The organism is Providencia sp. (assembly GCF_052096715.1).
Classification (GTDB): Bacteria; Pseudomonadota; Gammaproteobacteria; order Enterobacterales; family Enterobacteriaceae; genus Providencia.
Map to the genome: position 1 here is coordinate 1 of NZ_JBQDNB010000027.1, position 55,942 is coordinate 55,942.

Annotated in this window: 49 protein-coding genes, 1 tRNA gene and 4 pseudogenes; 30 read left to right on the plus strand and 24 right to left on the minus strand. The window is 39.3% G+C overall.

The features are described from left to right. Nucleotides 1-97 precede the first annotated feature (97 nt). The 11 genes and pseudogenes from ACTH6U_RS16970 to ACTH6U_RS17020 all read right to left on the minus strand — a co-directional run. Nucleotides 98-686: pseudogene (locus ACTH6U_RS16970) on the minus strand (tyrosine-type recombinase/integrase); the annotation flags it as partial. Between the two features lie 512 nt (nucleotides 687-1,198). Next, a complete protein-coding gene (locus tag ACTH6U_RS16975) occupies nucleotides 1,199-2,611 on the minus strand; it encodes a hypothetical protein (protein WP_441832696.1) in 1,413 nt (470 codons plus the stop codon). 181 nt (nucleotides 2,612-2,792) lie between these two features. Next, the gene (locus tag ACTH6U_RS16980) at nucleotides 2,793-3,827 is read right to left on the minus strand and encodes a virulence RhuM family protein (RefSeq protein WP_441832697.1); all 1,035 of its coding nucleotides are present in this window, start codon (nucleotides 3,825-3,827) and stop codon (nucleotides 2,793-2,795) included. 207 nt (nucleotides 3,828-4,034) lie between these two features. Then, nucleotides 4,035-4,188 (minus strand): annotated as a pseudogene (locus ACTH6U_RS16985) (Arm DNA-binding domain-containing protein); the annotation flags it as partial. Between the two features lie 445 nt (nucleotides 4,189-4,633). Beyond that, complete coding sequence (locus ACTH6U_RS16990) at nucleotides 4,634-5,311, minus strand: Imm52 family immunity protein (protein WP_441832698.1); 678 nt, start codon at nucleotides 5,309-5,311, stop codon at nucleotides 4,634-4,636. A 13-nt stretch (nucleotides 5,312-5,324) separates the two neighbouring features. Continuing rightward, a complete protein-coding gene (locus ACTH6U_RS16995) occupies nucleotides 5,325-6,092 on the minus strand; it encodes a Tox-REase-5 domain-containing protein (protein WP_441832699.1) in 768 nt (255 codons plus the stop codon). Between the two features lies 1 nt (nucleotide 6,093). Continuing rightward, nucleotides 6,094-6,432 carry a hypothetical protein gene (locus ACTH6U_RS17000; protein ID WP_441832700.1) on the minus strand — a complete coding sequence of 113 codons (339 nt, stop codon included), beginning with the start codon at nucleotides 6,430-6,432 and terminating at the stop codon, nucleotides 6,094-6,096. After that, nucleotides 6,422-6,922 carry a DUF4123 domain-containing protein gene (locus ACTH6U_RS17005; RefSeq protein WP_441832701.1) on the minus strand — a complete coding sequence of 167 codons (501 nt, stop codon included), beginning with the start codon at nucleotides 6,920-6,922 and terminating at the stop codon, nucleotides 6,422-6,424. The genes ACTH6U_RS17000 and ACTH6U_RS17005 overlap by 11 nt, the downstream gene beginning before the upstream one ends. Nucleotides 6,923-6,928: 6 nt before the next feature. Beyond that, on the minus strand, nucleotides 6,929-7,327 hold the full coding sequence (locus ACTH6U_RS17010; RefSeq protein ID WP_441832702.1) for a PAAR domain-containing protein: 399 nt from the start codon (nucleotides 7,325-7,327) through the stop codon (nucleotides 6,929-6,931). 166 nt (nucleotides 7,328-7,493) lie between these two features. Beyond that, nucleotides 7,494-7,658 (minus strand): annotated as a pseudogene (locus ACTH6U_RS17015) (Arm DNA-binding domain-containing protein); the annotation flags it as partial. Nucleotides 7,659-7,810: 152 nt separating this feature from the next. Then, nucleotides 7,811-7,905 (minus strand) — tRNA-Sec (locus ACTH6U_RS17020). A 290-nt stretch (nucleotides 7,906-8,195) separates the two neighbouring features. Between ACTH6U_RS17020 and prlC the strand changes: the two genes are divergently transcribed. Next, on the plus strand, nucleotides 8,196-10,238 hold the full coding sequence (gene prlC, locus ACTH6U_RS17025; protein WP_434720406.1) for an oligopeptidase A: 2,043 nt from the start codon (nucleotides 8,196-8,198) through the stop codon (nucleotides 10,236-10,238). Next, a complete protein-coding gene (gene rsmJ, locus ACTH6U_RS17030; RefSeq protein ID WP_294110277.1) occupies nucleotides 10,231-10,995 on the plus strand; it encodes a 16S rRNA (guanine(1516)-N(2))-methyltransferase RsmJ in 765 nt (254 codons plus the stop codon). The genes prlC and rsmJ overlap by 8 nt, the downstream gene beginning before the upstream one ends. Nucleotides 10,996-11,089: 94 nt before the next feature. On the opposite strand, the gene gdhA is transcribed toward rsmJ, so the two are convergent. Beyond that, nucleotides 11,090-12,424 carry an NADP-specific glutamate dehydrogenase gene (gene gdhA / locus ACTH6U_RS17035; RefSeq protein WP_294110279.1) on the minus strand — a complete coding sequence of 445 codons (1,335 nt, stop codon included), beginning with the start codon at nucleotides 12,422-12,424 and terminating at the stop codon, nucleotides 11,090-11,092. A gap of 264 nt (nucleotides 12,425-12,688) precedes the next feature. Then, nucleotides 12,689-13,123 (minus strand): universal stress protein UspA, encoded by a 435-nt coding sequence (uspA, locus tag ACTH6U_RS17040; protein WP_294110281.1) that lies wholly within the window; start codon nucleotides 13,121-13,123, stop codon nucleotides 12,689-12,691. Nucleotides 13,124-13,749: 626 nt separating this feature from the next. On the opposite strand from uspA, the gene uspB reads away from it, so the two are divergent. Then, the gene (uspB, locus tag ACTH6U_RS17045) at nucleotides 13,750-14,085 is read left to right on the plus strand and encodes a universal stress protein UspB (RefSeq protein WP_294110283.1); all 336 of its coding nucleotides are present in this window, start codon (nucleotides 13,750-13,752) and stop codon (nucleotides 14,083-14,085) included. Nucleotides 14,086-14,280: 195 nt separating this feature from the next. Here the strand turns inward: uspB and pitA are convergent, their stop codons facing one another. Further along, entirely contained in the window at nucleotides 14,281-15,771 is a 1,491-nt protein-coding gene (gene pitA / locus ACTH6U_RS17050; RefSeq protein WP_294110363.1) for an inorganic phosphate transporter PitA, read from the minus strand. A gap of 378 nt (nucleotides 15,772-16,149) precedes the next feature. Between pitA and ACTH6U_RS17055 the strand changes: the two genes are divergently transcribed. From ACTH6U_RS17055 to ACTH6U_RS17065, 3 genes and pseudogenes are all read left to right on the plus strand, one after another. Further along, the gene (locus ACTH6U_RS17055; protein WP_441832703.1) at nucleotides 16,150-17,349 is read left to right on the plus strand and encodes an NAD(P)/FAD-dependent oxidoreductase; all 1,200 of its coding nucleotides are present in this window, start codon (nucleotides 16,150-16,152) and stop codon (nucleotides 17,347-17,349) included. Between the two features lie 436 nt (nucleotides 17,350-17,785). After that, entirely contained in the window at nucleotides 17,786-18,484 is a 699-nt protein-coding gene (locus ACTH6U_RS17060) for a pirin family protein (protein ID WP_294110287.1), read from the plus strand. Between the two features lie 67 nt (nucleotides 18,485-18,551). Then, nucleotides 18,552-18,641 (plus strand): annotated as a pseudogene (locus ACTH6U_RS17065) (N-acetyltransferase); the annotation flags it as partial. Between the two features lie 70 nt (nucleotides 18,642-18,711). On the opposite strand, the gene pckA reads toward ACTH6U_RS17065, so the two are convergent. The 4 genes from pckA to ACTH6U_RS17085 all read right to left on the minus strand — a co-directional run bounded on the left by pckA (nucleotide 18,712) and on the right by ACTH6U_RS17085 (nucleotide 24,028). Next, nucleotides 18,712-20,331: a phosphoenolpyruvate carboxykinase (ATP) gene (pckA, locus tag ACTH6U_RS17070; protein WP_294110289.1), complete on the minus strand. Its 1,620-nt coding sequence runs from the start codon at nucleotides 20,329-20,331 to the stop codon at nucleotides 18,712-18,714. 203 nt (nucleotides 20,332-20,534) lie between these two features. After that, entirely contained in the window at nucleotides 20,535-21,407 is an 873-nt protein-coding gene (gene hslO, locus ACTH6U_RS17075) for an Hsp33 family molecular chaperone HslO (RefSeq protein WP_336431026.1), read from the minus strand. 61 nt (nucleotides 21,408-21,468) lie between these two features. Beyond that, nucleotides 21,469-21,879, minus strand: coding sequence for a ribosome-associated heat shock protein Hsp15 (gene hslR / locus ACTH6U_RS17080; protein WP_441832704.1), 411 nt, complete (start codon nucleotides 21,877-21,879; stop codon nucleotides 21,469-21,471). 55 nt (nucleotides 21,880-21,934) lie between these two features. Next, nucleotides 21,935-24,028 (minus strand): IgaA/UmoB family intracellular growth attenuator, encoded by a 2,094-nt coding sequence (locus tag ACTH6U_RS17085; protein WP_441832705.1) that lies wholly within the window; start codon nucleotides 24,026-24,028, stop codon nucleotides 21,935-21,937. 304 nt (nucleotides 24,029-24,332) lie between these two features. Here ACTH6U_RS17085 and nudE point away from each other — a divergent pair, with 304 nt between their 5' ends. Then, nucleotides 24,333-24,884 (plus strand): ADP compounds hydrolase NudE, encoded by a 552-nt coding sequence (nudE, locus tag ACTH6U_RS17090; RefSeq protein ID WP_441832706.1) that lies wholly within the window; start codon nucleotides 24,333-24,335, stop codon nucleotides 24,882-24,884. Between the two features lie 76 nt (nucleotides 24,885-24,960). Here the strand turns inward: nudE and mrcA are convergent, their stop codons facing one another. Next, on the minus strand, nucleotides 24,961-27,492 hold the full coding sequence (mrcA, locus tag ACTH6U_RS17095) for a peptidoglycan glycosyltransferase/peptidoglycan DD-transpeptidase MrcA (protein WP_441832707.1): 2,532 nt from the start codon (nucleotides 27,490-27,492) through the stop codon (nucleotides 24,961-24,963). Nucleotides 27,493-27,608: 116 nt separating this feature from the next. Between mrcA and pilM the strand changes: the two genes are divergently transcribed. The 13 genes from pilM (at nucleotide 27,609) to ACTH6U_RS17160 (ending at nucleotide 38,501) form a co-directional block, all read left to right on the plus strand. Then, a complete protein-coding gene (pilM, locus tag ACTH6U_RS17100) occupies nucleotides 27,609-28,436 on the plus strand; it encodes a pilus assembly protein PilM (RefSeq protein WP_441832708.1) in 828 nt (275 codons plus the stop codon). 1 nt (nucleotide 28,437) lies between these two features. Beyond that, complete coding sequence (locus tag ACTH6U_RS17105) at nucleotides 28,438-28,977, plus strand: PilN domain-containing protein (RefSeq protein ID WP_441832709.1); 540 nt, start codon at nucleotides 28,438-28,440, stop codon at nucleotides 28,975-28,977. Beyond that, nucleotides 28,970-29,560 (plus strand): hypothetical protein, encoded by a 591-nt coding sequence (locus ACTH6U_RS17110; protein WP_441832710.1) that lies wholly within the window; start codon nucleotides 28,970-28,972, stop codon nucleotides 29,558-29,560. The genes ACTH6U_RS17105 and ACTH6U_RS17110 overlap by 8 nt, the downstream gene beginning before the upstream one ends. A gap of 2 nt (nucleotides 29,561-29,562) precedes the next feature. After that, the gene (locus tag ACTH6U_RS17115) at nucleotides 29,563-30,612 is read left to right on the plus strand and encodes a transporter (RefSeq protein WP_441832711.1); all 1,050 of its coding nucleotides are present in this window, start codon (nucleotides 29,563-29,565) and stop codon (nucleotides 30,610-30,612) included. Nucleotides 30,613-31,117: 505 nt separating this feature from the next. Beyond that, nucleotides 31,118-31,639, plus strand: coding sequence for a shikimate kinase AroK (gene aroK / locus ACTH6U_RS17120; protein ID WP_068438981.1), 522 nt, complete (start codon nucleotides 31,118-31,120; stop codon nucleotides 31,637-31,639). A 49-nt stretch (nucleotides 31,640-31,688) separates the two neighbouring features. After that, the gene (aroB, locus tag ACTH6U_RS17125; protein ID WP_434720417.1) at nucleotides 31,689-32,777 is read left to right on the plus strand and encodes a 3-dehydroquinate synthase; all 1,089 of its coding nucleotides are present in this window, start codon (nucleotides 31,689-31,691) and stop codon (nucleotides 32,775-32,777) included. 297 nt (nucleotides 32,778-33,074) lie between these two features. Continuing rightward, complete coding sequence (locus ACTH6U_RS17130; protein ID WP_294110314.1) at nucleotides 33,075-33,980, plus strand: SPOR domain-containing protein; 906 nt, start codon at nucleotides 33,075-33,077, stop codon at nucleotides 33,978-33,980. 82 nt (nucleotides 33,981-34,062) lie between these two features. Further along, a complete protein-coding gene (dam, locus tag ACTH6U_RS17135) occupies nucleotides 34,063-34,965 on the plus strand; it encodes an adenine-specific DNA-methyltransferase (RefSeq protein WP_294110315.1) in 903 nt (300 codons plus the stop codon). A gap of 15 nt (nucleotides 34,966-34,980) precedes the next feature. After that, nucleotides 34,981-35,652: a ribulose-phosphate 3-epimerase gene (rpe, locus tag ACTH6U_RS17140; protein ID WP_294110317.1), complete on the plus strand. Its 672-nt coding sequence runs from the start codon at nucleotides 34,981-34,983 to the stop codon at nucleotides 35,650-35,652. Next, nucleotides 35,652-36,344 carry a phosphoglycolate phosphatase gene (locus ACTH6U_RS17145; protein WP_441832712.1) on the plus strand — a complete coding sequence of 231 codons (693 nt, stop codon included), beginning with the start codon at nucleotides 35,652-35,654 and terminating at the stop codon, nucleotides 36,342-36,344. The genes rpe and ACTH6U_RS17145 overlap by 1 nt, the downstream gene beginning before the upstream one ends. A gap of 21 nt (nucleotides 36,345-36,365) precedes the next feature. Continuing rightward, on the plus strand, nucleotides 36,366-37,409 hold the full coding sequence (gene trpS / locus ACTH6U_RS17150) for a tryptophan--tRNA ligase (protein WP_294110322.1): 1,044 nt from the start codon (nucleotides 36,366-36,368) through the stop codon (nucleotides 37,407-37,409). A 226-nt stretch (nucleotides 37,410-37,635) separates the two neighbouring features. Beyond that, the gene (locus tag ACTH6U_RS17155; protein WP_441832713.1) at nucleotides 37,636-37,902 is read left to right on the plus strand and encodes a hypothetical protein; all 267 of its coding nucleotides are present in this window, start codon (nucleotides 37,636-37,638) and stop codon (nucleotides 37,900-37,902) included. Nucleotides 37,903-37,943: 41 nt separating this feature from the next. Continuing rightward, nucleotides 37,944-38,501: a class I SAM-dependent methyltransferase gene (locus ACTH6U_RS17160; RefSeq protein ID WP_441832714.1), complete on the plus strand. Its 558-nt coding sequence runs from the start codon at nucleotides 37,944-37,946 to the stop codon at nucleotides 38,499-38,501. A 116-nt stretch (nucleotides 38,502-38,617) separates the two neighbouring features. Here the strand turns inward: ACTH6U_RS17160 and ACTH6U_RS17165 are convergent, their stop codons facing one another. Continuing rightward, complete coding sequence (locus ACTH6U_RS17165) at nucleotides 38,618-39,295, minus strand: hydrolase (RefSeq protein ID WP_441832715.1); 678 nt, start codon at nucleotides 39,293-39,295, stop codon at nucleotides 38,618-38,620. Nucleotides 39,296-39,561: 266 nt separating this feature from the next. On the opposite strand from ACTH6U_RS17165, the gene ACTH6U_RS17170 reads away from it, so the two are divergent. Further along, on the plus strand, nucleotides 39,562-40,437 hold the full coding sequence (locus ACTH6U_RS17170; RefSeq protein WP_294110326.1) for a pirin family protein: 876 nt from the start codon (nucleotides 39,562-39,564) through the stop codon (nucleotides 40,435-40,437). A 49-nt stretch (nucleotides 40,438-40,486) separates the two neighbouring features. Here the strand turns inward: ACTH6U_RS17170 and ACTH6U_RS17175 are convergent, their stop codons facing one another. Next, nucleotides 40,487-41,392 carry a LysR substrate-binding domain-containing protein gene (locus ACTH6U_RS17175; RefSeq protein WP_441832716.1) on the minus strand — a complete coding sequence of 302 codons (906 nt, stop codon included), beginning with the start codon at nucleotides 41,390-41,392 and terminating at the stop codon, nucleotides 40,487-40,489. A 200-nt stretch (nucleotides 41,393-41,592) separates the two neighbouring features. On the opposite strand from ACTH6U_RS17175, the gene ACTH6U_RS17180 reads away from it, so the two are divergent. Next, on the plus strand, nucleotides 41,593-43,290 hold the full coding sequence (locus ACTH6U_RS17180) for an ATP-binding cassette domain-containing protein (protein ID WP_441832717.1): 1,698 nt from the start codon (nucleotides 41,593-41,595) through the stop codon (nucleotides 43,288-43,290). Next, on the plus strand, nucleotides 43,287-44,936 hold the full coding sequence (locus tag ACTH6U_RS17185; RefSeq protein ID WP_441832718.1) for an ATP-binding cassette domain-containing protein: 1,650 nt from the start codon (nucleotides 43,287-43,289) through the stop codon (nucleotides 44,934-44,936). The genes ACTH6U_RS17180 and ACTH6U_RS17185 overlap by 4 nt, the downstream gene beginning before the upstream one ends. Before the next feature lie 17 nt (nucleotides 44,937-44,953). Here the strand turns inward: ACTH6U_RS17185 and yiiM are convergent, their stop codons facing one another. Both yiiM and sodA read right to left on the minus strand, forming a co-directional pair. Next, nucleotides 44,954-45,634: a 6-hydroxyaminopurine reductase gene (gene yiiM, locus ACTH6U_RS17190; protein WP_294110332.1), complete on the minus strand. Its 681-nt coding sequence runs from the start codon at nucleotides 45,632-45,634 to the stop codon at nucleotides 44,954-44,956. Nucleotides 45,635-45,778: 144 nt separating this feature from the next. Then, nucleotides 45,779-46,405, minus strand: a complete 627-nt coding sequence (gene sodA, locus ACTH6U_RS17195) for a superoxide dismutase [Mn] (RefSeq protein ID WP_294110334.1) — start codon at nucleotides 46,403-46,405, stop codon at nucleotides 45,779-45,781. A gap of 476 nt (nucleotides 46,406-46,881) precedes the next feature. On the opposite strand from sodA, the gene acs reads away from it, so the two are divergent. From acs to ACTH6U_RS17230, 7 genes are all read left to right on the plus strand, one after another. Next, complete coding sequence (gene acs, locus ACTH6U_RS17200) at nucleotides 46,882-48,837, plus strand: acetate--CoA ligase (protein WP_441832719.1); 1,956 nt, start codon at nucleotides 46,882-46,884, stop codon at nucleotides 48,835-48,837. Between the two features lie 195 nt (nucleotides 48,838-49,032). Continuing rightward, the gene (locus tag ACTH6U_RS17205; protein WP_336431029.1) at nucleotides 49,033-49,344 is read left to right on the plus strand and encodes a DUF485 domain-containing protein; all 312 of its coding nucleotides are present in this window, start codon (nucleotides 49,033-49,035) and stop codon (nucleotides 49,342-49,344) included. Further along, the gene (gene actP, locus ACTH6U_RS17210; RefSeq protein WP_294110339.1) at nucleotides 49,341-50,990 is read left to right on the plus strand and encodes a cation/acetate symporter ActP; all 1,650 of its coding nucleotides are present in this window, start codon (nucleotides 49,341-49,343) and stop codon (nucleotides 50,988-50,990) included. The genes ACTH6U_RS17205 and actP overlap by 4 nt, the downstream gene beginning before the upstream one ends. A gap of 469 nt (nucleotides 50,991-51,459) precedes the next feature. Further along, nucleotides 51,460-52,107: an RraA family protein gene (locus tag ACTH6U_RS17215; protein ID WP_441832722.1), complete on the plus strand. Its 648-nt coding sequence runs from the start codon at nucleotides 51,460-51,462 to the stop codon at nucleotides 52,105-52,107. 26 nt (nucleotides 52,108-52,133) lie between these two features. Further along, the gene (locus tag ACTH6U_RS17220) at nucleotides 52,134-52,661 is read left to right on the plus strand and encodes a prephenate dehydratase domain-containing protein (protein ID WP_441832720.1); all 528 of its coding nucleotides are present in this window, start codon (nucleotides 52,134-52,136) and stop codon (nucleotides 52,659-52,661) included. 25 nt (nucleotides 52,662-52,686) lie between these two features. Continuing rightward, the gene (locus tag ACTH6U_RS17225; RefSeq protein WP_294110346.1) at nucleotides 52,687-53,085 is read left to right on the plus strand and encodes a cupin domain-containing protein; all 399 of its coding nucleotides are present in this window, start codon (nucleotides 52,687-52,689) and stop codon (nucleotides 53,083-53,085) included. Nucleotides 53,086-53,128: 43 nt separating this feature from the next. Beyond that, nucleotides 53,129-54,526, plus strand: coding sequence for a 3-deoxy-7-phosphoheptulonate synthase class II (locus ACTH6U_RS17230; RefSeq protein ID WP_441832721.1), 1,398 nt, complete (start codon nucleotides 53,129-53,131; stop codon nucleotides 54,524-54,526). 85 nt (nucleotides 54,527-54,611) lie between these two features. Here the strand turns inward: ACTH6U_RS17230 and ACTH6U_RS17235 are convergent, their stop codons facing one another. Further along, nucleotides 54,612-55,040 (minus strand): hypothetical protein, encoded by a 429-nt coding sequence (locus ACTH6U_RS17235; protein WP_294110350.1) that lies wholly within the window; start codon nucleotides 55,038-55,040, stop codon nucleotides 54,612-54,614. Between the last annotated feature and the right edge of the window lie 902 nt (nucleotides 55,041-55,942).

Here is a 55,942-nt window from a genome sequence, read left to right on the forward strand (position 1 = left end):
TAAATTATTAAATTATTAAATTATTAAATTATTAAATTATTAAATTATTAAATTAAGGCTATTTGAGAGCAGACTTAATACGCTACTCTCATTTTTGAAAATAAGGCAGTTCTTCGGCGATTAAGAATGGGAAGTGTTGTTTCTTTGGAGGAGTTAATGCAGATGCAAGATCAGGGTTATATTCAGCTCATCCTGTAATGATTGTGTACCTATAAACCTCACCACAACGCTTATGGATGTTACGCTTCTTCTCCAAGGCTCCGCATTTCTCCATTTTACGTAAAGCTTCAAGTAACTCTAGGGGCTTAATTTCTACTATCGGACGCTTACCGATATAAGAAAAGATATCTTTTTCAAAAGTATTGATGATTTCTTCTCGATAACGTAGCGACTAGCGATCCACTTTGCTTTTGTGCCATTCACGCGCAATAGACTCAAAACTGTTTTCCATTCCCATTTTCTAAGCCATTTTTTCTATTTTTTTAGTTTCAGCAGGATCAATTCCATCCACTAAGAGCTTTTTGGCCTTATCCCGTTTTTTTCGTGCATCAGCTAATGAAACTAGTGGGTACATCCCAAAAGAAAGCCGTTTTTCTTTACAACCAAAACGATACTTCATCCTCCAAGCCTTCGACCCGTTGGTGTTAACCTCCCCCTCCATCGGTCATTTTATAGAGAGTTACCATCGACCTTGAGGCCGCTACCTAGCAGGCGTAAAGCTTCATTGTGGGGGCATCCAAAAAATAGGGAAAAATTATGCCCCCAATTTTGCCCCCAAACAAGGGTAGAAACCAGTAAACAAGGGGAGAATCAGACAGACTGTGAGATGATTAATCTTATTGATTTACAAAGAAAATATAGCTTTTTGGAGAAATTCAGAAACCGCGTTTGGCGGAAGATCACAGGAGTCGCATTTGATGGCTAATGACACTGATATTAAATGAGTTTACTGAGATGGATAAATATCGGTGCCCCCAGATTGACTTTTGAGGTGGGGAAGTAAAAGTTAAAAATCAGGAAATAAAAGCATCATGATGTTGAGTGTAACAAGCAGATCAAATCTGAGATAATAAATGCGGACGTTAGCAATTAATCTCACGATTGATGGCGTATGCACCTGTGTCAGGATAAGAGACATTGACACTCAATCCTTCCAAGGTACAGGCTCACCAAATAAATAAGTGAGCCCGCTTGTTTATTAACGCGTCACATTAACCTGTTCCAGTTTGACTGGACTTTCAGGCTTATCCCCCACTTGCATAGCGACTGGGACGAAAATGTTAAAATCCTGCAACCAAGCTAGTTTAGTACTGCTACTAGGCTGCCCTTCACTAGTCATTCGGCATTCAACTGATAAATATTTCCCACTAAATTCGGGGGCAATACTTTGAGCATCTCCTTCTCCAGTGACATCACAGAATAGCGATGAAGTAGTTACCTTCTTATTAGAGTCAATATCTTCCCATTGTGCCTGATATCGTTGACCTGTTTTTAACGGAAAATGCAGGTCTGTCTGTAACTTGTTGAGTAGTGAAGTATCATTACTGATAGACATGGCGAACTTCAATTGTAACTGATTAGCCAGCGTTAAACGTTGTACTGTCCAGATATCATAATCTTCTAGCTTGCGTATATAGCCATCCGGCTGTGCATCCAGCTGTATATTGACCTTACCGAAATCGCTGACTTCCGTATAGTTAATCTGTTTAAAACGAGGAGGCATCAATGGCTTGATCAATAATTGCGCTTGGCTATCAATCGCAGAAGAAAGCGGAAATTTATTCAGCCACTGCGGATTATTATTACTCAGGTCGGGCATTGAAGGCCCCATCAGTGTTGATGCAGGCTTATTCTTAGCAGGCACAAATAGCCCTTTCGCTGTGAACGATTTTCCTTCTGGTAACTCGCAAAGTTGATCGAAGAGCTGTGTCATTTGAGTATCAATTTTGAAACTGCTCTTGCGGCGAATAATATCTGCAGAGATCAGTGAGTCTGTCACGCGACCCTCGCTATCAAAATTCATTGCAGCAACAGCATTACCTTGATGTGTTTTACAGTTATATAAATAGTGCTCAACCTTTAATTCTAGTGGCGCATCGTAAGGCGGTTCCCAAGTAATTTCTGAGATATCATATCCCATACTTACCGATAAAGTGTCACCAGTGACATAAACACTATTAATATCAACAAGATTGGTTATAATATCTTGAGAGGTCGTCGACAATTTTTCCCACCGCATCTCTTTTATGGGTAACTGGCAGACAGTACGGATTTCCTCTTCTGTCATCTGCTTATCAATTTGTGCGGGCGCATAGCGGGCATAACTTTTCCCGTAATAACGGGCTTTAGTAATTCCATCATCATTAAGTAAATCTTTATATAGAAACTGAGCCTTACCTTGTTTACAGTCAACAGAACGCCAGTGCTGGATTGTTTTGCCGTTACCATTGGTGACCGATAACATATAATTCACACGATCATTTATTCTGGTTATAGATAATGGATCAATTCCACTATCTCTCAATTCAGGCTTACCCGCGGCTTGAACGAAAGAAAGTGGTAAGAAAGACAGAAATAACAACGGACTCATTAAAGAACGTAGGTAAGACATATATATTCCTTCATAAAGGATTAAGAAACAAATAAATTACCATCTAAATATAAATCATTCGTCCAACTTGATATGTAACTTATAGATAAACGTAGCGCGAGGTCAACAACACCCGCTTATGACACAAAGTGAATTTTAACAATGGAGAAAATGTTAAATCAAATCACAAAACTGCCACTTTTTACTTATCTCTTTTCAGTAACTCTTTCAGCGCCACTATATTCGCTCTCGCCCCTTCAACCTCTTTTAACCGACGACGTTTTTGAGCAAAAACATCAAACGCTGCTTTAGCTTTTTCATCAGCCACTTTTTTACTAATTCCACCAGCACCCTGCAAAACTTCACGGTCATTGAAACTTAAAAACTGATCCAGTTTAGTATCCCAATCCTGTAAAAAAACCTGCTTACGGCGCAATGCTTGGTCTTCCGCAAAATCCAGCCACATATTGACGATGCGATTTAATTCTTTGAGTTCATTCTCACGTAGATAATTCTTCGCGATCGTGACATCGGTTTTACGAACTTCGCCCGACTTATAGCTGGTTAAGCCCATATCCGCCTGACTCGCATCTGCACGGCTAGCAATAAGCTCAGCGGCAGTCATGCCCGTACAAGCAAAATGCAATTTGTTTTGGATGGTTTGGAAAAAACGATTGGTTTTTTTATTGGAAGGCTCGTAGTCCGCTGCCATAGTGAAAATCTCTTTCACTCGTAGATACACGCGTCGCTCACTGGCGCGAATATCACGGATGCGTTCGAGCAGCTCATCAAAATAGTCAGGCACGACTGACTGACCGATAGACGGATTCTTCAGCCGCTCATCATCCATCACAAACCCTTTGATCAGATACTGTTCCAGCGTTTGCGTTGCCCACTGGCGAAACTGCGTTCCGCGAATAGAGCGGACGCGGTAACCGACAGCAAGAATGGCGGGTAAACTATAGTGTTCTATCTCTCTGGAAACCTGACGATTTCCCTCTAATCGAACTATCCGGAATTTCCGGATGGTTGCGTTTTGAGCAAGTTCTCCCTCAGAGAAAATATTAACAATATGCTCATTAATTGTACGAACATCTTTTCCATACAGTTCAGCAATGGATGCCTGAGATAGCCACAACGTATCAGATTCAAAGCGGCATTCGACGCGAGTTTGACCATCTTCACTTCGAAACAAAACAAATTCACCCTGTGGTACCTCAGGAAGATTATCACTCATCAAATTGCCTCCTCTCTATACGTTATGAATAAACTATGAACAACAATATATCATGTTTTATAAAAAAATAAGTTCATCAGAAAGCCGATAGTAAGCACATTATTTTATGCAAAAACAATGTGCTACTATTTCTATATTCCCTCTCCGCCAGAAAAATATTCGTGCATCTTTTCTGTCATCACCTACGGTGCCTTATTCAATTTAATCAACACCTATGGAAAGCATTTTTTCTTTGCTTGCAAAACGATACTTCATTCTCCAAGCCTTCGACCCATTGGTGTTAACCTCGCCCTCCATCGGTCATTTTATAAGGGGTCACCATTGGCCTTGAGGCCGCTACCAGGCAGGCGTAACGCTTCATTGTGGGGGCATCCAAAAAATAGGGAAAAATTATGCCCCCAAACAAGGGTATAAACCAGTAAACAAGGGGAGAATCAGACAGACTGTGAGATGATTAATCATATTGATTTACAAAGAAAATATTGCTTTTTGGAGAAATTCAGAAACCAAGTTTGGCGGAGATCACAGGAGTCGCATATAGATATAAACAATATGATTTAAAAAGAAATTATTAATATAGATAAATAATTAACCCCCAAATGCACCCCCAAAGCAAAAATCATACCTAAATTAATAATCTAATTAAGAGGTTGATGAGTGGGTTGTAGGTATAGCGATTATACACAAACAATATTTTTAACTAACTCATATCTAACAAGCATAAGCCATCATAATACACAGTAGATTATACGTTTCAAAAAATCATATAATCTACCTGCATACTCACTACTTTCCTCTTAACAATATTAACTATATATTTCTCGTATCAACGGCAATAACCCTAATGCTGTTAGCTGAATCTCTATCTCATTGGCTTTTTTGATATCTGCTTTATCTGAACCATCAAACACATGGTCGGTACTGATGATCAACGTGCCGTTATTTTTTTCATTTTCAATATCAACAAGTTCGGCCGCCATTGGTAATTGTTCTTGCGTGATTTTTTTGTTTAAATAAAGCATCCAACCAACAGGGAGTCTATCTGGAAAAACATTTTTTTTATTATATCTATATTTATTCGTATCAATTCGTATGCAAATTATTCTATATGCATCAAAATAACAATTTAGTGCATTAACTATAGCTACTTGGCTAGGTACATTAATATTACGCAGCTTAAATTCTAGATTATATATTAGCCCACAACTGGTATATTTTATATCTAATGCTTTATTTTTATTAGCCCATATTGACTCCATCCAATCAAAAAAAGGAATATCCTTTAATAAATTGGTCGGTGTATTTTGATTAAAGGCTTTCTTTTGTAATGCTTCTTCTAGAGTATCGCCTGTTAAATACCATGCGTCTTCATTTTCATGAGTAATCGACTCACATGTTAAAATCATATGACTAAAAATATCAATTAATAGGGGGATTGACATTTCTTCATGTAGCTCGATATCTAATTTAATTGATAAATCCATAACTACCTCAAAACTATGGTGAAAAGTGTGTTCGTACTTGTGGTAATGGTTCTAATAATTCGTCACAAAGCTCAAACATTTTTTTATGTGAAAAATGCCAATCAATAAATGATCTTTTTTTAAACTGGCTAAAACATAACCAATTTTGTTCCCCGGCTTGCTTAAGGATTTTATTATGCTCACCCATAAAAAAATTTGGTTCGCCTTGGCTATCAAAGAAAAAATCATAATTATCTTTAGTTTCAATAAAGTTACATTCACTGGGCACCCAGCCGTCAAACTCCACTAAAGGATTTTTTGTTCTCGTTGGTACTGGAATAGTGCATTTCCATTCTTCAATATATTTAAGTTGTCCTTCTGGAGAGTCAGCCGTCACTATTACCGTATTACATATCCTCGCCTGATACTCATAAGCTTTTGGTGAACGCGTATTGGTTATATAATTTTTATGGGGGATAATATAAGGTATTGCAGGGCAATCTTGGCACCCTTTACTTGCTTCAATTGCGGCTACACCTGCCGATGAACCTGCCACAGCGCCTACTGCTGCACCTTGATTACTTCCTCCTTTATTACCAACATCTTCATCATCAAACTCACCGCCAATCGCAATACTTTCATATTCACGAATTTTGCCATCGTAACTCGTGTTATCTCCCCATTCATCATCTCCATTACCCGACGAGGAGGGAAAACCAATTTTTGAGGCTTCTTGTGTCACTGCAGCTAGTCCGCCCAGTGTCATTAACCCTGCACCTGCAAGTATTAATGGAATTGGCATATTAGGTTCTCCATTCAATCAATTTCATGGCTATCCGTAAAAAATCTTGATACTGCTGCTCTGGCACACGATTTTTTTCCTCAAGCATATTTCTAATTTCTGGCTTTAAATAAAAGTCAGGGCAGCAAGCCTCATAAAATAAAAATGACCGAATTAACGGTTCTTGAGTAAAACCGAGGGAAAGAACATACTGAAATGCGGATTCTAAACGTTTATTCAATGTTTCGAGGTTCTGTAGTTTATCCAAATGGTGTTGATAAAAATCAGTACTCACTTGAGTCACGTAATCATTCTGTTCAATATTTTGAATTTTGTTTAATTGTTCTTCACTAAACTGCATTTAAGCCCCCTCCTTGTAATGCATAAAAGCGTCCCTCAAAGCGGTAATACCACGCAGTGAGTGGGGTCGTTATTTCATGGTATTGTTCGGATGTGAGGACTTGAGGCATATTGTGCGTCACACGAGGATCATAAAACCGAAATAAGGCTGTTTTACCATCGGGTAAACTCACATTAAGTCGTTCAGAGAAGTAAATAGCTAATTTATCAATCGATGAAGCACTGACTATCCACGACAACGCTGGCGATTCAGTTTCCAATTGCATTAAATCTGCCAACAAATCATACCGTTTGGTCACATCGATCAACCACGGACCCGCCCATGCTATTTCAGCATCTGATGCCTGTCTAAATAAAGGACTTGCTGACCCAAGTTTATCTTGAAGCTCTTCGTCAAAGTAACGTTCATATTGCAGACCACAGATTAAACAGTAATGCTTTGCATCAGGATAGCGTTCAAAATAGTTAAAAATAGGATGCTGATTATGCATTTATCATTATCCTTCTCGAACGACAAGCATTTGCCCTGATCCGGCGGCTTTCATTAAACAACTAATACAAATTTTATTCGTTATAGCTGGAGGGATAACTGAAACTGTTTCTGGGGAGGCTGACCCGCTTTCATTGCTATAACAGTCCTGAATTGAATTAATAAATCGCGCATGGCAAGGGCAGGAGCTAAAGCTTTCAAGTGTTCCTGCGTGTTTCCTATCTTCAAGCCACACACTATTTACACCTCCGAGAATTCGATACGCTCCCGAATGTTTGCCACAACTGACCATATCGCCTTCACGAGCACCAGCAACACCATACCATTGCATGGTATTGTCTCCTGTTAATATTTGTCCTCCACAAGTGGTTCTATCACCAACCCGTAAAAAATACCCCATTGCCATAATCTATCCTCCTTCATAGCTGAGGATAGATTATTTTACACTTAAGCCAAACTTACAATACTTAAATGAAACTATCACTTATTTATGCGACTAAATGTATTCTCTGCCAGAAAAATGTTCGTGCATCTTTTCGGTCATCACCTACGGTGCCTTATTCAATTTAATCAACACCTATGGAAAGCATTTTTTCTTTGCCTGCAAAACGATACTTCATTCTCCAAGCCTTCGATCCGTTGCTGTTAACCTCGAGGTATAACCCCCCTCCATCGGTCATTTTATAAGGGGTTACCATCGACCTTGAGGCCGCTACCTGGCAGGCGTAAAGCTTCATTGTGGGAGCATTCAAAAAATAGGGAAAAATTATGCCCCCAAACAAGGGTATAAACCAGTAAACAAGGGGAGAACCAGACAGACTGTGAGGTGATTAATCTTATTGATTTACAAAGAAAATATTGCTTTTGGGAGAAATTCAGAAACCGCGTTTGGCGGAAGATCACAGGAGTCGAACCTGCCCGGGACTGCTGGCAGCCCCAACTGGATTTGAAATCCAGCCGCCTCACCGGAGACGACGATCTTCCTTATCTTGAAGGACTTTGATTATAGACTGTATTCAATGTTTTCCAAAGCATTGTAATTATAACTATAACGTTTCTTGATAAAAGCTAAGAATAGATCCCATTTATTGATAAATACTAAGACGAAAAAGCGTTATCTTGATATTGAGGTTTACATTTTCGCCCCCATATCATTCTTTATATTCATAATGGTGTGCTGATTTTATTGATACAGAGCTCGCCGTTTTTACTTTTATTGTCAACACAGTAAGCCTTGGCCTACGAGCACAAGCCTGCAATCACAGGATGTTTTTATGACAAATTCATTATTAACCGATTCCGCACTACCGCGCTTTTCTACTATTGAACCTGCTCATGTTTTTCCCGCTGTACAGCAGGTTTTGGCTGAATATCGTCAAACTGTCGAAAACCTACTTTCGGCGACTAACCAATACACATGGGATAACCTTTGCCAGCCATTAGAAGAAGCGAGTGATAAACTCTCACGTGTTTGGTCACCTGTTAGCCATTTACATTCAGTTAAAAATAGCCCTGAATTGCGTGAAGAATATGAAAAATGTCTGCCACTACTGTCTGAATTCAGTACTTGGATGGGGCAAAATGAACCACTCTATCAAGCGTATAAATCCCTAAAAGATAATGCTGAATTTAATTCATTAACCGCAGCACAGCGTAAATCCATCGAAAATACATTACGTGATTTCGAATTATCCGGTATTGGATTACCTGTTGAAAAGCAAAAACGCTACGGTGAAATATCTGCTCGCCTATCTGAAATCGCCTCAAAATATAGCAATAATGTGCTTGATGCGACGATGGGCTGGAGCAAACTCATCAAAGATGAAAGTGAACTCGCAGGTATGCCAGAAAGCGCTATCGCTGCGGCAAAAGCAATGGCAGAGTCTAAAGGTGAAGAAGGCTACTTACTGACCCTAGATATGCCAAGCTACTTACCAGTAATGACTTATGCAGATAACGCTGAACTACGTCGCGAAATGAGCCATGCTTATAGCACTCGCGCCTCTGATCAAGGGCCAAATGCAGGCAAGTGGGATAACAGTGAATTAATTGAAGAGCTAATGGCTTTACGTCATGAATTAGCGCAATTACTCGGCTTTAAAAACTATGCGGATAAATCTCTCGCCACCAAAATGGCAGAATCCCCTGAGCAAGTGCTGAGCTTTCTCAACGGCCTAGCAAAACGCGCTCACCCACAAGGTGAAAATGAGCTTGCTGAACTGACTGCCTTTGCAAAAGAACATTTTGGCGTAGATACCCTTGCATCTTGGGATCTTGCCTATTACAGCGAAAAACAGAAACAACATAAATTTTCGTTGAGTGATGAACAACTACGCCCTTATTTCCCAGAGCAGCGTGTTATTGAAGGCCTATTTGAAGTTGTTCACCGTATTTATGGTCTAACCGCGAAAGAACGTCTTGATGTCGAGACATGGCATAAAGATGTACGTTTCTTTGAGCTGTATGACGATACTAGCACCCTACGCGGCAGTTTCTACCTTGACCTATACGCTCGCGAGAATAAACGCGGTGGGGCTTGGATGGACGACTGTCTTGGCCGTATGGTTCGCAGCAACGGTTCACTGCAAAACCCTGTCGCTTATCTCACCTGTAACTTTAATCAACCTCTTGGTGACAAGCCTGCATTATTTACGCACGATGAAGTCATTACATTGTTCCATGAGTTTGGCCATGGTTTACACCATATGCTGACACAAATCGATGTCGCTGATGTTGCCGGCATCAATGGTGTTCCATGGGATGCCGTTGAATTACCAAGTCAATTTATGGAAAACTGGTGTTGGGAACCTGAAGCTCTTGAGTTTATTTCAGGTCACTATGAAACAGGTGAACCATTACCAACTGAAATGCTAAATAGCATGTTAGCGGCTAAAAATTATCAATCCGCCATGTTTGTCTTACGTCAGCTTGAATTCGGCTTGTTTGATTTTACTTTACACGCAGAATATGACCCAGCAAAAGGGGCGCAAGTCATGCCAACTTTGCAAAGAATTAAAGAAAAAGTCGCTGTTGTTCCATCACCGGAGTGGAGCCGTTTCCCGCATGCATTTAGCCATATTTTTGCTGGCGGCTATGCAGCTGGTTACTACAGCTACCTATGGGCTGATGTACTGGCGGCGGATGCCTACTCACGCTTTACTGAAGAAGGCATTTTTAACCGTCAAACTGGTCAATCCTTCCTTGATAATATCTTGAGCCGTGGCGGTTCTGAAGAACCAATGGCCTTGTTCGAACGCTTCCGTGGTCGCAAACCTGAATTAGATGCAATGTTGAAGAGCTACGGTATTCATGGCTGAGAACGTTAAGATTCAATTGATCTGTGAAGAAGGTGCCGATGCAGGCACCCTCTCTCAACTTGCTGAAAAATGGCAGCTAATTCATACCCCTGATGCCGTTATGGCGTTAGTACTCACCCCTGAGAATTTACAACTACGTAAAATCGATGAACCGAAACTCGGTGGGATTTTTGTTGATTTTGTATCGGGCGCTATGGCTCATAGACGTAAATTTGGTGGCGGTCGAGGTGAAGCAGTAGCCAAGGCAGTCGGATTTAAAAAAGATTACTTACCTGATGTGATTGATGCGACAGCAGGGCTCGGTCGTGATGCTTTTGTTCTTGCGGCTTTAGGTTGTCGTGTTCGTATGCTAGAGCGTCATCCTGTTGTCGCTGCATTATTAGATGATGGCTTACAACGAGGCTACCAAGATGCAGAAATTGGGCGCTGGCTTCAAGAACGCATGTCCCTGATCCACGCATCGAGCATTACTGCGCTAAGTGAAATTACTCATGCACCTGATGTTATTTATCTCGATCCTATGTACCCACACAAACAAAAAAGTGCATTAGTTAAGAAAGAGATGCGAGTGTTTCAATCATTGGTAGGGTCTGATGATGATGCGGATTCTTTATTAGAACCTGCAATTGCATTGGCAAAACGGAGAGTGGTGGTGAAACGTCCAGATTATGCAGAACCTTTAGCCGGAAAAAAAGCGCCCTCTGCGATAACCACTAAAAACCATCGATTTGATATTTATCCCTGCATTAAAACATAAACTTCAATTTAAACGTAACGGCGAAGGGCGTATTGTACAGGTGAATTATCAGTATTATACATTCCGCCCTTTCGCGTACGTTTTGGTCAGAGAATTACAAAACACCCTGCGCAAGCATTGCATCAGCGACTTTCACAAAGCCCGCGATGTTAGCACCTTGAACATAGTTGGTTTGTTTCCCTTCACCGCCAAACTCAACACAATGCTGATGAATATCCAACATAATGTAATTTAGGCGAGCATCAACTTTCTCAGCAGGCCAGCTTAAGCGTGCTGCATTCTGAGCCATTTCAAGCCCAGATGTTGCAACACCACCTGCGTTAGCAGCTTTACCTGGCGCAAATAAAACACCTGCTTCAAGGAATAGCTCTGTTGCTGGGATGGTTGTTGGCATGTTTGCACCTTCACCAACTGCTTTAACACCATTTTTAATCAGCAGTTCAGCCGCATCAGTGTCTAGCTCATTTTGTGTTGCACATGGCAGCGCGATATCAACAGGAACACACCATGGTTGTTTGCCAGCTAAGTAAGTTAGACCAAATTCTTTGGCATATTCTTCAATACGGCCATAGCTATTTTTGATTTCTTCTAAGCGAGCAAGTTTTTCAGGTGTGAAACCAGCTTCATCAACCACAGTACCGTTTGAGTCAGAAGCAGTTACGACTTTAGCGCCCAATTCCATACATTTTTCAATGGTGTACTGCGCTACGTTGCCTGAACCTGAAACTGCTACACGCATACCGTCAAAACCTAGGCCATGGCGTTTTAGCATTGCATCAACGAAATAAACTAAGCCGTAACCGGTTGCCTCTGGACGAATTAAGCTACCACCGAAAGAAAGACCTTTACCTGTGAATACACAAGAAGTGTCGTTCGACAGTTTTTTCATCATCCCAGTCATGAAGCCAACTTCACGACCACCTACACCGATATCACCCGCCGGTACGTCTGTATTTGAACCAATGTGACGATAAAGCTCAGTCATCAGTGCTTGGCAAAAACGCATTACTTCACCATGACTTTTTCCTTTAGGATCAAAGTCAGAACCACCTTTACCGCCACCCATAGGCAAGGTTGTCAGTGCATTTTTCAGTGTTTGTTCAAAACCTAGGAATTTCAGGATTGATAAATTAACTGATGGATGGAAACGCATACCACCTTTGAATGGACCAATTGCAGAACTGAACTGAACTCGCCATGCACGGTTAACTTGTACTTTACCTTGATCGTCAACCCAACAAACTCGAAATTGAATAACTCTTTCTGGCTCAACAAAGCGCTCAAGTAGAGCTTGATCACGGTATTTTGCATTTTGCTCTAAGAATGGCCAAAGAGAAGTGAACACTTCACGTACTGCTTGAAGAAACTCAGGTTGTGAAGGATCTCTTTTTTGGACAGATTCCAAGAACGAAGATAGTGATTGTGTCATCTAGGTCTTCCTTTTTAACATTTATTGTTGTGATGTGCCTCACCATTTCATTTCATTATTTTTTGGAAATGTGAGGTTGATTTGCGTTTGCCTATTGAATATATCACTAGTTTGTATTCTTAATTCAAGCTTTTTTTTTCTTAATTAAGTAAAAAAAAACCTTGACCTGCCAAGAACCACCTTAAATTACATATTTTGATACAAAAAAAACGCCTGCATAAGCAGGCGTTTTTAGTGAATAATTTTTCAAAAATAGCGAGTAGCCTATTCTTCTTCGTCATTCAATGGCACAATCAACATATCCACATGGACAGTATTGATTAGCTGACGAGCAGAAGACATTAACTTACTCCAAAAGTCTTGATGATGACCACAGACAACTAAATCCATGTTGTATTTTTTAATCGCATCAACTAAAACTTGGCCTAAATCACCACTACCACTGAGTGTTTCTTGAATTTCATAACCGGCACCAGCAGAAAGATCTTTCAGTGAATTACGTGTTTCATCAGTGATACGTTGTTGCATATCACCAAGATTTACATCGATAAGTCCAGTGTAAAGATCTGAGTAATTTACATCAACATGGATCATGGAGACTTTGGCACCGTACGGTTTTGCCATAGAAACAGCTTTATCCAGCAATACTTTACTTTCAGGTGATAAATCTACCGCAACGAGAATATGTTTGTAAGCCATAAGTAAACTCCTTCCAAATGCTGATTATCTGATAATTGATGAAAATTTATCAATATCTAATGAATACTATACCTGCTAATTGAGATAAGTAAGTGTCGTTTAGATCACATCTAAGCAGATTAACCTTGAAATCATGAATTCATATAACATTTTATAAAACAGTAACATCATTCATTCAATATTAATATATTACCCGAAATAATGCGAATTATCCCTAAAGTACTTTACGCTTTGCGGACTACTTTCATCTGTAAAAAACAATCAAATTAAGCCAATTGAATCAAAAATCGAAGTCTGCCCCCCAAAATTTGCCGCCAAAAGAAATCGATATAAAAACAAAAACTCTACTTATAAAAATAAGCGCATAGTGACAGTTTTCCACATAACTTCATTAGCTTAAAATATCGCATTAAGACAAATAATGATGCAATACATTAGTTAATACAACAAGGAACAGATACTCTGAGTTTCATCAATATAAACAAATACTAATCACAAATTTGATAGCATTGCACTTTTTTTATACAGATTTTTGTCCTACAATAAATTTGTACCCTATAAGTTCAATGTTTTTACTGGTTTTCCTTTGTTACAACTGCGAAAAGCTAAGTTCTAAGGAGAGGATTATGTTCAGTATGATTGTCTTGTTTTGGGCTTTGTGTATTCTTTGCATCATCAATATGATGCGCTATTTTTCTTCGATTAGAGCTTTATTATCTATTTTAAGAGAGTCCGATCCTCTGCTCTATCTATCTGTCGATGGTAATGGCTTTTTTACCACTCACGGTCAATTAAATAAACAACTTAGGCTTGTTCGCTATATTAATAACAAACAGTATCTTGAACATTATGAGCCTGAAGTTATCCTTCGTTGTGAACGAATTCGCAAACAATTTTTGCTAATCAGTCGATTGAGTATTCTCGTTGTTGTCAGCTTAGTGTCTTTATTTATTACTGGATAACTATTAATTGAGGATAAAAAACCGTATGAGTAACTATTCATTTTTTGATTGAATCAATAATATGATGAGCTATTTCACTGACTCAATATTTAACCAAAAAAAATAGTGATGACCTTCTCAGATCATCACTATTTCATCATGTTCATGTAACTCATTGACGTTTTTAGCTTGCGCTGAAAAACAAGTTAATTGCTGTTAAATAAACAGCAGTGATAACCAATATAATCCACCTGACAACACGATTGATACTGGTAAAGTCAATAACCATGCCAGAGCAATGCTCTTAATTGTCTTGGTCTGTACACCACCACCATCGACAACCATGGTACCTGCAACCGCAGAAGATAATACTTGTGTCGTTGACACTGGCATACCAGTATAACTCGCAACACCAATGGAAACCGCTGCGGTTACCTGCGCAGAAACACCTTGTGCGTAGGTCATGCCTTTCTTACCGATTTTTTCACCGATAGTAACGGCAACACGCTGCCAACCAAACATAGTACCGATAGAGAGTGCTAAAGCCACCGCAATAATAATCCAAAGTGGTGCATACTCGACAGTATACAGCAGGTCATTACTGAGTTTTTTCAACAAACTTGCATCTTTAGAACTGGTCTCTGGTAATTTAGCGACTGCGCTTGCTGTATCAGAGATACACATTAATAAGCGACGTGCATGGTTACGCTGATCAGGAGAGAGCTCATCGTAGCTCTGAATGCCGTTGAGCATTGTTTGAGCTTGATTCAAGATGGCAACAGTACGTGTACTATCACAATGGAACTCACCACTAATTTCATCGACACTTTCGATAGCCGTTGGGGCGTTTTCTATTGCGTGGTTTAACGCGGGTTTATGTGTTTCGTAGTATTGTTGTAAATGAACAACAGCATCATGCGTTCTCGCGATGTCATAACCGTTAGAATTCATGTTGACAACGAAACCAGCTGGCGCAACACCAATTAACACAAGCATGATAAGACCAATGCCTTTTTGTCCATCGTTCGCACCATGAGAGAAACTTACGCCGACGGCGGAAAGAATCAATGCGGTTCGAGTCCAAAATGGCGGTTTACGCTTACCATCTTTTTTCTCGCGCTCAGCAGGCGTTAAGTGCATACGGCGACGTTTTTTAGTGCCACTCCAATAACGGCGTAGTATAAAAATCATCAACCCTGCAACCATAAAGCCGATAGCGGGAGAAAGAATTAACGAGATGAAAATACTGATCATTTTCGGTATATTCAGCGCATCAACCACTGAAGAGTCTGTGACTATTGCGTTGGTTAAACCAACCCCAATAATGGCCCCAATCAGTGTATGAGAACTTGATGCAGGAATACCTAAATACCAGGTTCCAAGGTTCCAAATAATTGCAGCCAATAGCAATGAAAAAACCATCGCAAGGCCGTGAGCAGAACTCACATTAAGCAATAGGTCCGTCGGTAAGAGGTGAACAATCGCGTATGCAACGCTCAACCCTCCCAGCAAGACGCCGAAAAAGTTAAAAACCCCTGCCATGACGACAGCGAACTGAGCTCGCATTGCTCGGGTATAAATAACCGTCGCTACCGCATTTGCGGTGTCATGGAAGCCATTTATAGCCTCATAGACCAGCACAAATAGCAGTGCCAGAACTAATAATAGACCTGTATGAAATTCTAAACCTGTAAAAAGATGTAGCATAGACGTTAAGCCATTATATGTTGGACATGAACGCGGCGCATTATCAGTGACAAACGCTAGCGGTGGAAGCAAAATCTAACCTTTTTTTGATATAACTACCCATCAAAAAAGTACCTCATAGCAATTACTCCATAAATATCAACCAATTGAATAAAACAAACTTATTCTGATTTATTGAAACTTTTACGGTAAAAATCCCAGAAAATAAAAGTTATTTCATCTTTTTTGCCGAATTTCCCTAATTATAATACGTCTTGTGCACTTTTCATTAGTTCTTCATCGAAGCTTTACAATACAACCTCTATGATATGACGTAAAATACACCAATCCATAATGGTAATTACGCTTAAAATCAGACATATATAGAGAATTTTTATTGTGAAAAAAATAGACGTTATTATTTTAGGTGCAGGTGCCGCAGGCCTGTTTTGCGCTTCATTGGCAGGAAAACGTGGTTTAAACACGTTAGTACTCGATAACGGAAAAAAACTTGGCCGAAAAATTCTTATGTCTGGTGGTGGCCGCTGTAATTTCACCAACCTGTATGCCGAGCACAGTAACTACTTATCAGCGAATCCACATTTTTGTAAGTCAGCACTTGCTCGCTATACACAATGGGATTTTATTGAATTAGTCAGTAAATATAAAATCCCTTACCATGAAAAAACCCTCGGGCAACTATTTTGCGACAATAGCGCACAAGATATCGTCGATATGCTGCAAAGTGAATGCGACTCTCCTCACATATCGATCAAACTGCGCAGCGAAATTACACAAGTTGAAAAAATAGATGATGAATTTATCGTAACTGTTAATGGTTCGCAGGTAAGTGCGCGCTCACTTATTGTTGCTACTGGCGGTTTATCCATGCCTGCTTTAGGGGCTACCCCTTTTGGCTATCGTCTTGCAGAACAATTTGGTCACACTATCAAACCCACTCGCGCTGCATTAGTTCCTTTTACACTCCATAAGCCTTTGCTTGAGGCTTTACAGGTGCTTTCGGGGATCTCCGTCGCCGCGACCGTCACCTCCGCCAACGGGACATTATTCAAAGAAAATATCTTATTTACCCATCGTGGATTATCAGGCCCTGCTATTTTACAGATATCTAACTATTGGGAACCGGGAGAGTATGTAAGTATTAACTTACTGCCGGACACCGCTGTTGACAGCTACTTAACAAATGAAAAACAGCTACATCCTAATCAATCGCTTAAAAATACGCTATCTCAACTATTACCAAAACGATTGATAGAAGTATTACAAGAACGTGGACAAATCCCTGACTGCCCGCTCAAGCAGCTGACACATGCACAAATAGACGCATTACATAACACCCTACATGATTGGCAAGTACAACCCAACGGTACTGAAGGTTATCGCACCGCTGAAGTTACTCTGGGAGGTGTTGATACCGGTGAAATTTCGTCTAAAACAATGGAATCACTCAAGGTTACGGGATTATATTTTATTGGTGAAGTCATGGATGTAACGGGTTGGTTGGGAGGTTATAACTTCCAATGGGCTTGGAGTTCAGCAGCGGCTTGCGCAGAAAGCTTACCGAGCAACCCCAAATAACCACACATTTCGTAGAACACAATATAAGTTAATCCATTGAAAAATAATGGGTAATTTTTAATCTCATATAAATCATATAAATCATATAATTGCATTTTAAATTATACCTTATATCATTTTGATTAAAAATAATGCTTTACAAACGATACTGATAACTATTATCATTATCATTACTTACTCGATATGGTCAACTTAGTCACCGTATTCTTGAAAGTACGACATTGCTCACATTGCTTCCAGTGTTTACTTTAGCCAGCCTTGCGCTGGCTATTTTTTTATCTATTCCCCTATCAACTCAATCTTATTCAAATTTTTTGGATCCTATTGTGAATGCCAACTACTTCTCTCTTTATTCTATTTGGTTAAACTATCATCAATACATTTAGAGCGAGTTTATCTACACTCGACTCGATAGCCGCTTTTAGGAGATGACACGATGATCTATTTACGCAAAGCAAACGAACGCGGCCACGCCAACCATGGTTGGCTTGATAGCTGGCATACTTTTTCCTTTGCTAATTATTATGATGAGCAATTTATGGGATTCTCAGCACTGAGAGTCATTAATGAAGACTTTATTGCTGCTGGGCAAGGGTTTGGTACTCATCCTCATAAAGATATGGAAATATTAACCTATGTGCTTAGTGGCGCAGTAGAACATAAAGATAGCATGGGTAATATGGAACAAATTCCAGCGGGTGAATTCCAAATTATGAGCGCAGGTACCGGAATTCGTCACTCTGAATATAATCCTGATGATAAAAATGAACTTCATTTATATCAAATATGGATTGTGCCTGAAGAAACCGATATTCAGCCACGCTATGAACAAAAACGCTTTGATTCTCATGATGGTAAGCAACTGGTTCTCTCCCCTGATGCACGGGAAGGTTCATTAAAAGTTCATCAAGACATGCAGTTATGGCGTTGGGCGCTCAGTGCAAATGAAGAACAATCTCATGATATTGCAGATAAGCGAGTCATGTGGATACAAGTCGTCAAAGGCACTGTTGAAATCAACGGACAAAAAGCCACAACCAGTGATGGTTTAGCTATTTGGCAAGAAAATCACTTAGTGATTAAAGCAGATGAAGACAGCGAAATTTTGTTATTTGATTTGCCTTCTGCTGACTAAAGACATGTTTTAATTTATTCGCCCTGTGTGTTTCTCATGCAGGGCTTTTATTTACCAAAGCGTGATAATTGGCACAGGAAGCATTGTCATCAAACCAATTACTCAGAAAGGTATTTATGCAGGAACCCCCTCAAAGCTGCTCAGAAGGTTGTGGTGACCCTTATTATCGACAAAAAAGGCTCTACGTCGTAGAGCCTTCATCATTAAATAAAATATCAACTAATAACTTACTGCTTAGGACCTACTTTCTCTAATGCAGCCCCAGCTGGGGTATCAGTGTATTTATCAAAGTTCTTCACAAAACGATCTGCTAAATCTTTCGCTTTTTCATCCCACTCAGATTTATTTGCATAAGTATTACGAGGGTCAAGGATATTGGTATCCACTCCCGGTAACGCTGTTGGGATATCAAGATCAAACACAGGCAGTTTTTTCATTTCCGCTTTTTCAATATCACCACTTAAAATCGCATCAATGATTGCACGTGTATCTTTAATTGAAATACGTTTACCCGTACCATTCCAACCTGTATTCACTAAGTACGCTTTCGCACCCGCAGCTTCCATACGTTTAACTAATACTTCAGCGTATTGTGTTGGGTGCAGTGATAAAAATGCAGCGCCGAAACAAGCAGAGAACGTTGGCGTAGGTTCAGTAACACCGCGCTCTGTACCCGCTAACTTAGCCGTAAAACCAGACAAGAAGTGATACTGTGTTTGTTCTGCGGTTAGACGAGAAACCGGTGGTAATACACCAAATGCATCCGCTGTTAAGAAGATAACTTTTGTTGCATGACCTGCTTTAGAGATAGGCTTAACGATATTTTCAATGTGGTAGATAGGGTAAGAAACACGCGTATTTTCTGTTTTTGAACCATCATTAAAATCAACTGAACCATCCGCTAGCACCATTACGTTTTCAAGTAATGCATCGCGTTTAATTGCACCATAAATATCCGGCTCAGCTTCTTTCGACAGATTGATTGTTTTTGCGTAGCAACCACCTTCAAAGTTGAATACACCATCATCATCCCAACCGTGCTCATCATCACCAATTAACTTACGTTTTGGATCAGTAGACAGTGTGGTTTTACCTGTGCCAGATAAGCCGAAGAAAATAGCAACATCGCCTTTTTCGCCAACGTTAGCTGAACAGTGCATGGATGCAATGCCTTTTAGCGGTAGAAGGTAGTTCATTATTGAGAACATCCCTTTTTTCATTTCGCCGCCGTACCAAGAACCGCCGATCAGCTGCATACGCTCTGTCAGGTTGAAAGCAACAAAGTTTTCTGAATTAAGACCTTGTTCTTTCCAGTTAGGATTCGTGCATTTTGCTCCGTTCATTACGATGAAATCAGGCTCAAAACCTACTAATTCCTCGTCTGATGGGCGGATAAACATGTTTTTGACAAAATGTGCCTGCCAAGCGACTTCAGTAATAAAGCGAACTTTCAAGCGAGTATCAGCATTCGCGCCACAAAAAGCATCAATAATAAATAAACGTTTGCCTGACAATTGCTTAGTAACTAATTGTTTTAAATCAGTCCAAACTGCTTGAGTCATCGGTTTATTATCATTCTTACCTTTACCTTGGTCAGCCCACCAGACCGTATTACGTGTGACATCATCACGCACGATATACTTATCTTTTGGAGAACGACCGGTAAAAATACCTGTATCAACAGCAACCGCACCGAGTGTCGTTACTGTTCCACGCTCATAACCTTCAAGTTCTGGCTTAGTTTCTTCCTTGAATAACAGCTCATAACTTGGGTTATAAACGATTTCTGCTACATCATGGATCCCGTACTTTTCAAGTTCTTTTAGAGTAATACTTTTAACGCTCATTTTATTGCTCCCGATAAACATAACTATTCTGCAGATGATCATAATTCTTTACGACTAATTAACAGCGATAGTTATCAAAGAATTGAAAATGTATAATATTTTTTAATCCATAATGAGACTTAGAGCACGTTATAATGCTTTAAAATTACAAAAAAAAGGTGCAGAATTGCACCCTCATCACATAATTAAGTTGCTAAATCGTATCAGTGAAGTTGCTGATTTAGTTCATTATTCAACCCCTGAATAGTGGATTCAGTAAATACATAGTGCGAACCGCAAAACTCACACTCCATATCAATTTTTCCATCTTTTTGCAATATATCGTTAACATCTTCTTTAGATAAAGTTGCTAAAGTACTTTCACAACGTTCCCGTGAACATGTACAACGAAATTCGACAGATTGTGGGTCATACAATGTGACATCTTCTTCATGATACAGGCGGTGTAAAACCTCTTTAACATTGAGCTGACTTAATTCCTGACCTTTAATTGTCGCAGTCAATTGCACCAAATGATCAAAAATATCACGACTAGTGTCATCCGCTGCGGGTAATACTTGCAATAACATACCTCCAGCCGTTGCTTTTCCGTCAACGTCACCAACACGAATAAATAAGCGCGTTGGTAGCTGCTCTGATTGAAGGAAATAAGCATCAATACACTCTTCAAGTGTCTCGCCTTCAATAGCAACAATTCCTTGATAACGTTCACCTTGTTTTGGTGCGATAGTGATCACCATATGACCGTTACCGATCATTTGTTTTAATGAACTTCCCGCTACAACCGGACCATCAACACGAGCAACGCCGCGCATTTGCTGTAGATTATCACCCTTAATAACGACTAAGTTTACTGGACCATCACCTTGAATTTGCACCGTAATATCACCGTCAAATTTCAGTGTTGCCGTTAATAAACTCGTCGCAACAAGAAGTTCACCCAATAAGCCCTTAACGGCCTCAGGGTAGTCATGATTTTCTAAAATACGATGAAAGGTTTCATCAATACTGATCATTTGGCCACGAACAGCGTGCTGCTCAAATAAAAAACGATGGAGTTGGTCTTGTTTAGACATAATTTCTCTCTATTGCTAAGCGCTCTATGACTAAGCGGTCCTCGATGACTCAACGTCTAAATTAAGACGACTCATGAGAATTTGTTTGTTTAAATTTTAACAGAGTTCGACGCTCTTTTTTATCAGGTCGTCGCTCTGGATGTGGCATCGTCAATGCGTTCATTTTACGCGCTTGAGCCACTTTTTCCCGTTGTTCAAGACTAATTTCCGTTTCACGATAAAGTCGCTGCGCTTCCGGCGCTCCCCTACGTTGACCACTGATTTCAAGGATTTCAATCGTACGCTCATCATTACCTTGTCGCAGTCTAACGGTGGCATTCAACTCAACTATCTTTCCAAGTTTAGTTCTTTGCCCATTATAATGCACTTTTCCGCCATCTATCATTTCACGAGCCATCGAGCGCGTTTTATAAAAACGAGCAGCCCATAGCCATTTATCAAGGCGAATCTGTTCAGTCGAGGGTTGTTTCATGATGTCTTCCTCAATAATAAGTTTGTAATGAGGCGACCACCGTAGGGGTATTAGACTATCTGCGATTGGAAGGATTGTCTGCCTCAAAGCATTTATCGTAATATTGAACAATCTTACGTAAACGCCTTTTGTTATTCAAAACACGAATAACGATCAGCGAGCCATTTATTAGCACGCAAACCATCAGAAATAGAACAAAAAGAGAGCTACTTACATATTGAGATAGCACCGCGGAATCGGGTTCTTCATGCAAAACAATATGTAATGTACCATTAGCGTCAACCGATAAATGAGTAATAATCCCTTCGACATCAAACGGCGTATTAATCAGAATACTCGATAACCGTTGAAGCTCTTGCCAACGCTGTAATTGCGTCAAGTCATTAAGTGAATTACCCGCTATCAAATCTACTAATGATTTATTTTCGTCACTAATAAGTAGCACACCACCTGGTGGTGGACTATTTAATTTACGTACTTCTTTATCTATTTCTTTCTTGATAAATTCATATGTGGTGGCTTCAACTAAGTTTTCCAAGGTCTCAGCGCTTCCTCCCCGCAATAAAACATGCGCACCACTCAACTTTCCAGTTGATGCCTTATTCACAAGAGTCGGCCAATCATCGGTACTACCTAGGTTCGTCAAGGCATTCTGTAGCTTGGAACAAGCGGTATCCTCTTTACATAATGCATTGGTTTTTAATATTATTTCAGAAAAATCAAAAATAATATTCATACCAGATTTCATAATATCTCGTTGCAATCTTGGGTTTACACCACCAGCATCTTTATCTGGATGAAGTTGACTATTTACCACATGAAGCAATTCAATAGCACGGTCTACAATCTCTGATTCAGGTTCATTAACCAGACTAACATTATTCCAATACACCCCTGAACAGTCAAAAGGGACAAATAAAGCCTGATTAGCATCATTAAGGTTAGGCGGGCGATAGCACATTCCCATCCCCTTAGCGATCAAAGTATCACCGACTTTTAGTTTACGCGTTTCCAATTCCGTTGAATTTGTGACGGTGACTTTTTGTGACCCTTCAAGCCAAGCAAAACCCAATTTCACAGGTAAACTAATTGATTGATAAGAAAATACTAATGCTAAAACAAATAATGCGCCGACGAGTATGAGAATATTTTTTTTAAATCGTTTATAAGGGTAAGAGCGCTCCTCTTCATGAAGAGAAAGGTATTGCCCATGCTTGAGTACATCGCCAGACACATAAAAATCAATATTAGTTGCACGATTAAATTCATGTTTTACATAAGGTGCCCAGTGCGTGGGGTAATGAAGATCAACGCCACTAATAGACACTGTTGAAGTATATTTTTTATCTAACTCACCAAAAAGTTCCCAACGCTTCGGTTGCCCATAAACACACTTAACATCCTCATATTGACTCGGAAACATTTTAGAACGAAATAAAATAAACAAACCAATTACGAAGCAAATAACTGAAGTAACTAGCCCGACCCCTTGTAAAAGAGGAATCACAATTAACGTCAAATAACCCAAAATAAAGCTTAAACAAATGACTATTGCACCTAGCCAACCAGAAGAATGATGTAATCGATGCTCTTCTGGCGTTTCTTTGCGTATACGTAATAACTCAATACTGTGCTGTTCACGTTCCTGAATTGCCGCTTCCGGTGCTGCGGGTTCAGTAACAGGCTCAACCAACCATTCATTACTAAAATCTTTTAATGAATGACTATTCATAGATACAATGAGTGGTAGATGGTCAGTCTCAACAATCTCCATCACATTTTGTCGTTGTAAGAAAGGTTCGAGTTGAGAAGGAAGCTGTACTTCAATCGTATCAATAAAATAACGCCAAGGGCTCCCTTGCTCTTGGCGCAAATTAAAGCGCGTGACCGAATTACATAGCGTGACAATCGTGGCGTTTTTTTTAATTTGCCACACCGTTTGAGGTGTATGTTGAGATGTAGAAGCGCAATGATTTAAATATTGGGTGATAGTTTGGTAGTCTGCATCTATCATTTTTCGAAAAGAAGGTGTAGCCAAGGAAGGTATCTGATAGACGCCAGAATGCCGCCCCCGCCTGAAATACAGGAAGGAAGCCATTATAGTTAGGCTAATAATAATTATAGCCGTTATAATGACGTGGTTAAGCATGTTTACCCCAATCAAATATTAGCTGGAAAAGCATAGCAATCACTATGCAATCTCTATATAAGTCAATTCCTATTCTATTTCTATTTTTTATGTTAATTTACAATATGTTGTAAATAAATATTATTATTTATCAATCTGTGCTGTTCTTCGGCGAGAGATATACTAGCAGCATTTCATCCACCCGATAATCTCTATCATTTTTTTTTGATTTAGGTCATAGTTGATAGCGATGTAAAAGTATCGCCTTTATAAATTAAATTGGCTTTTACGCAGAGATATTCACTCATCCTGCTCGGAAATCATTATGACAGAGTTTAAAAAACCAAAAATCTTAAATGTTCAAGATATTGCTAAATCAAAATTATTTAGCATCCAATCAGTTGACCTCGAATTTAGCAATGGTGAGAAACGTGTCTACGAAAGAATGCGCCCAGCTAAACGTGAGGCAGTTCTGATTGTGCCAATTATCGATGAGCATTTAATCCTGATCCGCGAATACGCAGTCGGTATTGAAAGCTATGAATTAGGTTTCCCTAAAGGTGTAATAGACCCAGGTGAAGTCGCACTTGAAGCGGCACAAAGAGAACTCAAGGAAGAAATCGGTTATGGTGCGCATAACATCATTCAACTGGCTAACCTCACCATGTCACCGTCTTATTTTTCAAGCAAAATGAATATTTTAATTGCCCAGAACCTCTACGTAGAAAAACTCGAAGGCGATGAGCCCGAGCCGCTACAACAAGTTAAATGGCCAATTGCACGCATGATGGAATTACTCGATCACCCTGACTTTAATGAAGCCAGAAATATTAGCGCTCTATTCTATGTTGAGCGTTATTTAAATAATATCAAATAACACAACCTGATAAAAAACACCCCATGCCTTTAAATGCAACAATGGGGTGTAAATTTAAATCTATGCAGTGTCAGGTTTAAAACAGCTCTTGGCTTGCCCCACCTTCCGTTGAAATGGTTGTTCCTACCTCTTGTACTGCATGTTCTTTTGGTTCAGTCCCTTCAATGAAATACTCTTTACGAGAAGAACCTAATTTACCGGTCCTATTATCAATAGACACTGAAATAACCCCTTTTGGTGGTTGCATGATTTTAACAGGAACACCCTCTAAGATAGATTTCATGAAATCATCCCACATAGGTTGAGCACTCTTAGCACCCGCTTCACCACCACTTGCAGCTGTTCGGCCTAATGTTCGCTTATTATCATCGAAACCTATCCAAGCAGAAGCGACAACATCAGGGCCATAACCGGAGAACCAAGCATCTTTCGAGCTATTAGTTGTTCCCGTTTTACCACCAATATCTCGTCGACCACCAAGATCCCTTGCAGCTCGCCAACCTGTACCCGACCAGCCCGGCTCACCGTAGATATTAGTCACCATCGCGTCTCTAATCAAAAATGCGAGTGGTGTACCTATCACATGAGGCGCATATATATCTTGAGAACTAGCACCTTGCTCTGCCGCTGTAGTAAGTTCCATTGTCGGTTCCTGCGCAGCAACACCACTGCCTGATTGTGTCACTTCCTCAGTTGATTCATCATCAACACCTTTTAACGTAATACTGCGCTCAGTATCACCATAAATTACAGGAATATTCGTACAATCAGGGCAAGCAATCTTAGGTTTTGCTTCAAAAATCACTTCATCATTATGATTTTCAATTTTTAAAATATAAAACGGATCAACAAGGTATCCGCCGTTCACCATAACGGCATAACCACGCACCATTTGCATTGGGGTAAATGATGGAGCACCTAATGCCAATGCCTCGGTACGGTTAATATTTTCAGCAGGGAATCCAAAACGGGTTAAGTAATCGGCTGCATAATCGACACCCATAGCCCTCATAGCACGTACCATGACGACGTTTTTAGATTGACCTAAACCTTGTCTTAAACGAATTGGACCATCGTATCGTGGAGGCGAGTTTTTAGGACGCCAATCTGAGCCTGCTCCCGCATCCCAGCGGCTGATAGGTACGTCATTGAGCAATGACGACAGCGTAAGGCCTTTATCCATTGCAGCGGTGTATAGGAACGGTTTGATATTCGAGCCGACCTGACGCAGTGATTGTGTCACCCGGTTAAATTCGCTCATATTGAAATCAAAACCACCCACTAGAGCAATAATCGCACCATTATTGGGATTTAACGCGACAAAAGCCCCATTGACATCAGGAACCTGCCCTAGCCACCAAGTATCTTTAACTTGGCGTACCCAAATTTTTTCACCCGCTTGTACTACTGAATTAACACTTCGAGGAGTTGCGCCTTGCTGCGTATCTGAAATAAATTTACGCGCCCAACGAACGCCAGGCATTGTCAGCTGAATTTCAGAGCCATCAGCCAGTAATACATTTGCAGTTCCTTCTGTTGCCGATAGCACCGCCGCAGGCAATAAAGGACCATAAACTGGCGATTTTTTAAGTGTTTCTACAATTTTATCTGTTGGCCACGCCGCTTCTGTTGGTTTCCACAACACTTCGCTAGGACCACGATAACCATGTCGAATATCGTAATCGATTAAATTGGCACGTACCGCGTCGGTTGCTGCTAGCTGATCTTTACGAATAACCGTGGTATAGACTTTATACCCATCGGTATACGCATCTTCACCATATTGGTCATACAGTGTTTGACGAGCCATTTCGGCCAAGTAAGGTGCTGAAAAATCAACCTTTGGGGCATGATAAGATGCCTCAATTTTCTCACTTCTCGCTTTTTCATACTGATCTTGAGAAATATATTTCTCTTCTAACATCCGTAACAGTACAACATTACGTCGATTAACAGCACGTTCATAAGAGTAAAGTGGGTTAAATGTTGAAGGTGCCTTTGGTAGTCCGGCGATCATTGCCATTTCACTGAGCGTTAACTCATCGGCTGTTTTTCCAAAGTAAACATAAGCAGCTGCACCAACACCATAAGCGCGATTACCTAAATAGATTTTATTTAAGTAAAGCTCCATGATTTCATCTTTGGTAAACAATTGTTCGATACGGATTGCAAGAAAAGCCTCTTTGGCCTTACGCATTAACGTTTTTTCAGGGCTTAAATAGAAATTTCTCGCTAACTGTTGCGTAATGGTGCTCGCACCTTGAGAAGCATGCCCGGATGATGCCATCACAGTTACTGCGCGAAAAATACCAATAGGATCAATACCATGATGCTCATAGAAACGGCTATCTTCTGTTGCTATGAAGGCTTTCACCATGAGTGGTGGAATTTCACTCAGCGGCAAAGGAATACGGCGTTTTTCACCATATTGTGCAATCAGTTCATTATCAGCACTGAATACTTGCATTGGAATTTGCAAGCGGATGTCTTTCATTGTTGCAACATCAGGTAGCTCACCTTCGACATATTTATACATGCCATAAATCGAAGCGCTTCCCAAAAAAATGCAACAGAAAACAAAAATAAAAAAATATTTTACGAACTTCACCAGAGAATTCCCATGCTCGACTGACAGGAGGGTTTAGATACAGCTGATTTACAGTATAAAGCTTATACAACGCAATAGAAAATGTAATTTATTTGTTGATGATAAGGAAATTATCTATGTACACACCAAAATGGCGCATTGGGATCGACCTATATCGAAATAAAATTCAGCTAGTTGCTGCAAAGCAACGCCGCAAACACTGGTCTCTGTGTGAATGCTGGCAGCATCATATCTCGACTAATTTAGATGAAAAACCTGAACACGAACAACATATTATTTTACTCGAAATATTAAAAAAATGGCGTCAGAAATTACCGAAAAACTGCACAGTTTCTATAGCATTACCGTCTTTACGTACATTAAAACAACAATTCTCGCTTTCCACTCAAACGAATTTACAGCAACCCGAACTAGAATGGTATTTACAAACACGAGCAGAAAAACTGTTTCCCATGCATGCAGAAGATCTCATTTTAGATTATCGCGTCATTGAATCTAATGTATATCTCAATGGTGCCCGTAAGTCTGACGTAACTTTTTGGCAGCAGCTATTAGCAGAAAGCGGCTTCAACCTAAGTGCCATAGATGTTGCCCCTATTGCTTTACGATATGTCGCAAAATATGCAAACCTACCAGATGAATGTTGGCTAGTGCATTATCGCCAAGGGGAATGGTTATGGTCTGGGCCTCTTAGCCAACCGGCAAATTATAATCACATCCAAGATAACGAAATTACTACCCTATCTCAGTTAATTCCTTTACTTGGTAACGAAGAAAGCATACCCACGCTTCCCATTTATTACATTAGCGATCACCCTCAATCAGATGCGCAAAATCAATGGGATTTACGGCAAGCTTTTCATCAATATCCTATTAAACTCCCCCACTTACTTGGTGACTTTGTTATCGCCGCAGGTTTAGCCTTACGCCATGGAGATATCTAATATGTATCAGGTTAATTTTCTACCATGGCGACATGAAAACATTAAAAATAAGAAACGTAATTTAATCATAATTACAATCATATTCAGTCTATTAGCGCTGATTTTATGTTGTTATTTAACTCACCACCAAAATAGAGTTGTCACACACTTAAAAACGATACAATTTCATCAACAAGCACAATTACAACAAATTCAACAGCTAAAATCACAACGATTAGGCAAGCAAAAACAGATAGATAAGCTCACCACACAAAAAAATAGGCTAAATAAATACAGTCAAAGTAACCATGACCTACTTGCTCTACTCCAAACATTACCCTTAATGACACCGCCAAAAAGCTGGTTAAATTCAGTCAAATTACTCAACAATCATCTTGAAATAACAGCCAAAAGTTATCATTTCCAAGATATTAGTCGATTTCCAGATCAACTAGAACACAGCCACTTACTCAATAATATTCAACTCAAAAAGCTTATTCGGGTAAAAAATTTAAATTATTTACATCTCAGTGCAACACATCGAAGAGAAGCCTATGAATAAAACTTCTCATGCTTTTTGGTACCGTCCTTTCTGGCAGCAAATATTGCCAGTGAGCCTACTTATTGTCCTATCTCTTACAGGATATTATTTTCAATATTGGAGTGATAAGGAAAAACAAGTTATCTCACTTCGGCAGGATAATACTGAACTTGTTACGAATACCCAGCAAGAGATGCAATTTATTGACCAATCAGCAACCTCTTCTCAACTAGAACAACAGATTAGTGAATTAAGACAACTCTCTGAATTTGAAATAAAACCACAAACGTTTATCGCTCGCTTACAGTCCCTTATTGCTAATTCAAAGGTGACACTAAATAAGTTGCAACCTCGACAAGCCACAGATACTGATAGCCTTGCTTTCCAGCTCGAAATTCAAGGCTCTTTTATTCATATCTATCATTTTATTCAAGCCATGATTTTAGAGCCATCAGCAAACGCTTGGTTGTTTTTTGAAATAAATCTAAAAGATAAGAATGGCCATTTAACCGCAGCTATTTCAATTTCATCAACTAAAAATACCGTGTTTATCAATGATGATTTACACATCAAGGAAGATTCATCCATCAAGGAAATAGAGTAATCATGAAAAATAAAACAATTCATACCGTTATATTTTGTTTTTTATTTATTTTTTTGGCGAATGCGCAAGAAATGCGAGATCCGTTTGTTCCAGTGTTAGAAATAGATTCAGAAATGGATGAAATACCCGTTTTAGCGTTACCCCTTAAAACAGCAAATAAACCGGATATCATCATCGTAGAGAAAATATTCAAACTCGTCTCGATAGATGTACAAGAAGTTTATCAACAACTTATTCAACCTGAGATATCTTTATTATCAAATGATGCTATCGTCAGTCATGATATAACGACCAATAGCTTGATTATAAAAGATAATAAAACACGAATGATGATTATCGAGGAGTGGCTTAAACAAAAAGATGTGCCTAAACATCAAGTGCAAATTACAGCTCATATTATTAGCAGCAGTAGAACCGCACTACAAGAATTAGGCTTAGAGTGGGGAATGCTAGCAGGTAACTCAACCAATAATCATCACAGCCGATTTAATCGCTATAATGTAGCGCCTGGACAATTTTCATTCAACTTATTGAAACTGGGAGATGGGCTGCTCGAACTGAAGCTCAATGCATTAGAAAAAGAAAATTTACTCTCTATTATTGCCAGCCCTCGCTTGATGGCCTCTCACAAACAGCCCGCTAATATCCAGCAAGGAACTGAAATTCCATATGTTATTAGTAGCGATAAAAAAACACATGTTCAATTCAAAGATGCAGTGCTAGGTATGGATGTAACGCCCACTATTTTTCGAGATGAAAAAGTCGAATTGATACTCAAAATCAGCCATAACTCACCAGATACCGCATTAACCACCAGCCAAAATCATCATTTAGCAATAAACAAACAAGAAATTTCGACCTCCGTAACAATTAAAAATAATGAAACCCTAATACTTGGGGGAATTTTCCAACAAAAACAAGAAAAAACAGAAACAGGCTTACCCTTTATTTCTCGGATTCCATTTTTAGGCGCTTTATTTGCAAATAGTGCGGAGCACATTGATAGAAGAGTTTTAGTTGTTTTTATTACCCCAAAACTAGTCAATATTTAGAAATGAAAAATTAAACACTAGATTTCAATTGGTTGAACGAATAAAAAGCAAAATATTGAAGAAAATATTATTTTTTATGACATAAACATACCGGATAAATTTGACGCTGACGCCGTTTTAGCATACAAGGTTATCCATTGAGTGTTCTAACTATCGGTAGATTAAAGAACAAACTATCAGCCGCTTATAAAACAGCCACAATAAATTTGATCTAGAATTAACAGTAATATCACGTACTGAATGCGATGAAAAACCTGTTAAAATTTATATTAAACAAAGTGTTAGGCAAAGTAGACGGTTCGAATATAGAAACTAGTAACTAAAATTGAGGCACTTTGTTCACTTAGTGCCTCTTTATGTAGTTGCAATTTAGGTGGATGTATTGAGATAATTTTCTTATCTGATCTCACATCATCACTTATGAGGTTTCAGTTTAGGTCCCGCCGCTGATCCAATTGGCGGGGCGGGTGATCATTAACGAATAATCGTAGTAATACCAAAAAACATGGCAGAGAAACGCAATATCTTTCTGGTTGGACCGATGGGTGCTGGCAAAAGCACTATTGGTCGTCAGTTGGCTCAACAGCTTAATATGGAGTTTTTCGATTCTGATCATGAGATAGAAAAACGTACTGGCGCAGATGTAGGTTGGGTATTCGACCTAGAAGGTGAGGAAGGCTTTCGCGATCGCGAAGAAAAGATCATCAACGAGCTCACTGAAAAACAGGGCATTGTATTAGCGACAGGCGGTGGTTCTGTTAAATCAAAAGAAACTCGCAATCGCTTATCTGCTCGTGGTGTCGTTGTCTACCTTGAAACCAACATTGAAAAGCAACTTTCGAGAACACAACGTGATAAGAAACGCCCTCTTTTACAAGTGGATGAGCCTGCACGTGAAGTACTTGAGAAACTCGCATCTGAACGCAATCCGATGTATGAAGAAATTGCTGATATAACAATTCATACTGATGAACAAAGTGCAAAAGTTGTCGCGAGCCAAATCATTGAACTGTTAGAAAAAAACTAACTAACCATTATGTTCATTTCATAAGTAATTAATTCAAGGTAAAAGCAAGATGGAAAAAGTCACTGTTACTCTGGATGAACGCAGTTATCCAATCACCATTGCACCTGGTTTGTACAACCAAACAGATGCATTTTGGCCGTTAACTGCGGGTCAGCGAGCAATGATAGTGACTAACGAAACACTTGCACCTATCTATTTAGATAAAATAAAACAAGTACTTAAATCTTCAGGCGTTAAGGTAGAATCCGTTGTACTACCAGATGGTGAACAGTACAAATCTTTATTTATTATGAATGATGTTTTTACCGCATTACTTGAAAACCACCACAACCGTGACACTACCCTCATCGCTCTTGGTGGGGGGGTTATCGGGGACTTGACGGGCTTTGCAGCGGCGAGTTATCAACGCGGTGTGCGCTTTATTCAAGTTCCAACCACTTTATTATCCCAGGTAGACTCTTCTGTTGGTGGTAAAACCGCCGTTAATCATCCCCTAGGCAAAAATATGATTGGTGCATTTTATCAACCTGCATCGGTTATTATTGACTTGGATTGTTTAAAAACGTTACCTAAAAGAGAATTATCTTCCGGGCTCGCCGAAGTTATCAAATATGGCATCATTCTTGATGGCGATTTTTTTAACTGGCTAGAAGACAATATCGATGCGCTTATGGTGCTAGATGACAAAGCCATGGCTTACTGCATTCGTCGCTGCTGCGAGCTTAAAGCTCAAGTTGTCGCTGCCGATGAAAAAGAAACTAACGGATTAAGAGCCTTACTCAACCTTGGTCATACCTTTGGACATGCAATTGAAGCTCACATGGGATATGGCGTGTGGTTACACGGTGAAGCCGTAGCCGCAGGGATGGTAATGGCAGCCAAAACTGCTGAACTTATCGGTAACTTTACCTCGGAACAAACACAAAGAGTCATTACGCTTTTAGAGCGAGCTCAACTTCCTGTAACAGGTCCTTCCCAAATGAAGCCTGATGACTACTTACCTCATATGATGAGAGATAAAAAAGTCATGGGTGGAAAACTTCATTTAATCTTACCAACTACTATCGGCCATTCAGAGATGCGTTCAGATATTGATGCTCAAACTGTTATCACAGCGATATCTTCCTGCATGCCTTAAAAAAACGCTAAAATAGATAGTATTCCATTCAGAACAAATAAAACCTTGAATATTTACAGGCGTTTTAAAATGTTACTGGTAGATGTATGCTAAAGTCGTTAAATTATACGGTATGCCTAGCGCCTATAAACGATACTCTTAAATATATAGATGTAATCTCATTGAAGTAGCAATGAGATTGCGAAAGAATCTATTACTTTGAAAGTAAGCAGAAATACACTGCTTAATCGTTAACAGGTTGTAATGATAAAAAACATTTTATCTCTACGACAGGCGAACTTTATTCGGGAGAGGAAAATGGACGAATTTAAACCAGATAATCAGGGTCAAAATGATCTAAGACCTGATTCATCAGATAGACCAACAGGGCGCTCACGCCAATCTACACCTACAAAGCCTAAAATAGCGCTATCTCGCCAACACATTATGATTGGTGTCGGTGTACTTGTGCTATTACTCTTAATTATTGCCATTAGCTCAGCCTTAAAAGCACCGACTGAGCACGAAAAATTGCAAACTGATAGTGCAAATGAACGTAATATTGATTTATCTGGCTCATCTTCTTTGACTAACTCTCAAAGCCAGACTCAACCAGGCCAAGCTCAAGAAATAAACGGACCACAAGTTAGCCCAGCGCCAACACAAGGTGAGCTACAGCCACAACAAACAGGCCTTGGTGAGCGAATTGAAATTCCAGGTGATGTTGTTGATGCCCTTAACCAAGGTCAAACTCCGACCCAAGGTACAGCAACTACACAACCACAAAATGTCACGCCACTAACGCCACCACAGGTTAAACCTGTAGAGCAGCAGCCGGTGACAAAACCGGTTACACCAGAAAGAACACCACCGAAAACCGTTGAAACTAAGCCACAAGCTCAAACAAAGCCACCCGCTAAGTCAACAACGGCAAGTAATACCCAAAGTGGAAACTTAATGGCGGCTCCTGCCGGAAGCTATACACTACAATTAAGTAGTGCAAGCCGTTCTGATACGCTCGAAGCCTTCGCAAAAGACAATAAACTTGCTAACTATAAAGTGTACAAAACCATTCGTAATGGACAAACTTGGTATGTCCTAATTTATGGTAATTATAGCTCCGTGAGTGATGCTAAAAATGCAATTGCAACCTTACCAGCCGCAATTCAAGCGAAGAAACCGTGGGTCAGAAATATGAAACAAGTTAAACAGGATCAAAAATAACAACGTTTTCCCCCGGGCGCATTGTGTTGTCCTGACAGAGTATGTGTGTAGTTACTCTAAACGATTGTAATTATAAGACGACATGAAGAAAAAACGTGCTTTTTTAAAATGGGCTGGGGGTAAGTACCCTCTTGTGGAAGATATTAAAAGACATCTTCCACAAGGTGATTGTTTAATCGAGCCCTTTGTCGGTGCAGGTTCCGTGTTTTTAAACACCAGCTATGATTCTTACGTACTGGCAGATATCAACAGTGACCTCATCAACCTCTATAATACGGTAAAATATCGTACTGATTTCTTTATTGATGAAGCACAACGGATTTTTACACCTGAATTCAACACTTCAGAACAGTATTACTTGATGCGTGAAGCATTTAATAAATCGACCGACACAGAAAAACGCAGTATCCTTTTTCTGTACTTAAATCGTCACTGTTATAATGGATTATGTCGTTATAATTCACGTGGCGAATTTAACGTTCCTTTTGGCCGTTATAAAAAACCTTATTTTCCAAAAGATGAGTTGCTGTGGTTTGCTGAAAAATCGCAAAACGCCATTATGGTTACTCAGCACTATAATGAAACACTGCTCAATGCAAAAGAAGGCTCAGTCATTTACTGTGATCCTCCGTATGCACCGCTGTCAGAGACTGCCAATTTTACGGCTTATCATACCAATTCGTTTAATACTCAAGACCAACAAAATTTGGCCTTTTTAGCTAGAAAATTATCATCTGAAAGCAAAATTCCAGTTCTTATCTCAAATCACGATACCCCGCTTACGCGAGAGTGGTATCATCAGGCACAGTTACACATTGTTAAAGTACGCCGAACCATTAGTAGAAACATATTAAATCGCGCTAAGGTCAATGAAATATTGGCACTCTATGCGGGAGAACTAAATACTCTTTCTCCTAGTAAAACTGACGTTCTAGCAACCCAAGACCTTGCTCTTAGCACACAATGGCTCACAGATAACGATTAATAATCGGAGACAATAATGAAAGATTTTCTCATTGCCCCATCTATTTTATCTGCTGACTTTGCTCGTTTAGGCGAAGATACTGCAAAAGTCCTCGCTGCCGGCGCAGATATTGTTCATTTTGACGTTATGGATAACCACTATGTCCCAAATCTGACTTTTGGTGCACCTATCTGTAAAGCACTGCGTGACTATGGCATCACTGCCCCCATTGATATTCACTTAATGGTTAAACCTGTCGACAGGATCATTCCTGATTTCGCTAAAGCAGGTGCAAACCATATCAGCTTTCACCCAGAAGCCAGTGAACACATCGATAGATCGCTTCAGTTGATTAGAGAACATGGTTGTACCGCCGGACTAGTTTTTAACCCAGCGACGCCGTTAAGCTATCTTGAATATGTGATGGATAAAGTCGATATGATCTTACTGATGTCAGTTAACCCTGGTTTCGGCGGTCAATCCTTTATTCCACAAACACTGAATAAATTGCGCCAAGTTCGTAAACTAATTGACGAAAGTGGTTATGATATTCGTCTCGAAGTTGATGGCGGAGTCAAGGTCAATAATATCGCAGAAATTGCAGCCGCGGGTGCAGATACATTCGTTGCAGGTTCAGCTATCTTTGATCAACCTGACTACAAAACTGTCATCGATGCCATGCGCAAAGAATTAGAAAAGGTCTCGTAATGACACAAGTTGTTTTAGAAAATATTAAAGCTATTGCTTTTGATTTAGATGGAACCCTTGTTGAGAGCGCCGGTGGCTTAACTGAAGCCATCGACAAAATGCTTGACGAACATGGATTTTCACCTGCGGGTAAAGAACGTGTTTCTATTTGGGTTGGCAATGGTGGCGATGTTTTAGTCGATAGAGCCCTCACATGGGCAGGCGCTACTATCTCAGCTAAATTACAAAAAACAGCTCGTGAAAGCTTTGCTAAGTATTATGCGATTTCAGTCACGACTGGTAGCGAATTGTTCCCTCAAGTGAAAGAAACTCTCGACATACTGGCTCAAAATCACTTACCGATGGCTATTGTCACCAATAAACCGACGCCGTTTATCGCGCCGTTATTAAAGGAATTAGCTATAGATCATTATTTCTCACTGGTACTAGGTGGAAATGATGTCAAAGTGCTCAAGCCACACCCTGCCCCACTTTATCTTGTCATGGGACAATTTGGTTTGCACAAAGAAGAATTGCTTTTTGTCGGTGATTCCCGTAATGATATTATTGCAGCGCAAAGTGCGGGCTGCCCAAGTGTTGGGCTGACCTATGGCTATAACTATGGTGAATCCATTGCACTAAGTGAGCCTGATTGCGTATTAACAAACTTTTCAGACCTTTTGCCTACGATTGGCTTAGCTGAAATAAAATAATTAAAAAGGATAGTAAGAGAGATGAGTACTCCCATTGAACAACTAAAGCAATCCCAAAAACCTATTGTATTCAGCGGCGCACAGCCTTCCGGTGAATTAACCATCGGTAACTATATGGGTGCATTACGTCAGTGGGTGCAAATGCAAGACGATTACGACTGCATTTACTGTATCGTAGACCAACACGCAATCACGGTGCGTCAAGACCCTGACAATTTGCGTAAAAGAACTCTCGATACCTTAGCTCTCTATCTTGCTTGTGGCATTGACCCGAAAAAAAGTACAATTTTCGTCCAATCTCACGTGCCGCAACATGCACAACTCAGCTGGGCGCTAAACTGCTATACCTATTTTGGTGAACTCAGCCGTATGACGCAGTTTAAAGATAAATCCGCGAGTCACTCTGAAAATATTAATGCCGGTTTATTTGACTATCCCGTATTAATGGCCGCAGATATTCTGATTTATCAAACCAATCAAGTCCCTGTTGGTATCGACCAAAAACAACACCTTGAATTGAGCCGTGATATTGCTCAACGTTTTAATGCTATCTATGGTGACATTTTCACTGTACCAGAGCCATTCATCCCAACGGGTGGCGGTGCTCGTGTTATGGCTCTTCAAGATCCAACCAAAAAAATGTCTAAGTCCGATGAAAACCGTAACAACGTTATCGAGCTATTAGAAGACCCAAAAGCCGCAATGAAGAAAATCAAACGCGCGATGACTGACTCTGAAGAGCCACCTCGTGTTATCTATGATATCGAAAATAAAGCAGGGGTCTCTAATCTACTGGATATTTTGTCTGGTGTGACAGGTAAAAAGATTGCCGAGCTTGAAGCTGAGTTTGAAGGGCAAATGTACGGTCATCTAAAAGGTGCCGTTGCCGATGCCGTCGTCAGCATGCTAACCACATTACAAGAACGTTATAACACCTTCCGTAATGATGAAGCTCTGTTAAATAAAATTATGGACGACGGCGCAACTAAAGCAGCTGCGCGTGCTCAAGAAACCCTTGATAAAGTGTATGATGCTATCGGGTTTGTAAAACGCCCACAGTTATAATTAGCCCATCACCAAACAATAAAAATGGGGAAATCATTCCCCGTTTTTATATCAGCAATCTCTTCATTAAAACCAATAAATAATTCCACTCTCTAGCCATAAAATGCCCTTTACAAAACCGAATGATATTGTAATTAATTGTAATAACATGGTTTAGCTATTGTGTCTTGAGTTAGCTCTAAGGTTTAGACTGATTTTGAACAATATAAATAACGGAGAGTTACTTATGTCATTTCTCAGTCGATTATTAGGTTTCGGTAAAAACTCACGCAATTCAAAATACGGCCATAGCACTAACCAAGGTCACTCATCGAAACACGGTCATTCATCAAAACATGGAAATCGTGATAGACAATATGATGGCGACCAACAATATTATGATGACAAATTGGATAGACAATATCGTAATATTACCCAATGCCAGCGATGTCGCTCAATATTAAAACCAGAAGATAAATTCTGTCATGAATGTGGCCTTCCTGTTTCTGGATAATAGAACACAAGTCTCTCGCTAATGGTAAGGAGTTAAATTATATGAAAATTTTCTTATTTAACTTTATCAATCCTTATAAACTTTATATCAAGCACTTTATTGCATCACCCACAAAGATGGGTACCATTATGCCTTCAACCTATTGGCTATGCGATGCAATACTCAATAATATTGACTGGAAGAATCAAACTCAAATTGCAGAAATCGGTGCTGGAGACGGTGTCATCACAAAATGTATTTTACGAAAAGGAACATTCGATACATCATTAAATGTTTATGAAATAAATGATGAATTTATTCAATTATTACAACAAATTGATGATAGTCGAGTCATTATAAATCACCTTTCTGCGGAACATCTTTCCGGTGAATATGATGCGATTATTTCGGGTATTCCATTTCGTTCATTAGATAAAAAAACAGGGATGAGAATACTCAAAAGAGCCAGTGAATGCTTAACGCGAAAGAAAGGAACCTTTGTGTTATTCCAATACACACAAAGTTGTGAACCCATGTTTGAACGCTATTTCAATTTCACCAAACAACGTGTATACCGCAATTTCCCGCCAGCTTGGGTGTATACCTGCCAACCTAAATGACTTTTATCATATTAGTATCCAGCAACAATATAATATTTATCAAATTTACCTATTAAAATTGGGGGGAGCCTCCCCCCAGCTCAATTTGATATAGAAAATCGACAATTAATGAACAATTAGTGTTGTGAATCTAACTGCTCATTATTTTTGAGAACTTCTTGCGCTTTGCCATAGCTCTCAATAAGCAACTGATAAGCAGGAAATATTTTAGTGTAAGCGTCAGCCCATTCACCTGCATCGTCACGGTTCCATGTTTTTTGTAATTCAGAGGCAACCGCAGCGGTATCCATTGGTACAACACCAGCTTGAACGACACGAGCTAAAGTAATCTCTTGAGCCATCTTACTGTAAGTTCCTGATGCATCAATAACAACAAATACTTGATAACCATCTGCAACCGCACTGATAGCAGGAAACGCCATACAAACGCTAGTAATTGTTCCCGCTATAATGAGTTGTTTTTTACCCGTCGCTTTAACCGCAGCCACAAATTCAGGGTTATCCCATGCGTTAATTTCACCACGACGAGCAATATATTGTGCATGTGGCGCATTTTGGTGTATCTCTGGGATTAATGGACCATTAGGACCTTGAGGAACAGATGCAGTTGTAATAACAGGGAGCTTCGCTAATGATGCCATCTTAGCTAAAACGGAAGCTCTAGCACGTAATTCAGTCATTGGCATATCACCAACCGTTTGAAATAAACCACTTTGATGATCGATTAATAACATAACGGCATCATCTGGATTAATAACAGGGCGCTGACCATTAAAATTTGCAGGAATACTCATGATAATACCTCTCAACCGATGAAATAATTAAACCTATTTAAGTTAGAAAATAGAACACTGAATGGCTCATTTTCTTAAAATCTAGATTAATGCATCCTTTTTTGGCTGAGTAGTCCAGCTTTTGATAAACACTATCCTATTTATAGAACAATATGTCGCCCTAACATTGTTCTATCTTTGCAACAATGAAACCTATTTTTGCCACTACTGCTTAAACATTTACTCCCTTATTATTCGTTCATCAAAATAGAATTAGGAGTAAGACCATGAAAAAAATCATAGGTATCTATAAATCCCCTCGTAGCCATTGGGTCGGCGATGGTTTTCCCGTTCGTTCAATGTTTACTTATAGTAATCATGGGAAATACCTTAACCCATTTATCCTACTGGATAGAGCGGGACCGTTTAATTTTCCAAGCTCAGATGCTCCAAATAGAGGGGTTGGTGAGCACCCACATAGAGGTTTTGAAACCGTCACTATTGTTTATGATGGCGAAGTTGCTCACCATGACTCAACAGGAAAAGGTGGGGTTATCGGCCCTGGTGATGTGCAGTGGATGACAGCAGCATCCGGTATTTTACACCAAGAGTATCAATCTGATCGCTTTATGAAAAATGGTGGTACTTTAGATATGGTGCAATTGTGGGTCAACTTACCCGCAAAAGATAAATCAGCAGCGCCGGGATATCAATTACTGCAAAGTAATAATATTCCCAATATTGCCTTACCGAATGAAGCAGGTACTTTACGCGTTATTGCAGGTGACTATCTAGGTAACAAGGGCGCCGCACGAACCTTTACCGCGATGGATGTATGGGATTTACAACTGAATAAAGGTAAAACTGTTGGCTTACAGACCAAAGCAGGTCGCCACGTTGGCTTAGTCATGCTACGCGGTTCATTGTTTGTTGATGGCAATGCCAGCTTGAGTGAGGGGGAATTAATGATCCTTGATAACAGCGATAGCAATATCATACTCGAAGCCACAGAGGATGCATTAGTGCTGTTTTTAAGTGGTGATCCTATTGATGAGCCGGTAGTCGGTTACGGCCCGTTCGTCATGAATAGCGAAAAAGAAATCACTGAAGCCGTTAATGACTTCAATAATGGTAAGTTTGGTCATATTCCAGCCGCTCATTAGATTTTACTATACGAAAAATTCCCCATGGGCTTGCCTATCGGGGAATTTTTTATTTCACGGCTAATGAGATATTTTCTGCTAAATAACTTAATAAAAGCTGAACAGATGGCAATAGCCCTTTACGTGATGGGTATACCGCATGAATAATATCTTCAGGGAAATGCCAGAGGGGTAATACCTCAATCAGCTCCCCCGAATTTAAATCTTTTTCTACCACACCATAAGGCAATCTTGCAATTCCGATCCCTTTTAACGCTGCTCGGTACAACGTCAACACATCGGTTGTGGCAAGTTTTGGTGTGAAGTGTTGAGTAAAACTCAATGCCTCACTATTTTTAAGCGTTAGTGTATAATTTTGCGAATGCTCTGTATTAGCAAGTATTGGATAATCCACCAGCGCTTCAGGATCTTTTGGCGCACCTTGTTCACGAAAGAGCGATGGACTGGCCACTAATATTCTGCGTGAATACCCCAATACTTTCATCATCAACCCAGAGTCATCTAGCGGTAATGATCGCACCCGCAACGCTAAATCAAGACCTTCACTAATCACATCAACAGGGCGGTTAACGGCTAAGATTTGAATATTAATATCAGGATACTTAACCATAAAATCAATAAGCAAATCATTAAGATAAACTTGCAATAAAGCAACAGGACACGATAACTTAATTGTTCCTTTAGGATGTGTTTGTACTGAACAAATAAGTTCATGCGCAATTTCCGCTTCATCCACTACATTTTTACATTGTTGATAGAAAACTTGCCCAATTTCAGTGACATGAAATTGGCGAGTCGAGCGGTAAATCAATGATACTTTCAGTTTTTGCTCTAAGTCTGCAATACGCCGACTGAGCTTTGATTTTGGTATCCCAAGAGCTAGTCCCGCTTGAGAAAAGCCACCATGCTCCACCACTTTCACATAATAATACAGATCGTTTAAATCATATTGCATACCGTCTTCTCACTTAAATACAACATAATGAAAAATGTTATAACTCTATATTACTTAAAAATTGGCAAAGCATCCCTAATCATCGATATTTAACTTTACCCTACCTGCTATCAAAACAAATAGTCCCGTTGTCAAAACAACTAAATCCCTATTACTAAAGGAAATAAACTACAGTAAAAGATTCTCTATGGAGGTTTGGTATGTATCGCGCATTATGGGCATTATTTCGCCCTTACCGTTTTATTTTAGCTTTTGCCGTCATATTACAAGCGATAGCAGGCATCAGCTCACTAATCCCTTGGATTGCCATCAGCCAAATCGCCGTTGCACCTATTGAGCAATATTATTATTGGATGATTATTGCCTTTATTGGTGGATTAATATGGTTAGTTGGCCAAACTCTTGCGCTCTACTTAACACATCAAACAGATAACCGCCTTTGCTACCATTTACGCCTAAAGCTACTGAATAAACTGGGTAAACTTCCATTAAATCATTTTACTCAGCATGGAAAAGACGGCGTTCAACAAGTTATTGAACGAGATGTTCGCGCACTCCACCAACTCACAGCACATGCCCCTGCCGATATTGTACAACTTATCGTTGTCCCCATCACCGCAGCTTTAATTTTATTATTTCAAAACGGCTTATTATTACTGTTTTGTTTGCTACCTCTAGCAACCTCTATTTATTTGTTTAAAATGATGCAGTCGCCACGTTACCAAGCGCTATACAGCGCACGTAATGAAACGATAGCCCATCTTTATGAACATTATGCTGAACTGGCTGATAACCCGTTACTCGCAAGGCAATTCCCGGAAAAATCAATTCAAAAAACGGTGACTCTAGCGCTGATTTCTTTTCAACAAGCTTTTGAACGTTGGATAAGTAAAATAGGTGCACTTAGCGCATTAACACAACTTGGTATTAGCACCACGCTTCTCTCATTATGGGTAATTTTAGGGGCATGGATTCTCCCAGAACCCACGTCACTTGCTCAAATTATCTTATTCATACTCTTGATGCATAGCATAGCTGCGCCAGTTGCAGCAATGGGTCATGGCGGTGATGCACTCAATCTTGCAATTAGTGCATCACAACGAATTGAGCAATTACTTGAACTTCCTGAAATGCAGTACGGCGAAAAAACATTAAACACCACAGCTTGTGATCTACAAATTGAGCATCTTAGTTATGCTTTTCAAGGTAAAATTTTATTATCAGATATTAACTTACATATAGAACAGGGTGAGTTTATTGCGATAGTCGGACTATCTGGCGCGGGGAAAAGTACACTATTACAGTTAATGGCTCGTTTTCTAGACCCAACTCATGGCAATATATCCCTAAATAACAATCACTTTGGCACTGTTACTCTACCTCAATTATCATTAAACGGACTTAACCAACAAATCTCTATTGTGATGCAAAACACTCAACCGATACCTTGCTCACTACGTGATAATTTACAGCTTTTTTCGTCTCATAGTACTACTGAGGATATTCATCATTACCTCGAAGCACTCAATTTATTACCGATATTGGCACAACACCCTAAAGGTATCGATAGTATTGTGGGTACAGATATCAATTTATCTGGTGGTGAAGCTCAACGATTAGCCATTGCCCGGACGTTACTTTCCCCCGCACCCATTTTGTTGTTCGATGAACCCACATCAGCACTTGATCCACAAAATGCACAACGTGTTTTAACATTACTCGAAACCGATAAACGAACTCGAGTCCTCGTTACTCATGATTTAAATTGCTTAACTCGAGTCAATAAAGTGTTCTTATTAGATAACGGTGAATTAATTGCACAAGGAACGCATCAGCAGCTTTCTGAGCACTGTTTGCAATATCAGCAATTGCTAAGTGCTTTAGAGGAAAATAAATGATTAAAACACTGTTATACAACGTTCGCGGCGCTATTGCTTGGATGACACTAGGTGCAATACTTGATGGAATAAGTGGTTTACTGCTGGCCTCGGTAATTCTCAATTGGTCGGCGGGTGATAATACCTCATTGATACTGCTCACCATAAGTAGTTTGGCAGCACTATCTGTTACTTTCATGGCAACACAAAAAGGCTATTTAGCAGGTGGCACGGTAATGCGCTATTTAACAGCTGCCCTAATTCGCCATTTACCACTATCATTAAAACCCGTCAAAGCTGCGAGTCATCTAATATCAGGTCCAGCCTCGCAAATCATGTCAGTCCCAGCACACTTATTACACCCGATCATCAGTGGTATCGTCACCCCCTTAACTGTCGTTATTGGCTTATTAATTTATCAATTCGTCTTTGGCGGAATACTGTTACTTATTGGTGTAGCGCTGCTTTTTATATTGCGTTTTTGCGCCAAACAAATTGCTCGTGCGGAGCAAAAAGTTTATGTTTCTCAACAGGAAGTTATTAGTGCTCTTGATAATTTTGCAACCCACCAGCCTTTAATACGTCGTGCTGGAGTTAGTCAGAACCAACAAAAAAATCTAGAATTAGCGCTTAATAGCCAATATCACACCCAAAAACAGCTACAACGCCAAAGTCTTCCTTTTCATTTGTTGTTTTCATTATCGATTCAAATCATTTTTATTGGTCTGTTTTGTGCTGGTGTTCTATCCATGATGGGTATTTTTTCAGTAAATAACACCACGCTTAGTCTAAATGTCTGGTTGGCGGGCATGCTATTACTTGCTCGTTTTATTGAACCATTATGGCTATTGTCCCATTTAGACCAAGCCTTGCGCCAATCTAAAAAAGCCATAGCGCAAATAGAACAAGCCCTTAAAACAGACGAACTTTTTTTTCCGAAAGAATCTCGATATCCTGAAAGCAATCAAGTGAGTTGTCATGCGCTATCCCATTACAGCCACGATAAAAAAAGAATTTTAAATAATATTACGTTAACGTTTAAAGAAAATGAATTGACCGCTATCGTCGGGCCATCAGGGGCGGGGAAAAGCACCTTATTAAGTTTATTAGCGCGTTTACAAGATCCCACTCAAGGCACTGTAAGCTACGGCAACATAGAAGTGACCCAGCTATCCCAACAAATACTTTGTGCAAAACGAGGTGTACTCTTTCAAGATAGCCGCCTATTTAGTGGCAGCTTACGGCAAAATTTATCTCTTCATATCAATAATATTGATGACCGACAGATAGCCATAATGCTATCAAGACTCAACATGGATGCAGATGATGAATTACTTGATAGTGATGTGGGAACCGGAGGTATGGCTCTTTCTGGTGGGCAAAGACAACGTTTATGTATCGCAAGGCTACTTTTAAGTCACCCTGATATTATTTTCATGGATGAACCGACCGCCAGCTTAGATTATATCAATACTGCTTCAGTTATTAATTTACTCAGCGAAGCTCATCAGCAAACTCGGATTATCGTTACTCATCAACCCATGTTGGCGCAACAAGCTAACCATATTATTTATATGGAAAATGGCAAGGTAATTGACCAAGGGTCGCATTACGAACTGATAGATAGAAGCCCTTGGTATCAACAATTTATTCATCACAATACATGAACAGTATATGAATTATATTAGCCACGTTTACCAAATAAACGATGGCTAAATTCTTCAATACAGCGATTATCCAAGCGATTTTGCATAGTTAAACTCCAACTTGCCGATAACCCAGCCGCACTGAGAAGGCGACGATACAGCTCTTCATCATAAGGCGCATGGAACGCTATCATAATCGCTTCTTGTACCGAAATATCACTATTACGGCTCAATAACTTCAAGGGTGTGCTTGCGCTAACACTACCGGTTTTAATCACTCGGTATAACCAACCACATCGCCCAGTTTCTTGCATCACTTGGGCAAAATTTTCGATCCCTGTTAAGCCATTAAGTTTATAACAAGGGGAACGGGGCTGGGTCACTTGAATACGGGCATCACCCCAAGCAAATATATCACCAATAAATACACTTTCTTCTGTCATACCTTCTGTTGATATATTTTCACCAAAAGCAGGTGGGATAAATAACTCTTCCTGTTCAGGGTAAGCATTTAACCACAAAGCATAGTGTTCTCTTGGATAATGGCACAATGCTCTATCGGGACCACCATGAAAACGTTTTTCCGCCTGCTCATCACCTTCAAGCCCCATTTGTCCTAACGACAATAAGCCATCCGCTTCTCGCTTATAAATAGCGCTTTGACCACAAGATTGCGTTGATTGAATTTTGCCGATAAATACTTGAGGAAGGAATTGCATTGGCTTTAGTCTCTATTTAGGTCAGCACAAAGGGCTTCCATCATAAAGAATGCGATGAGATATAACAATAATTGACCAAATTAAAACAGGCATGATTTGGTTTAAATCATGCCTGCAAAATTATTCAATTAAAATTGAACAAAATTATTTAGTTTTTCCTGCAAAACGTTTTGCAGCTTCATCCCAATTCACTACTGACCAGAAGGCCTTAATGTAATCAGGACGGCGATTTTGGAATTTCAGGTAATATGCATGTTCCCATACATCTAAACCAATGATTGGATAACCTGATACACCAGAAATAGCTTCACCCATAATCGGGCTGTCTTGGTTAGCAGTTGATACAACAGCTAATTTGCCGTCATCTTTAAGTACTAGCCATGCCCAACCAGAACCAAAACGTGTTGCAGCGGCTTTCTCAAATGTCTCTTTGAATGCATCTACGCTACCGAAATCACGCTCAATCGCAGCTTTCAATTCGCCATTTAATTCAGTACCTAATTTCAAACCATCCCAGAAGAAAGTGTGGTTTGAATGGCCGCCTGCGTTATTACGTACAAAAGTACGTTGATCAGCAGGGATTTGATCCAATTTTTGAATCAATACATTAATATCTAAACCTGCTAATTCAGGTAATTTTTCTAATGCTGTATTGGTATTTGTAACATAAGTCTGGTGATGCTTAGTATGGTGGATTTCCATAGTTTGTTTGTCAAAATGAGGTTCCAGCGCATCATAAGCATAAGGTAAAGCAGGTAATGTATAACTCATATTATTGTCTCCAGTGACTTATTAATATTTTCCCGTCTTACTCCAAGTTGCAGCTTACCTGTAACTCGAACTATTTTGGGTACATACCCTTAACTTCTCATTTTCAACACAAGGCTAATAGGGTATGCACTTACGTAATTACGCATCTTGTGAATTAGTACCATTATAGTTATTTTACTGTTAATGAAAATCATTATCAAATCCATAATAATTTTGTGGTCTTTCTCATCCGCTATCATTACTCTCTAATTCAGTAACAAATACCAATACACCAGCTATTTCATTTTCTTTACAACCAGATAATCTGATATTTTCAGCATTTAACTTCAGATTTACATTTAGCATCAAATGATAATCCTGAAAATCTGATTACAATTAATACGTGATCTTCCGCTCAAAAGAAAAACAAATATCTATTTTTCTCTTTAGTTAACTATTTTTTGACATAGTATTAACATCTGCAAGGAGATAATAATATGACTCAAATAACTAAACATCCAGTTCCTACTGCAATTGCTAAAAGTGCCCTAATAAACGAACAACAGTACAACGATGAGTACCAACGCTCGATTCAAGACCCTGAAGGATTTTGGGGCGAAAAAGGAAAAATCGTTAATTGGATAAAACCGTATACCCGTGTCAAAAACACCTCTTTCGACCCCGGACATATTGATATCCGTTGGTTTGAAGATGGTACTTTAAACTTAAGCGCGAACTGCTTGGATCGCCATCTGGCTGAAAAAGGTGACCAAACAGCGATTATTTGGGAAGGTGATGACCCATTATCATCAAAACATGTCACTTATCGCGAACTACATCATGATGTTAGTCAGTTTGCGAATGTATTAAAAAAATACGGTATCCGTAAAGGTGATGTCGTCGCTATTTATATGCCAATGGTTGTTGAAGCTGCGGTGGCAATGCTGGCTTGTGCTCGTATTGGAGCTATCCATACGGTCATTTTTGCAGGTTTTTCACCAGAAGCGGTATCAGGCAGAGTCATCGACTGTAAAGCTAAGCTTATCATCACGTCTGACGAAGGGCTGCGCGCAGGTCGTGCAATCCCGTTAAAGAAAAATGTTGATGATGCCCTCACAAACCCACAAGTTACCACGGTTACAAATGTTATCGTTTACCACCGTACAGGAAACTCACCAAGCTGGGTTGAAGGCCGTGATCTATGGTGGCATGACATTATTCAAGGTGTCAGTGCAGACTGCCCACCAGAAGAAATGAATGCAGAAGACCCTCTGTTTATCCTCTACACTTCTGGCTCTACAGGCAAACCTAAAGGTGTATTACACACCACGGGTGGCTATCTGGTCTATGCAACATTAACATTCAAGTATACCTTTGATTATCACTCAGGTGAGGTTTACTGGTGTACAGCTGATGTCGGCTGGGTCACAGGTCACAGCTACCTACTGTATGGTCCATTATCAAACGGTGCCAAAACAGTAATGTTTGAAGGCGTACCCAATTACCCTTCGGTTAATCGTATGTGCCAGATTGTAGATAAACACCAAGTTAATATTCTTTATACTGCGCCAACCGCTATTCGAGCCCTTATGGCCGAAGGTGATAAAGCGATTGAAGGAACAGACCGTAGTTCACTGCGTATCCTCGGTTCCGTTGGCGAACCAATCAACCCAGAAGCTTGGGAATGGTTCTATAAAAAGATTGGTGATAGCCGCTGCCCTGTCGTTGATACATGGTGGCAAACTGAAACTGGTGGCTTCATGATAACCCCACTACCGGGTGCCACCATGCTAAAACCGGGTTCAGCTACCTTACCTTTCTTTGGTGTTCGACCTGCAATTGTCGATAACCTCGGAGAACCGCTAGAAGGTGCGGCAGAGGGTAACCTCGTCATCATTGATTCATGGCCAGGTCAAGCGCGTACCTTATTTGGTGACCATGACAGATTCGAACAAACTTACTTCTCTACCTTTAAGGGAATGTATTTTAGTGGTGATGGTGCTCGTCGTGATGAAGATAGCTACTTCTGGATAACTGGGCGTGTGGACGATGTATTAAATATATCAGGACACCGCTTAGGGACTGCGGAAATAGAATCTGCTCTCGTTTCACATCCAAAAGTTGCTGAAGCCGCAGTTGTTGGTATTCCTCATAATATCAAAGGGCAAGCTATCTATGCTTATGTCACTTTAATATCAGGAACAGAACCTTCCGCCGAGCTCTATACCGAAGTTCGTAATTGGGTACGCAAAGAGATAGGCCCAATTGCAACACCTGATGTTCTACACTGGACTGACTCTTTGCCTAAGACTCGCTCCGGCAAAATTATGCGCCGTATCCTACGTAAAATTGCATCAGGAGATACCAGTAATTTCGGAGATACCTCCACGCTGGCAGATCCGGGTGTAGTCGAAAAACTACTCGAAGAAAAACAATCAATGAGTATGTCATAACGCCAAAAGGCCAACTCATAGAGGCGGCCTTACATACATCCCAACAAGATGGTTTACTCTAAATAATTCGAGGCGCAGCTAGGCGACAAGCGAACGAATCACGAGGAGCATACACAAGTATGTGACTCGTGTGAGTGAGCGCAGCCAACAAAGCTGCAACTTGAAGTATAACGAGTATAACAGAGGAGAACTCTGATGAATGCTACTGCTTACGAAAAGGTAGAGAATAACCCTCGCTTTAAAGAACTGGTTAGAAAACGTAGTCGCTTTTCATGGCTATTATCAGCAATAACGCTAGCGCTATATGTTAGCTTTATTTTCCTCATCGCATTCGACCCAAGTTGGCTTGGCACACCTATAGCCGAAGGTTCTTATATCACAAGAGGCATTCCTGTCGGTGTTGGCCTCATTGTTATCTCTTTTGTCCTAACTGGGATCTACGTAATTCGAGCAAACGGTGAATTTGACCGCTTAACAGCTGAAATTTTACAAGAGGTAGAAAAATGAAAGTCTTCCCCTCTCTCGCTCTCTTTTTCACCTCATCAATCGCATCAGCAGATGCGCTAACCGGAGATGTTGAGCGCCAACCTGTTAATATTCAAGCAATCATAATGTTTTTATTGTTCGTCGGTTTTACGCTTTATATCACCTATTGGGCATCAAAAAGAACACGCTCGCGCTCTGATTACTATACTGCTGGTGGGAAAATAACTGGATTTCAAAATGGTATGGCTATTGCGGGGGATTTTATGTCTGCCGCTTCATTCCTCGGTATTTCCGCACTGGTTTATACCTCAGGATACGATGGGCTTATTTACTCCATTGGCTTTTTAATCGGCTGGCCTATTATCTTATTTCTCATCGCTGAGCGTTTACGTAACCTTGGCCGTTATACCTTTGCTGACGTAGCTTCATATCGATTAAAACAAAGGCCTATACGCATACTATCTGCGGTAGGGTCATTGGTTGTTGTCGCACTCTACTTAATTGCTCAGATGGTTGGAGCTGGAAAGCTAATCGAATTACTGTTTGGCCTAAATTATCATGTGGCTGTCGTTATCGTTGGCTTTCTAATGGTGCTATATGTTTTGTTTGGTGGAATGTTAGCCACTACATGGGTGCAAATCATTAAAGCAATATTATTGCTAGCCGGTGCGACATTTATGGCAGTTATGGTCATGAAACATGTCGGCTTTAACTTTAATACCCTGTTTAAAGAAGCTGTTGCGGTTCATAAAAATGGTATCGCCATTATGAGTCCAGGAGGATTAGTTTCAGATCCTATCTCGGCGCTATCTCTTGGTTTAGCTCTTATGTTTGGTACTGCGGGTTTACCACATATCATCATGCGATTCTTCACTGTGAGCGATGCAAAAGAAGCACGTAAGAGTGTATTTTATGCAACTGGGTTTATCGGTTACTTCTACATATTAACCTTCATTATTGGTTTCGGTGCTATTGTGCTTGTCGGTTCAAACCCGGCCTTTAAAGATGCAGCCGGCGCATTAATTGGTGGAACAAATATGGCCGCAGTACATCTTGCAGATGCGGTTGGTGGTAACTTCTTCTTAGGTTTCATTTCTGCCGTTGCTTTTGCCACAATACTCGCCGTTGTCGCAGGACTCACACTTGCCGGTGCTTCTGCGGTATCTCATGACCTTTACGCTATGGCAATGAAAAATGGTAAAGCAAATGAAAAAGATGAGCTCCGAGTGTCTAAAATTACCGTTGTTATTTTAGGCTTTGTTGCAATCGGTCTGGGTATTTTATTTGAAAAACAAAATATCGCCTTCATGGTTGGATTAGCATTCTCAATTGCAGCTAGCTGTAACTTCCCAATTATTTTACTTTCAATGTATTGGCGCAAGCTGACAACACGAGGTGCATTAGCGGGTGGTTGGTTAGGCCTGTTAACAGCGGTTGTTTTGATGATCTTAGGACCCACAATTTGGGTTGGTATTTTGCATCATGATAAACCTATTTACCCATATGAGTATCCTGCATTATTCTCAATGATCGTCGCATTCACAGCTTCATGGCTGTTCTCTGTGACTGATAATTCAGAACAAGGAAGAATGGAAAAAGAACGCTTCAGAGAGCAATTTGTTCGTTCTCAAATTGGTTTAGGTATCGAGAAGGGAAAATCACACTAAAAATTATTTTCCTCATACTCTTAAAAAACGACTCAATGAGTCGTTTTTTTATTTATAAAAACACCCTCGTTATTATGAACTTATAAACACTAACACCTACACATTAACCATGTGTAATTATTTTTTATTTAATTAAACACATATAAAGTAGAAACAATAAACATTATTATAAATAACAATATTTAATTAATGTGATTATTAATAAATTAAAAATAACATTAATCACCATAACTATATTATATTAAATAAAAATTTAAATCACAAAAATATAAATGGTATTTAATCTATAAATACCCATCATTATCATACAATTAACAATTATTAATTTAATTATATTTTTTTTAACCTTGATCATTTTAATATTTACTTCTATTAATTAAACGACTAAGAACCAATGCTTAAAAAAGGAAGTATTCATTATGTTTGAAAAATAAATTCAAATAAAATAGAGGAAATAAAGAAGATAAAAATAAGCACATCAACAATTATAGATATACTTGATGGGTTAAAATCCGGTGATGTTTTATCTCATCAATTATCATCGTTGAATAAGAACAATTATTACATTGTTGGGCAAGCTTATACTGTTCAATGGAAATTAGTTAAAAAAGGTAAGAACATTATCGAGAAGCAACCATCAACATGGGATCAAGTCCGTCAATTTTTGGTACCTGAGCTAAAATCAGCCGAAGGTTTAATATACATCGCAGGTGCTGGTGATTTAATTAAGCACGCAGCTTTAGCGGGTGGAATGAGCTGTACATATTTTCAAAAGCTCGGATTTAATGCCATTATTTTAGGTGGCGCCGTTAGGGATATTAATGAATTGAAAGATTTAGATATCCCTGTTATTGCGAGTAACATTACCCCTTCTGATACACAAGGCGCCTACTATGTAAGTGAAACAGGCACTAGCTGTCGAATTGAAGATAACACGATTTATACAGGAGATCTGGTTATTTCTGATCCAAACGGTACTGTCATTGTCCCATTTAATTTAATCGATAAAGTTATCGATGAAGCAATGATTATTAATAGCACTGAAAATACAATGTTAGAAAAAATAAAGTCAGGACAAAGATTGCCCGAGCTAATCAATCAAACAGGAAGAATATAATTTTATACTTATTATGAGGTAACACTATGTTTACCATCCATACATTAGGTCCTAAAGATACAAACTGTGAAAAGGCGGCTCATTTTTGGTTAAAACAAAAAAATTTAACTGGTAATGTTGTCCTTCATGAAACTTTAGAAGTTGCTGTAGAAAAAATAAAGAAAGATAATAATTGTATTTTACTTGGATGCATTGTTTACCCTTACTTACATAATATAGTTTTTAAAAATTTAAACTTATTAAAACTAACGGATTGTTTTGTTATGGACACTCATAACATGTTATTTGCAAGCCGATTTAATGATTTAAATAAAATAAATAAAGTCGGTTCTCATCCCGCACCAAAGGATTTAATTTCTGAAATAAAAAATTTAAATCCTAAAATAGAATCGATATTTTTTAATTCAAATAGTGAATCAGCGTTACAGTGCGCAAATGGCACTGTTGATGCATGTATTACAACGCTTAAAGCTGCTGAACGAAATAAATTAACCGTTTTACATGACTTTGGTCCCGTTCCAATGGGTTTTTCTATTCATTCTAAAATATACTAAATCTGAAATAATGTGAGGAAATAAAATGAGCCTTTATTTATCAAATGAAATGATCTCCTACGATATGGATTTACACCGCAACGAAGGTGAGGAAAGTAAAATAAAAGCCAAGTTTATACATGGTACAGGTTTTACTATCGCATTTTGGACATTTAAACCTAATGCAATCATTCCTGAACATGTTCATGAACATGAAACAGCAACAACAATATTAAAAGGTTCCCTAAGACTCACAGTCGATGGCCGAACAGTTTATTTACATGCGGGAGACTCTTTTATTATACCGTCTTGGGCAACCCATGATGCCGAAGCGCTAGAACCATCAGAAGTTATTGATGTTTACACACCTGTCAGAGAGGACTATTTAGCAAGGCAAAATGGCTCTGTTGAAACCTATTTGAACACCTCTCAACAAAAAAACTAGCTCTTCACAACCAAACTTGTAGCCTCAAGATTAAGGAAAAGATATGTTACTTTCTTATGACTATGACGTTATCACAGGAAGAAATGATAATATTCCGAAGAAGCTAGATAAATCCTTCACGAATAATACTCAACCCTCTTCATGGGAGCCATCCTCTTGGACGGAGTTTCCAATAGAGCAAGACCCTCTATACCCCGATAAATGCGCTTTAGATTACTTTCAAACACGTTTAAGGAATCACCCTCCGTTAGTGCTTGCTTCTGAAATAAGAAGCTTCAAAAAAATACTAGCTGCTGTTACTGAAGGTAAAGCATTTATCTTACAAGGTGGGGACTGCGCAGAATCCTTTGATAGCTGTAAATCCACGATTATCCGAGATTTAATTTATACCTTTAATCAAATGTCTGGCTTAATAAATCAATCAACTAAACTGCCTATTATAAAAGTTGGGAGAATTGCAGGTCAATATGCCAAACCTCGTAGTAACTCATTTGAAATAAAAGACGGTATTGAGCTCCCTAGCTATCGAGGGGAGATTATCAATGGGTTAGATTTTTCAGAAAAAAGCCGTACACCTGACCCGCAAAGAATGCTAAATGCCTACCATTACTCATCAGCAACGCTAAATTTAATTAGAGCGATAAATACCTCTGAGTCTCCTGAGCATCAATATAAATTAAATATAAAAGTGTATCCGGGTTCAACGGAGCAGCCACATTATATTTCCTTTCTTGAAGCGCTATATAAAACAGTCAATTATCTTTCCAATAAAGAGAATGTGACAAAACCAATTTACATCAGCCATGAAGCATTACTTCTTCCTTATGAAGAAGCAATGACAAGAAAGGATTCCAGTGATAACAAATGGTATAACTGCTCAGCACATATGGTGTGGGTTGGAGAACGTACTCGAGATATCAATCAAGCACATATTGAATACCTTAGAGGCATAGAAAATCCAATAGGAATTAAATGTGGGCCTAAAATGACAGGAGATACACTCATTAAGCTAATAAGTAAGCTTAATCCGAGTCAGGAAGCGGGTAAAATTATACTTATTGTCAGAATGGGTGTTGATGCTATCAAGGAGAAACTACCGCTTTTATTGGAGGCGGTGAAATATCATGGCTCACCTGTAATTTGGATGGTGGATCCAATGCATGGTAATACTAAGAGTGCTGAAAATGGATATAAAACTAGATATTTTTCCGATATTTATAATGAAGTTACACAATTCTTAACAATACTCAAAGCTTCACATATTCATCCAGGAGGATTACATCTCGAAATGACAGGACAAGACGTCACTGAATGCACGGGAGGATTACAAGAAATACAAGGAAATGATATCTCCTATAAATATCAAACTCTATGTGACCCACGATTAAATAGAATGCAATCTCTTGAGTTGGCTTATCTTTTTGGTAAAAATTGGCAGTAATAAATTGTGATTACTAAAAAAATTCAATCCCCTGCCATTATCGGCGGGGGATATCTAAATAAGACACAGTAATTAACGCTAAATATTATCTTGAATAATATTGTCTTTCAGATTCAACCCAATTATCAACTAGCATAAAAAAATGTTGAGGATCAGTCTGCTTTTCTTCACGTAATTTCTGGTACTCAGCTTTATTCTTAGGTATGTAGCGCGATAGTAGTTGGCTTAAAACAATCTCTTTTTCTGCAAAACGAGAACCAATTTTAAATTGTTTATATAATAAAGTAGTAACTATAGCGCTCAGAGCTAGCATACCTAAGCCAAGACTAAAGCTATAGTCAATCGCAAGAAAATTTCTAACTGTATTTAGTAATAAAAATGGCACAAAAAACATCACGAGCAATGACAGAATGATCGCACCATCTTGCCCATTATTGAATTCATTTTCTTGCTGTTTGTTTACAGATACTATTTGGTCAAAAACTTGATGATTAGCGCTTTTTATTTTTTTCATTTTATCCACCTTTGATAAACAAACAATCTTCATAATAAGTACAAAAGATAAAATTTTTGCACCTTTCTCATTTGTCTATTTTCCAGCTTATAGTGTTCATTTTATCCTACTGATGAGACTATCAATAAGTAAATTCCCTTTATAAAATGACAATATCGCTTAGAAAAACCACTATATGCAGTATAAACACAACTAAATGAAACATCAATTTAACAATTTTTATCTATTTTATGAAACATAAAAAGACCTATTTATAACAATTACACCTGTGATTGTATATCTACAAAACAGATAAATAACTTATTATTAATTGATATTCATAGCATTAGTTAGTCCAAAAGCATTTTATTGACCAAACTCAATGTGTTAAATGAAGATAAAAACAAAATTATTTAAGTGAAAATACAACAAGTAAATGTATATGGAGCATATCAGAATCATTATTATTATTAATATAAAAAAATATTTTCAGGCATGACCAATTTTATCATCAATACTTGGCTAAGTGCATGCTCACACTTCTTCCACTAAGTGAGCTGTTACTCACTACTTTATGTTGAGCGAATCCATTCACAGCCATAATGTTATTCACAATGTGAGCATAGCCAACTTCATCATCAATACACAACTAAGCACAAAACTCATACTGCTTCCACCAAGTGAGCTGTTACTCACTACTTTATGTTGGGCGAATCCATTCACAGCTATAATGTTACTCACAATGCGTGCATAGCCAATTTCATCATCAATACACAACTAAGCACAAAACTCATACTACTTCCACCAAGTGAGCTGTTACTCACTACTTTATGTTGGGCGAATCCATTCATAGCATTAATGTTAATCGCAATGCGTGCATAGCCAATTTCATCATCAATACACAACTAAGCACAAAACTCATA

Coding starts and splice junctions, on each gene's coding strand:
- ACTH6U_RS17110 (WP_441832710.1), top strand. CDS start 28,970: ATGAATAAAACTTCTCATGCTTTTTGGTACCGTCCTTTCTGGCAGCAA.
- ACTH6U_RS17220 (WP_441832720.1), top strand. CDS start 52,134: ATGTTTACCATCCATACATTAGGTCCTAAAGATACAAACTGTGAAAAG.
- ACTH6U_RS17225 (WP_294110346.1), top strand. CDS start 52,687: ATGAGCCTTTATTTATCAAATGAAATGATCTCCTACGATATGGATTTA.
- trpS (WP_294110322.1), top strand. CDS start 36,366: ATGAGTACTCCCATTGAACAACTAAAGCAATCCCAAAAACCTATTGTA.
- ACTH6U_RS16990 (WP_441832698.1), bottom strand. CDS start 5,311: ATGGATTTATCAATTAAATTAGATATCGAGCTACATGAAGAAATGTCA.
- pckA (WP_294110289.1), bottom strand. CDS start 20,331: ATGAGCGTTAAAAGTATTACTCTAAAAGAACTTGAAAAGTACGGGATC.
- ACTH6U_RS16995 (WP_441832699.1), bottom strand. CDS start 6,092: ATGCCAATTCCATTAATACTTGCAGGTGCAGGGTTAATGACACTGGGC.
- ACTH6U_RS17180 (WP_441832717.1), top strand. CDS start 41,593: ATGTATCGCGCATTATGGGCATTATTTCGCCCTTACCGTTTTATTTTA.
- ACTH6U_RS17000 (WP_441832700.1), bottom strand. CDS start 6,432: ATGCAGTTTAGTGAAGAACAATTAAACAAAATTCAAAATATTGAACAG.
- ACTH6U_RS17060 (WP_294110287.1), top strand. CDS start 17,786: ATGATCTATTTACGCAAAGCAAACGAACGCGGCCACGCCAACCATGGT.
- prlC (WP_434720406.1), top strand. CDS start 8,196: ATGACAAATTCATTATTAACCGATTCCGCACTACCGCGCTTTTCTACT.
- ACTH6U_RS17170 (WP_294110326.1), top strand. CDS start 39,562: ATGAAAAAAATCATAGGTATCTATAAATCCCCTCGTAGCCATTGGGTC.
- rpe (WP_294110317.1), top strand. CDS start 34,981: ATGAAAGATTTTCTCATTGCCCCATCTATTTTATCTGCTGACTTTGCT.
- hslR (WP_441832704.1), bottom strand. CDS start 21,879: ATGAAACAACCCTCGACTGAACAGATTCGCCTTGATAAATGGCTATGG.
- dam (WP_294110315.1), top strand. CDS start 34,063: ATGAAGAAAAAACGTGCTTTTTTAAAATGGGCTGGGGGTAAGTACCCT.
- ACTH6U_RS16980 (WP_441832697.1), bottom strand. CDS start 3,827: ATGAGTGATAATCTTCCTGAGGTACCACAGGGTGAATTTGTTTTGTTT.
- ACTH6U_RS17115 (WP_441832711.1), top strand. CDS start 29,563: ATGAAAAATAAAACAATTCATACCGTTATATTTTGTTTTTTATTTATT.
- actP (WP_294110339.1), top strand. CDS start 49,341: ATGAAAGTCTTCCCCTCTCTCGCTCTCTTTTTCACCTCATCAATCGCA.
- ACTH6U_RS17205 (WP_336431029.1), top strand. CDS start 49,033: ATGAATGCTACTGCTTACGAAAAGGTAGAGAATAACCCTCGCTTTAAA.
- ACTH6U_RS17145 (WP_441832712.1), top strand. CDS start 35,652: ATGACACAAGTTGTTTTAGAAAATATTAAAGCTATTGCTTTTGATTTA.
- ACTH6U_RS17155 (WP_441832713.1), top strand. CDS start 37,636: ATGTCATTTCTCAGTCGATTATTAGGTTTCGGTAAAAACTCACGCAAT.
- ACTH6U_RS17005 (WP_441832701.1), bottom strand. CDS start 6,922: ATGCATAATCAGCATCCTATTTTTAACTATTTTGAACGCTATCCTGAT.
- aroB (WP_434720417.1), top strand. CDS start 31,689: ATGGAAAAAGTCACTGTTACTCTGGATGAACGCAGTTATCCAATCACC.
- ACTH6U_RS17230 (WP_441832721.1), top strand. CDS start 53,129: ATGTTACTTTCTTATGACTATGACGTTATCACAGGAAGAAATGATAAT.
- gdhA (WP_294110279.1), bottom strand. CDS start 12,424: ATGACACAATCACTATCTTCGTTCTTGGAATCTGTCCAAAAAAGAGAT.
- aroK (WP_068438981.1), top strand. CDS start 31,118: ATGGCAGAGAAACGCAATATCTTTCTGGTTGGACCGATGGGTGCTGGC.
- ACTH6U_RS17175 (WP_441832716.1), bottom strand. CDS start 41,392: ATGCAATATGATTTAAACGATCTGTATTATTATGTGAAAGTGGTGGAG.
- sodA (WP_294110334.1), bottom strand. CDS start 46,405: ATGAGTTATACATTACCTGCTTTACCTTATGCTTATGATGCGCTGGAA.
- ACTH6U_RS17165 (WP_441832715.1), bottom strand. CDS start 39,295: ATGAGTATTCCTGCAAATTTTAATGGTCAGCGCCCTGTTATTAATCCA.
- ACTH6U_RS17085 (WP_441832705.1), bottom strand. CDS start 24,028: ATGCTTAACCACGTCATTATAACGGCTATAATTATTATTAGCCTAACT.
- rsmJ (WP_294110277.1), top strand. CDS start 10,231: ATGGCTGAGAACGTTAAGATTCAATTGATCTGTGAAGAAGGTGCCGAT.
- pilM (WP_441832708.1), top strand. CDS start 27,609: ATGTACACACCAAAATGGCGCATTGGGATCGACCTATATCGAAATAAA.
- uspB (WP_294110283.1), top strand. CDS start 13,750: ATGTTCAGTATGATTGTCTTGTTTTGGGCTTTGTGTATTCTTTGCATC.
- ACTH6U_RS16975 (WP_441832696.1), bottom strand. CDS start 2,611: ATGTCTTACCTACGTTCTTTAATGAGTCCGTTGTTATTTCTGTCTTTC.
- hslO (WP_336431026.1), bottom strand. CDS start 21,407: ATGTCTAAACAAGACCAACTCCATCGTTTTTTATTTGAGCAGCACGCT.
- ACTH6U_RS17160 (WP_441832714.1), top strand. CDS start 37,944: ATGAAAATTTTCTTATTTAACTTTATCAATCCTTATAAACTTTATATC.
- yiiM (WP_294110332.1), bottom strand. CDS start 45,634: ATGCAATTCCTTCCTCAAGTATTTATCGGCAAAATTCAATCAACGCAA.
- acs (WP_441832719.1), top strand. CDS start 46,882: ATGACTCAAATAACTAAACATCCAGTTCCTACTGCAATTGCTAAAAGT.
- ACTH6U_RS17105 (WP_441832709.1), top strand. CDS start 28,438: ATGTATCAGGTTAATTTTCTACCATGGCGACATGAAAACATTAAAAAT.
- uspA (WP_294110281.1), bottom strand. CDS start 13,123: ATGGCTTACAAACATATTCTCGTTGCGGTAGATTTATCACCTGAAAGT.
- nudE (WP_441832706.1), top strand. CDS start 24,333: ATGACAGAGTTTAAAAAACCAAAAATCTTAAATGTTCAAGATATTGCT.
- ACTH6U_RS17185 (WP_441832718.1), top strand. CDS start 43,287: ATGATTAAAACACTGTTATACAACGTTCGCGGCGCTATTGCTTGGATG.
- ACTH6U_RS17130 (WP_294110314.1), top strand. CDS start 33,075: ATGGACGAATTTAAACCAGATAATCAGGGTCAAAATGATCTAAGACCT.
- pitA (WP_294110363.1), bottom strand. CDS start 15,771: ATGCTACATCTTTTTACAGGTTTAGAATTTCATACAGGTCTATTATTA.
- ACTH6U_RS17235 (WP_294110350.1), bottom strand. CDS start 55,040: ATGAAAAAAATAAAAAGCGCTAATCATCAAGTTTTTGACCAAATAGTA.
- ACTH6U_RS17010 (WP_441832702.1), bottom strand. CDS start 7,327: ATGGCAATGGGGTATTTTTTACGGGTTGGTGATAGAACCACTTGTGGA.